The organism is Nonomuraea rhizosphaerae (assembly GCF_019396405.1).
Classification (GTDB): domain Bacteria; phylum Actinomycetota; class Actinomycetes; order Streptosporangiales; family Streptosporangiaceae; genus Nonomuraea; species Nonomuraea rhizosphaerae.
On sequence record NZ_JAHKRL010000277.1, the window covers coordinates 1 to 43,619 of the forward strand.

At 69.6% G+C, this 43,619-nt stretch carries 39 protein-coding genes; 16 read left to right on the forward strand and 23 right to left on the reverse strand.

Going from position 1 to position 43,619, the window contains the following annotated elements:
• Nucleotides 1-443: enoyl-CoA hydratase/isomerase family protein (locus KME77_RS13840; protein WP_219466797.1), on the forward strand; the 443-nt coding region annotated here is incomplete at its 5' end.
• Between the two features lie 240 nt (nt 444-683).
• Here KME77_RS13840 and KME77_RS13845 read toward each other — a convergent pair.
• On the reverse strand, nt 684-2,036 hold the full coding sequence (locus tag KME77_RS13845; RefSeq protein ID WP_219466808.1) for a M20 metallopeptidase family protein: 1,353 nt from the start codon (nt 2,034-2,036) through the stop codon (nt 684-686).
• Between the two features lie 128 nt (nt 2,037-2,164).
• On the reverse strand, nt 2,165-2,545 hold the full coding sequence (locus KME77_RS13850) for a winged helix-turn-helix transcriptional regulator (protein ID WP_219466811.1): 381 nt from the start codon (nt 2,543-2,545) through the stop codon (nt 2,165-2,167).
• A 98-nt stretch (nt 2,546-2,643) separates the two neighbouring features.
• Here KME77_RS13850 and KME77_RS13855 point away from each other — a divergent pair, with 98 nt between their 5' ends.
• Nucleotides 2,644-3,051, forward strand: a complete 408-nt coding sequence (locus tag KME77_RS13855) for a RidA family protein (RefSeq protein WP_219466816.1) — start codon at nt 2,644-2,646, stop codon at nt 3,049-3,051.
• A gap of 59 nt (nt 3,052-3,110) precedes the next feature.
• Here KME77_RS13855 and KME77_RS13860 read toward each other — a convergent pair whose 3' ends face one another.
• The 5 genes from KME77_RS13860 to KME77_RS13880 all read right to left on the reverse strand — a co-directional run bounded on the left by KME77_RS13860 (nt 3,111) and on the right by KME77_RS13880 (nt 7,371).
• Entirely contained in the window at nt 3,111-3,737 is a 627-nt protein-coding gene (locus KME77_RS13860) for a PH domain-containing protein (RefSeq protein ID WP_219466817.1), read from the reverse strand.
• Nucleotides 3,734-4,807, reverse strand: a complete 1,074-nt coding sequence (locus KME77_RS13865) for an adenosine deaminase (protein WP_219466820.1) — start codon at nt 4,805-4,807, stop codon at nt 3,734-3,736. Before KME77_RS13865 ends, KME77_RS13860 begins: the two co-directional genes overlap by 4 nt.
• A 37-nt stretch (nt 4,808-4,844) precedes the next feature.
• On the reverse strand, nt 4,845-5,201 hold the full coding sequence (locus KME77_RS13870; protein WP_219466823.1) for a cupin domain-containing protein: 357 nt from the start codon (nt 5,199-5,201) through the stop codon (nt 4,845-4,847).
• Nucleotides 5,202-5,205: 4 nt separating this feature from the next.
• The gene (locus tag KME77_RS13875; protein WP_219466826.1) at nt 5,206-5,859 is read right to left on the reverse strand and encodes an AMIN-like domain-containing (lipo)protein; all 654 of its coding nucleotides are present in this window, start codon (nt 5,857-5,859) and stop codon (nt 5,206-5,208) included.
• Between the two features lie 102 nt (nt 5,860-5,961).
• Complete coding sequence (locus KME77_RS13880; RefSeq protein ID WP_219466829.1) at nt 5,962-7,371, reverse strand: MFS transporter; 1,410 nt, start codon at nt 7,369-7,371, stop codon at nt 5,962-5,964.
• An 87-nt stretch (nt 7,372-7,458) separates the two neighbouring features.
• Between KME77_RS13880 and KME77_RS13885 the strand changes: the two genes are divergently transcribed.
• Nucleotides 7,459-7,845, forward strand: a complete 387-nt coding sequence (locus tag KME77_RS13885; protein WP_219466831.1) for a MarR family winged helix-turn-helix transcriptional regulator — start codon at nt 7,459-7,461, stop codon at nt 7,843-7,845.
• 44 nt (nt 7,846-7,889) lie between these two features.
• Here KME77_RS13885 and KME77_RS13890 read toward each other — a convergent pair whose 3' ends face one another.
• From KME77_RS13890 to KME77_RS13915, 6 genes are all read right to left on the reverse strand, one after another.
• A complete protein-coding gene (locus KME77_RS13890) occupies nt 7,890-9,170 on the reverse strand; it encodes a thymidine phosphorylase (protein WP_219466832.1) in 1,281 nt (426 codons plus the stop codon).
• A complete protein-coding gene (locus tag KME77_RS13895) occupies nt 9,170-9,565 on the reverse strand; it encodes a cytidine deaminase (protein ID WP_219466833.1) in 396 nt (131 codons plus the stop codon). The genes KME77_RS13890 and KME77_RS13895 overlap by 1 nt, the downstream gene beginning before the upstream one ends.
• The gene (locus KME77_RS13900; protein ID WP_219466834.1) at nt 9,562-10,842 is read right to left on the reverse strand and encodes an ABC transporter permease; all 1,281 of its coding nucleotides are present in this window, start codon (nt 10,840-10,842) and stop codon (nt 9,562-9,564) included. The genes KME77_RS13895 and KME77_RS13900 overlap by 4 nt, the downstream gene beginning before the upstream one ends.
• A complete protein-coding gene (locus tag KME77_RS13905; RefSeq protein ID WP_219466835.1) occupies nt 10,839-11,978 on the reverse strand; it encodes an ABC transporter permease in 1,140 nt (379 codons plus the stop codon). Before KME77_RS13905 ends, KME77_RS13900 begins: the two co-directional genes overlap by 4 nt.
• Nucleotides 11,978-13,567: an ABC transporter ATP-binding protein gene (locus KME77_RS13910; protein WP_219466838.1), complete on the reverse strand. Its 1,590-nt coding sequence runs from the start codon at nt 13,565-13,567 to the stop codon at nt 11,978-11,980. The genes KME77_RS13905 and KME77_RS13910 overlap by 1 nt, the downstream gene beginning before the upstream one ends.
• A 79-nt stretch (nt 13,568-13,646) precedes the next feature.
• Nucleotides 13,647-14,723 carry a BMP family lipoprotein gene (locus KME77_RS13915; protein ID WP_219466841.1) on the reverse strand — a complete coding sequence of 359 codons (1,077 nt, stop codon included), beginning with the start codon at nt 14,721-14,723 and terminating at the stop codon, nt 13,647-13,649.
• Between the two features lie 291 nt (nt 14,724-15,014).
• Between KME77_RS13915 and KME77_RS13920 the strand changes: the two genes are divergently transcribed.
• Nucleotides 15,015-16,886 carry a Xaa-Pro dipeptidyl-peptidase gene (locus KME77_RS13920; RefSeq protein ID WP_219466844.1) on the forward strand — a complete coding sequence of 624 codons (1,872 nt, stop codon included), beginning with the start codon at nt 15,015-15,017 and terminating at the stop codon, nt 16,884-16,886.
• Between the two features lies 1 nt (nt 16,887).
• Here the strand turns inward: KME77_RS13920 and KME77_RS13925 are convergent, their stop codons facing one another.
• Nucleotides 16,888-18,105 (reverse strand): M20 family metallopeptidase, encoded by a 1,218-nt coding sequence (locus tag KME77_RS13925; RefSeq protein ID WP_219466846.1) that lies wholly within the window; start codon nt 18,103-18,105, stop codon nt 16,888-16,890.
• A 509-nt stretch (nt 18,106-18,614) separates the two neighbouring features.
• Between KME77_RS13925 and KME77_RS13930 the strand changes: the two genes are divergently transcribed.
• A complete protein-coding gene (locus KME77_RS13930) occupies nt 18,615-20,018 on the forward strand; it encodes a peptide ligase PGM1-related protein (RefSeq protein ID WP_219466848.1) in 1,404 nt (467 codons plus the stop codon).
• Here KME77_RS13930 and KME77_RS13935 read toward each other — a convergent pair.
• Entirely contained in the window at nt 19,978-20,181 is a 204-nt protein-coding gene (locus tag KME77_RS13935; protein ID WP_246609728.1) for an SCO4848 family membrane protein, read from the reverse strand. The two genes, KME77_RS13930 and KME77_RS13935, sit on opposite strands and share 41 nt — an antisense overlap.
• Before the next feature lie 89 nt (nt 20,182-20,270).
• Between KME77_RS13935 and KME77_RS13940 the strand changes: the two genes are divergently transcribed.
• Nucleotides 20,271-21,383, forward strand: a complete 1,113-nt coding sequence (locus KME77_RS13940) for a D-alanyl-D-alanine carboxypeptidase family protein (RefSeq protein WP_246609729.1) — start codon at nt 20,271-20,273, stop codon at nt 21,381-21,383.
• A 252-nt stretch (nt 21,384-21,635) separates the two neighbouring features.
• Here the strand turns inward: KME77_RS13940 and KME77_RS13945 are convergent, their stop codons facing one another.
• Both KME77_RS13945 and KME77_RS13950 read right to left on the reverse strand, forming a co-directional pair.
• Complete coding sequence (locus KME77_RS13945) at nt 21,636-22,550, reverse strand: YihY/virulence factor BrkB family protein (protein WP_246609730.1); 915 nt, start codon at nt 22,548-22,550, stop codon at nt 21,636-21,638.
• A 232-nt stretch (nt 22,551-22,782) separates the two neighbouring features.
• A complete protein-coding gene (locus tag KME77_RS13950) occupies nt 22,783-24,444 on the reverse strand; it encodes an amidohydrolase family protein (RefSeq protein ID WP_308250695.1) in 1,662 nt (553 codons plus the stop codon).
• On the opposite strand from KME77_RS13950, the gene KME77_RS13955 reads away from it, so the two are divergent.
• Entirely contained in the window at nt 24,350-24,856 is a 507-nt protein-coding gene (locus tag KME77_RS13955; RefSeq protein ID WP_219466858.1) for a MarR family winged helix-turn-helix transcriptional regulator, read from the forward strand. The genes KME77_RS13950 and KME77_RS13955 overlap by 95 nt on opposite strands.
• 184 nt (nt 24,857-25,040) lie before the next feature.
• Nucleotides 25,041-25,766 (forward strand): SDR family oxidoreductase, encoded by a 726-nt coding sequence (locus KME77_RS13960; protein ID WP_219466860.1) that lies wholly within the window; start codon nt 25,041-25,043, stop codon nt 25,764-25,766.
• Nucleotides 25,767-25,980: 214 nt separating this feature from the next.
• On the opposite strand, the gene KME77_RS13965 is transcribed toward KME77_RS13960, so the two are convergent.
• On the reverse strand, nt 25,981-26,721 hold the full coding sequence (locus tag KME77_RS13965) for a nuclease-related domain-containing protein (protein WP_219466862.1): 741 nt from the start codon (nt 26,719-26,721) through the stop codon (nt 25,981-25,983).
• A 78-nt stretch (nt 26,722-26,799) separates the two neighbouring features.
• On the opposite strand from KME77_RS13965, the gene KME77_RS13970 reads away from it, so the two are divergent.
• The 4 genes from KME77_RS13970 (at nt 26,800) to KME77_RS30300 (ending at nt 29,933) form a co-directional block, all read left to right on the forward strand.
• Complete coding sequence (locus tag KME77_RS13970) at nt 26,800-27,213, forward strand: TIGR03668 family PPOX class F420-dependent oxidoreductase (RefSeq protein ID WP_308250696.1); 414 nt, start codon at nt 26,800-26,802, stop codon at nt 27,211-27,213.
• Nucleotides 27,214-27,324: 111 nt separating this feature from the next.
• Nucleotides 27,325-27,603: a hypothetical protein gene (locus tag KME77_RS13975; protein WP_219466872.1), complete on the forward strand. Its 279-nt coding sequence runs from the start codon at nt 27,325-27,327 to the stop codon at nt 27,601-27,603.
• Nucleotides 27,600-28,163 carry an NUDIX domain-containing protein gene (locus KME77_RS13980; RefSeq protein ID WP_219466875.1) on the forward strand — a complete coding sequence of 188 codons (564 nt, stop codon included), beginning with the start codon at nt 27,600-27,602 and terminating at the stop codon, nt 28,161-28,163. Before KME77_RS13975 ends, KME77_RS13980 begins: the two co-directional genes overlap by 4 nt.
• Nucleotides 28,164-28,196: 33 nt before the next feature.
• Nucleotides 28,197-29,933: a WD40 repeat domain-containing serine/threonine protein kinase gene (locus KME77_RS30300; protein WP_219466880.1), complete on the forward strand. Its 1,737-nt coding sequence runs from the start codon at nt 28,197-28,199 to the stop codon at nt 29,931-29,933.
• Nucleotides 29,934-29,997: 64 nt separating this feature from the next.
• On the opposite strand, the gene trpS is transcribed toward KME77_RS30300, so the two are convergent.
• Together trpS and KME77_RS13995 are read right to left on the reverse strand one after the other, a co-directional pair.
• Nucleotides 29,998-31,002: a tryptophan--tRNA ligase gene (gene trpS / locus KME77_RS13990; RefSeq protein WP_219466883.1), complete on the reverse strand. Its 1,005-nt coding sequence runs from the start codon at nt 31,000-31,002 to the stop codon at nt 29,998-30,000.
• Between the two features lie 14 nt (nt 31,003-31,016).
• Nucleotides 31,017-32,330, reverse strand: coding sequence for a hemolysin family protein (locus KME77_RS13995; protein WP_219466886.1), 1,314 nt, complete (start codon nt 32,328-32,330; stop codon nt 31,017-31,019).
• An 86-nt stretch (nt 32,331-32,416) separates the two neighbouring features.
• Between KME77_RS13995 and galE the strand changes: the two genes are divergently transcribed.
• Complete coding sequence (galE, locus tag KME77_RS14000; RefSeq protein ID WP_219466888.1) at nt 32,417-33,370, forward strand: UDP-glucose 4-epimerase GalE; 954 nt, start codon at nt 32,417-32,419, stop codon at nt 33,368-33,370.
• 408 nt (nt 33,371-33,778) lie between these two features.
• Here the strand turns inward: galE and KME77_RS14005 are convergent, their stop codons facing one another.
• Together KME77_RS14005 and KME77_RS14010 are read right to left on the reverse strand one after the other, a co-directional pair.
• On the reverse strand, nt 33,779-34,753 hold the full coding sequence (locus KME77_RS14005; protein ID WP_219466891.1) for a malate dehydrogenase: 975 nt from the start codon (nt 34,751-34,753) through the stop codon (nt 33,779-33,781).
• 57 nt (nt 34,754-34,810) lie between these two features.
• Nucleotides 34,811-37,012: a serine/threonine-protein kinase gene (locus KME77_RS14010; protein WP_219466894.1), complete on the reverse strand. Its 2,202-nt coding sequence runs from the start codon at nt 37,010-37,012 to the stop codon at nt 34,811-34,813.
• Between the two features lie 159 nt (nt 37,013-37,171).
• Between KME77_RS14010 and KME77_RS14015 the strand changes: the two genes are divergently transcribed.
• Nucleotides 37,172-38,311, forward strand: coding sequence for a saccharopine dehydrogenase family protein (locus tag KME77_RS14015; RefSeq protein ID WP_219466904.1), 1,140 nt, complete (start codon nt 37,172-37,174; stop codon nt 38,309-38,311).
• 1 nt (nt 38,312) lies between these two features.
• Here the strand turns inward: KME77_RS14015 and KME77_RS14020 are convergent, their stop codons facing one another.
• Nucleotides 38,313-39,350 (reverse strand): polysaccharide deacetylase family protein, encoded by a 1,038-nt coding sequence (locus KME77_RS14020; RefSeq protein WP_219466896.1) that lies wholly within the window; start codon nt 39,348-39,350, stop codon nt 38,313-38,315.
• Between the two features lie 791 nt (nt 39,351-40,141).
• Here KME77_RS14020 and KME77_RS14025 point away from each other — a divergent pair.
• Nucleotides 40,142-41,872 carry an ISAs1 family transposase gene (locus KME77_RS14025; RefSeq protein ID WP_219466898.1) on the forward strand — a complete coding sequence of 577 codons (1,731 nt, stop codon included), beginning with the start codon at nt 40,142-40,144 and terminating at the stop codon, nt 41,870-41,872.
• Nucleotides 41,833-43,311 carry an IS1380 family transposase gene (locus KME77_RS14030; protein WP_308250697.1) on the forward strand — a complete coding sequence of 493 codons (1,479 nt, stop codon included), beginning with the start codon at nt 41,833-41,835 and terminating at the stop codon, nt 43,309-43,311. Before KME77_RS14025 ends, KME77_RS14030 begins: the two co-directional genes overlap by 40 nt.
• The last annotated feature ends 308 nt before the right edge of the window (nt 43,312-43,619 follow it).

Genomic DNA, 43,619 nt, shown 5'->3' on the forward strand with positions numbered 1-43,619 from the left:
CGGGCGCCGCCCCCGCCGAGTGGTCCCTCTGCATGGACGCCCGCATCGGCACCCCGACCGCGGAGATCTTCCTGCCCGAGAACCACATCGGCCTGTCGATCTCGAACGCCTCCAGCTACCTGCTGCGCAGACTGGTCGGCGGCCGGGCGCTCCGCATCATCCTCGACTCGGCCCGCCTGACCCCCGCCGAGGCCCAGTCCGCCGGCCTGCTGGACGAGATCGTCGACCCGGACACGCTGCTGGAGACGGCGATCGGCCTCGTCCACCACTGGACCCTCCCCGGCACCGCGACGGCCATCCACCTGAAACTCCTGCGCCCGCCGCTGGAGGAGGTCGAACGCGCCTTCGTCATCGAGACGGAGGCGGCCCGCCACCTGGAGGAGACGGGGATCGCCCGCGCGGGCATGACCCGCTTCCTCAACCGCCCCCGCCAGTCCCCCTGACCCCACAGACATGGGCCTCCACCTTTCGGGGCGCGCTACGCGCTCCAGGGCTCCGCACTGCGCCCAGTGGGGGGCTCAGCGCACCAGCACTCTCGCTCGTCCCCGATGCGGGCCGGCATCTGGCGAGGACTACCCGACCCTGGCGAGCGAGGGGCAGCGTCGCATTCGATCCCACGGTTCGGAATGCCCGTACGACGCCGGTCGCACCGCGTCCCCTTCCGGCCCACTACCCCAACGGCCCTACGTCCGCGTACGGCCCGCCAGCCATCCGGCCATCGCGCGTACGCCATGACCGATCGCCCGCTCGTCCGGAGCGAAAGCCCCGAAATGCGGATAACTGGTCTCGATGGACGCCCCAGGCGCCCGTACACCAAGAAAGCTGAACGTCCCCGGCATCCGCCGCAGGAACAGCGAGAAGTCCTCCCCGTTGAACGGCACCGCCGCGTGCAACGTCCCCACCCGCTCCTGCCCCACCGTCCGCCGCAGGTGCCGCCTGAGCGCCAGCCCCTCCCGCTCGGGGCAGACCATGGCGGGGAACGGGTCGTTCGGGAAGGCCACCGACGCGGCGGCGCCCTGCGGCTGCGCGAGGCGGCGGACGTCCTCGCGGACCTGGACGTACCGGTCCTCCGGCCAGCAGCGGTACGACAGCCGCACCTCCGCCCCGCCCTCCACCTCGGCCGCCTGGGCCTGCATGAAGACGAACCTGGCCAGCGGCCCGTCCGGTGTCTGGATGTCCGTCACGAGGCGTTCGAGAGCCTCGGGGGTGGCGGGGGGCGCGACCGTGCCGAGCGCGCCGATGTCGGCCGCGAGCCGCCGCGCCCGCGCCGTCGCGTCGGAGCCGGTGAGCGTGACGACGCCGCGGTCCTGGCCGGGCAGCCCGAACCCGGGCGTGACCACGAACTCCCCGACCGGGAACGGGCCGCAGTGCAGGGCGTGGATCTCGGTCGGGCGGACCCGCGCGAACACCCCGTCGGCCAGCATCGCGGCGGCGCCCGCAAGCGTCTCCTCGGCGGGCTGGAAGACGAACACCACGGTGCCGGTGAGCCGATGACGCAGACGCGCCAGCACCTGCGCGACGCCCACGCCCACGGTCGTGTGCAGATCGTGCCCGCACAGGTGGGCCGGCTGCGCGCCGCCGCCTACCTGCCCGTTCGGCGGCACCGCGTCCATGTCCGCCCGGTAGGCCACGGTACGGCCGGGACGGACGCCGGTGAGGACCCCCACCACGCCGTGCCCGCCGACGCCCGTGGTGACGTCGAGCCCGGCGGCCCGCAGCCGCCGGGCGACCAGCGCGGCCGTGCGCTGCTCCTGTCCCGCGACCTCGGGGTGCCGGTGGATGTCACGACGTAACACGATCAGTTCCTGGTCCAGCGCGGACGCCACCGCGTCCACCGACCTCTCGTCCACCGGCTCGAATCCCGGCCCTCCGGCAGCGGCCCCCGAACCGCCACCGCCGGCGGCGTACGCCGCCCGGCCCGGCGCCGGACCGGCCCCCGCCAGGCCGCCTCCCATCAGGCCGCCTCCCGTCAGGCCGAGAACGGCGCCACCGAGCACGGCGCGCCGGCTGACGACATGATCCCCTGAGTTCGACATGGCCCCTCCAGCAAGAGCGCGACCGCCGTCCGGGCAGGTCGCTCGACACGACCATGTCCCACCCGTCCACCCGGAGGCACTGAAGCCAGCCCTCCAATCACCAGGGGGCATGCCCTACCACGCCCGCGTCAGGTGTCGAAGCGGCGGCGGGCGTCCTCGATGTGGCCGAGGTGGCGATGAGTCCAGTCGCACATCCCGCTGACCGTCTCCCGCAGGCCCTGGCCCGGCCCGGTGAGGGTGTACTCGACCCGCGGCGGCACGGTGGGGTGCACGTTCCGCTCGACCAGGCCGTTGCGCTCCAGCATGCGCAGGTTCTGGGTGAGCATCTTGTGGCTGATGCCGTCGACCTCGTCACGCACCTCGCCGAAGCGCAGGGTGCGTTCCCCCAGGGCCTCGATGATCAGGAGCGCCCACTTGTTGGCGACGTCCGAGAAGATCTCCCGCGCCAGCGAGTCCGCCCGGGTCAGGTCCGCCTCCTCGGGCGAGCCCTTGTACTGCTTGGTCACCATGAGGTTCCTCAGTCACCGGAAAGTGCGTTCTTCCATGTCAGCTCCCACTCTCCTATGGTTCCTGAGTCACCACAAGAGAGCACGAGGAGGCAGGCAGCATGGCCATCACCCTGATCGATCCCACCGGACTGCCGCGGATCGACGCCTACCGGCAGGTGTCCGTCGCGACGGGATCGAAGCTGGTGTTCGTCGCCGGACAGGTCGCCTGGGACGCCGATGGGGTCACCGTCGGCAAGGACGACCTCGCCGCCCAGGTCGAGCAGTGTTACCTCAACGTCGGCACCGCCCTGGCCGCGGCCGGCGCCTCCTTCGGCGACGTGGCGAAGCTGACCGTCCACGTCGTCGGCTGGACTCCTGACAAGATGCCGCTCTTCCTGGAGGGAGTCGCGCGGGCGGCCGCGAAGCTGGGGGTCACGCCGGTGCCGCCGGGCACGCTGCTGGGCGTCGCGGCGCTGGACGTGCCCGAGCACCTGGTCGAGGTCGAAGCCACCGCGGTCGTCGACTGAGCCCGCCGGCCGATCGGGAACACCGAGCCGGCCGGTCGAGCGCGAACGACGGGAACCGGCTAGTTGATCAGGAACGCCGCGATCACCAGGACGACGGCCACGACCAGCACCACCACCGAGTCGATCGCCCACGTGGCCCTGGCCGGAGCCGCCTCCGCCTGCTGCACCCGCGTCTTGGCCGACTCCGCCCGCTCGGTGATCTGCTGCCCCACCCAGTCGGCGTGCGTCTTGCCGGCGAACGCCTCCTGCGCCGCCTGCTCCGCCTTGCTCAGCACCGGCTCGGTCTGGAAGCGCCCGCGCCCGCGCTGGGGCCGGGGGACGGCCCGGCGTTGCGCCCTGGCCCGTTCGCGGGCGGTGCTCATCGGCGTCCACAGCCGCAGCACCTCGTCGTCCTCGCCGTAGTGGACGCCGATGGTGTGCCCCACGGTCACGTCCTTGATCAGCTTCCACGGCAGGAACGTGGTGCGCAGCGGGTTGCGGGCCAGCAGCCCGTCCTCGGTCACCACGGTCGCCGGCCGGAGCGCGACCAGGTAGACCAGCGCCGTCAGCGCGCCCAGCACCGCCCCCGCGACCAGCGAGGGCTTGCCGTTGTAGCGGGCGGTCAGGTCGTAGACGTTGAAGGCGACGAACGCCAGCCAGACCCACCCGAGCGCGAAGGCCGTCCTGGAACGGTAGACCTGCTTCACGGCTGCCACTTCAACCGTGCGAACCCCGGCTTGATCACGCCGTTGATCAGCGCCAGCCGCTCGTCGAACGGGATGAACGCCGACTTCATCGCGTTGACCGTGAACCACTGCAGGTCGTCCCAGCCGTACCCGAACGCCTCGACCAGCTTGGCGAACTCCAGCGACACGCTGGTGCGGCTCATCAGCCGGTTGTCGGTGTTGACGGTGACCCTGAAGTGCAGCCGCCGCAGCAGCCCGATCGGGTGATCGGCGATGGAGTCGGCCGCGCCGGTCTGCAGGTTGGACGTGGGGCACATCTCCAGCGGGATCCGCTTGTCCCGTACGTACGCCGCGAGCCGCCCCAGCTTGGCCGTGCCGTCGCCGGCGACGGCGATGTCGTCGATGATGCGCACGCCGTGCCCGAGCCGGTCAGCGCCGCACCACTGGATCGCCTGCCAGATGGACGGCACCCCGAACCCCTCACCGGCGTGGATGGTGAAGTGGGCGTTCTCCCGCTGCAGGTACTCGAACGCGTCCAGGTGCCTTGTGGGCGGGTACCCGGCCTCCGCGCCCGCGATGTCGAACCCCACGACCCCGACGTCGCGGTAGCGCACGGACAGCTCGGCGATCTCCATGGACCGCGCCTTGTGCCGCATGGCGGTCAGCAGCGTGCCGACCTTGACGCCGCGTCCCTCGGACCCCAGCCGGAACCCCTCCAGCACCGCCTCGACCACCTGGTCCAGGCTCAGGCCGTTCATGGTGTGCTGCTCGGGCGCGAACCGCACCTCCGCGTACACGACCCCGTCGTCGGCGAGGTCCTGGGCGCACTCGGCGGCGACCCGGATCAGCGACTCGCGCGTCTGCATGACGCCGACGGTGTGCTGGAACGTCTCCAGGTAGCGTTCCAGGGAGCCCGAGTCGGCCGCCTCCTCGAACCACTGCCGGAGGCTGTCGGCGTCGGTGGTGGGCAGGTCACCGTACCCGGAGTCGCGTGCCAGCTCGACCACGGTCTCGGCCCGCAGGCCACCGTCGAGATGGTCGTGCAGCAGCACCTTGGGCGCCCGTCGGATCTCGTCAAGCGTGGGGCTCATCCGCCCATGATATGAGTCCGCCGCCCCCGTCCGCCCGTCACCCGTCGGCGCGGTTGGCGGTGTCCGGGGAGAAGGCGGGCAGGCAGACCGCGATGTACTCGGCGCCGTCGGGGCCGGTGCTGTAGCGGATCCTCTCACCCGGCTCGGTGATCACCGACTGGCCCGCCGTCACCTCCGTGGTGCCGCCGTCGTGCTCGACGAGGACCGTGCCGCGCAGGACCACCGTGTACTCGGTGAACGAGGGGGTCTGGGCGGGTTCGGACCAGTCGGGCGGGGCGACCATGTGGGCGACGGAGACGGCCTCGTCGCCGGTGTTCACCCGGCCGACGTGCTCGTCGATGAGCTTGCCGCCGGGCACCGGGACGCGGGTGGGAGCTTCGATCTTTCTGACCACCAGGTCAGTGTGCCACGTCGATGACCAGGCGGTCGGGGCCGGTGTACTCCTTCACGCGGAACGGCGCGCGGCGCTCCAGCACCAGGCCGACGCCGACGCGGCCCTCGAAGTCGCCGGTCCTCACCACGTGGGTCACGGCGGGCAGGTTCGCCTGCTGGATCGGGTCGCCGGTCCAGGTGGGCTTGCCCTTGGTGTCGTGGGCCTCGGCGGGGGTGAGGACGATGTGGAGGTAGGCGCCGCCCTTGACCTCGATGGGCTCGCCGGAGCCGTCCTGGACCAGCTCGTCGGCCCAGTCGACGGTGTAGCCGGGGATCTTGCCCTTGAGGTCGATGACCACGCGGTCGTAGGAGCCGTGGGCGGCGAAGCGGACGGCCATGACCCGGGCGGGGGTGCCGACGGGGTGCTCGACGTCGAGTTCGGCGGTGGACGTCGGCGGCGGGTCGGACGGGGCGCCGGTCTCCGAGGGAGAAACGGTCTGCGAAGGGGTGCCGGTCTCGGGCGGCGTGGTGGCGGAGCTTGTCGCGGTTCCGACCGCTGTGCCCGGTGCGGAGGTGCCGCAGGCGGTCAGTACGGCGGCACAGGCGAGGAGGGCGAGGACGGCGGCGGCCGGGCGCCTGCGGCGGCTCCGACCGGACCCGTGGGCGGCTGGCGGGCGCATACCAGTGATGATTCCCCAGTTCAGGCACCTGCAAGCGACGAACGACAAGATCCGGCCCCGCACGGCGCGCGATGCCGTACGGGACCGGAGGCCAGACCCAGGTCAGACCGTTTCGTACACCTTCGCCTCCTCCGCCGGCGGCGCCGCGACCGCAGCCCGCGACCGCAGCCCCAGGGCGGAGATCACCAGCCCCGTGAGGGCCAGCACCAGCGACACCACGATCGCCGACCGCAGCACCTCGATGGACAGCGTGGCGCCGCCCGAGGTGAGCACCGCCGACACCACGGCCAGCACGATCGCGCCGCCGACCTGGCCGGAGGTGTTGAGCAGCCCGGAGGCCAGCCCCTGCTCGTCGTCGTCCACGCCGTTGGTGGCCTGGATGTTCAGGGAGGGGAACGAGAGGGCGAACGCGATCCCCATCAGCAGCATGCCCGGGATGACCAGCCCGGCCAGGCTGGGGTCGGAGTCGATGCCGAGGAAGAACGCGTACCCGCCGGCCAGCGCGGCGGACCCGATGACGATCAGCTTGCCGGTGCCGAACCGGTCGGCGAAGTCGCCCATCTTGGTCGAGGTGACCGCGACGAGGACGCCGGCCGGCAGGAACGCCAGGGCGGTGCCCAGGGCCGACCAGCCGAGGAAGTTCTGGAAGTACTGCATGGCCACGAACTGGAAGGCCACGTACGAGCCGAACAGGATGAGCAGCCCGAGGTTGGCCCGCACGAGCGGCCCGGAGCGCAGGATGCCGAGGCGCACCAGCGGGTGCCTCATCCGCAGCTCGGTCAGGACGAACAGGCCGAGCAGCACGGCGACCGCGACGAGCGAGCCGATGGTGCGCAAGGAGGCCCAGCCGGCGGCCGGAGCCTCGACGACGGTGAAGACGAGCAGCAGCATCGAGGCGGTGATCAGCACGGCGCCGATCAGGTCGTGGCCGCCCTCGGCCCGCTCCTCCTTGCCACGCGGCAGTACCTTGAGCGCGGCGACCAGCGCGATGATCGCGACGGGCACCGGCATCAGGAGGGTCCACCGCCAGCCGATCTCGGTCAGCAGGCCGGACATCACCAGGCCGAGCGAGTAGCCGCTGGCGCCGGAGGCGGTGAAAATGCTGAGCGCCTTGTTGCGCTCGGGGCCCTCGGGAAACGTGGTCGTGATGATCGAGAGCGCGGCCGGCGCGGTGAACGCCGCCCCCACTCCCTTGACGAACCTGGCCACGATCAACAACGTGCCGTCGTCGACAAGACCACCGAGCAGCGACGCGACGGCGAAGACACCCAGCGCGACCAGGAACACCCTGCGCCGCCCGAGCAGGTCGGCGGTCCTGCCCCCGAGCAACAGAAGACCGCCGTAACCGAGCACATAGCCGCTGACAACCCACTGCAGAGAAGACGTGGAAAGCCCCAGCTCGTGCTGGATGGCCGGCAGCGCGACGCCGACCATCGACACGTCAAGGGCGTCAAGGAAGATCACTGCGCAGAGCACGGCGAGCGCGCCCCAGCGGGAAGTAGGTGAGGACATGAGTCAGAACATTACATGCACTCGCATCTAATGCAACAGCATTTAATTCCGTTGCATAAATTTTGGCGAGGTGGTAACCTCCGCGACATGGACGAGGAGTTCGTGGTCGGGACCTGGCACTACGTCCTGGCCAAGCACGCCAAGGCGATGTGCGCGCTGGAACGCGAGCTGGGCGACAAGCATGGTCTGGGGCCGAGCGAGTTCGAGGTGCTTGACCGGATCGTCCGCCACGACAAGGACCTGCGGATCCAGGAGCTCTGCGACGAGGTTCACCTCAGCCAGAGCGCCCTGTCGCGCGTGGTGGCCCGCCTGGAGAAGGCCGAGCTGGTCGCGCGCGGGGTGTGCCACAACGACCGGCGCGGGGTGTTCGTCTGCATCACGGACGCCGGCCGGACGCGCTACGAGGAGGCCCTCCCCACGCAGCGCGCCGTCCTCGCCGAGATCTTCTCCGACGCTCCGGCTCTGGCGCGCTGACCCACTGGCCCGCGAAGACCACCCGGCGCGCGGCCGCCTGGCGGCTACTGGGCCGTGATCCGGTCCATCACCAGCGGCAGCGCCTCCTGGGCGGAGGCCGGGCCGACCTCGTAGCCCCCCCGCAACGCCTCCAGCGCGCGCTCGAAGCGGGCCGTCTCGTCGGCGTGCAGCGTCATCAGCGGCTGCCCGGCCCGCACCTCGTCCCCCGGCTTGGTGTGCAGCGTGATGCCCGCCCCGAAGGACACCGGGTCCTCCTTGCGCGCCCGTCCCGCGCCCAGCCGCCAGGCCGCGAGCCCGACCGCGTAGGCGTCCAGCCGGGCCAGCACCCCCGGCTCCTCCGCCTGGAGGGTCATGCTCTCGGCGGCCTGTGGCAGCACCGCGTCCGGGTCCCCGCCCTGGGCGGTGATCATGCGCCGCCACGCGTCCATGGCCGACCCGTCCGCCAGCGCGTCTGCGGGGTCGGGCCCGGAGATCTCGGCCGCCTCCAGCATCTCGCGGGCCAGCCGTACGGTGAGCTCGACCACGTCGGCGGGGCCGCCGCCGGCCAGCACCTCGACCGACTCCTCGACCTCCAGGGCGTTGCCCACGGCCCGCCCCAGCGGCCGGTCCATGGCGGTGAGCAGCGCCACCGTGCGCACGCCCGCGTCGGTGCCGAGCGCCACCATGGTCTCGGCCAGCTCGCGCGCCCGCTCGGGGGTCTTCATGAACGCCCCGGACCCCACCTTGACGTCAAGGACGAGCGACCCGGTGCCCTCGGCGATCTTCTTCGACATGATGGACGAGGCGATCAGCGGGATCGACTCGACCGTGCCGGTGACGTCGCGCAGGGCGTACAGCTTCTTGTCGGCCGGGGCCAGGCCCGACCCGGCGGCGCAGACGACCGCGCCCGCCGAGCGTAGCACCGACAGCATCTCCTCGTTGGACAGCGACGCCTTCCAGCCGGGGATCGACTCCAGCTTGTCGAGCGTGCCGCCCGTGTGCCCGAGCCCGCGCCCGGACAGTTGCGGCACGTACGCGCCGCACGCGGCGACCAGCGGCGCGAGCGGCAGCGTGATCTTGTCGCCGACGCCGCCGGTGGAGTGCTTGTCGGCGGTGGGCCGGTCCAGGGCGGACCAGTCCATCCGCTCGCCCGAGCGGATCATCGCCTGCGTCCAGCTCGCGATCTCGGTCCGGTTCATGCCGTTGAGCAGGATCGCCATGGCCAGCGCGGACATCTGCTCGTCGGCGACCTCGCCGCGCGTGTAGGCGTCGATCACCCAGGCGATCTGGGCCTCGGACAGCTCCTGGCCGTCGCGCTTGGCGACGATGACCTCGATGACGTCCATCACGCGCTCTTGGAAAGATCGTCGGGCCCGAACGCGTACGGCAGGATCTCGGCCATCCGCTTGGGCCCGTCCACGGTCTCGACCAGCAGCTCCTCGCCGCCGAACTCGAACAGGAGCTGACGGCAGCGCCCGCACGGCATCAGCAGCTCACCGTGGCCGTCCACGCAGGTGAAGGCCACGAGCCTGCCCCCGCCGGAGGCCTGCAGCGCCGACACCAGCCCGCACTCGGCGCACAGGCCCACCCCGTAGGAGGCGTTCTCGACGTTGCAGCCGGTGACGACCCGGCCGTCGTCCGCGATCGCCGCCGCCCCGACCGGGAACTTCGAGTACGGCGCGTACGCGTGGTGCATGGCCTCGGTGGCCGCCGCGCGCAGGCCGTCCCAGTCGATGCTCAATGTTGTTCCCCCCGGCGGTAGCGCACGCCGTCGGCCTTGGGCATCCGCAGCCGCTGCGAAGCCACCAGCAGCACGAGCAGCGTGAGCACGTGTGGTGTCATGTAGACGAACTCGTTCGGCAGCCGGTCGACGACCAGCCAGAGCCAGAGCAGCACGACGGCGCCCACGACGGCGGCGCCGATCACCGTGTACTCCTTGGCGCCCCTGGCCGCCAGGTCGGCCGGCTGATCGGAGGCCAGCACCCGGCGCAGCCGCATGCCGACGTAGATCAGCAGGAGCAGGGCGCCGAACAGCAGGAGCGACGTCACGGCGCCCGAGCTGCGCAGCTGCATGGCGTCGGCGTACCCGAACAGGGCGGCGCCCGCGGTCAGCCCGCCGGGCCGCCAGTTGCCGAAGATCATGGCGGCCAGGCCGATGAACCCGCGGCCCTGTGTCTGGCCCTCGACGTACTTGGTGGTGACGAAGACCAGGAACACGCCGCCGAGCCCGGCGAAGGCGCCGGAGATGATGACGGCGACGTACTTGGTCAGGTAGACGTTCACGCCGAGCGACTCGGCCGCCCACGGGTTCTCGCCCGCCGAGCGCAGCCGCAGCCCGAACGCCGTGCGCCAGAGCACGAAGAACGTCAGCGGCAGCAGCAGCACGGCCAGGATGATCAGCACGTTCACGTCGTGCGTGAGACCGCGCAGGATGCCGGCGAGGTCGGAGACCAGGAACCAGTGGGCGCGCTCCAGCGCGCCGAGCCAGTCGGGGCCGTCGGAGAGCAGCGGCAGGCTGACGTCCGGCGCGTCCGACGACAGGGGCGGCGAGGTCGTGATGCCCGCGCCCGCCGTGGCCGCGGCCGTGCCCTCCTTGTAGAGGACCTCGGACAGGAACCGGGTGATGCCGGGCCCGAGCAGGTTGATGGCGACGCCGCTGATGATGTGGTCGACGCCGAACGTCACGGTCGCGACCGCGTGGATCAGGCCGCCGAGCGCGCCCGCGAGCAGGCCCGCTATGAGCGCGGCCCAGGCCCCCCACTGGTATCCGGCCCAGCCGGCGAACCAGGTGCCCATCACCATCATGCCTTCGAGGCCGATGTTGACCACGCCCGCCCGCTCGGCCCACAGGCCGCCGAGCCCGGCCAGCCCGATCGGCACCGACAGCAGCAGCGCCGCGGAGAAGGTGCCGGAGGAGGTGATGTCGTTCTGGCCGGAGATGACGCGGACCAGCGACATCAGCAGGATGAGCGCGGCCACGCCGACAAGCGTCAGGTGGTACTTGCTGAGCCTGCTCATGCTGCCACCTCAACGGGAGTGTTCCGGCCGAGCTGCTGCGCGGCCCGGCGTTCCTCGCGCCGCAGCGCGATCCTGCTGGTGATCTCGTTGGCGATGACGACCAGCAGCACGATCGTGCCCTGCATGATCATGATGACGGAGGGCGGCACGCTGGCGAACTGCAGCGGCCCCTGAGCCCGGTCCAGGAAGCCGAACAGCAGCGCCGCGATCGCGATGCCGCCCGGTTTGTTCCGTCCGAGCAGCGCCACCGCGATGCCCAGGAAGCCCAGGCCGGGGGTGAAGTTCGAGCCGAAGGAGTGCTTGTCGCCGAGGATCTCCGGCAGTCCGATCAGCCCGGCGATCGCGCCGGACAGCACCATCGCGGAGATGACCATGGTCTTCGGGTTGACGCCGGAGGCGAGGGCGGCCGAGGAGTTCAGGCCGCTGGCCTTGACGTCGAAGCCGAACCTGGTCCGCTCCAGCAGCACCCACAGGCCGATGCCGAGCAGGACCGCCACGATCAGGAAGCCCCACAGGCCGCCACCGCGCGGCGCGGGCAGCCCGAACATCGTGAACAGCCAGTTCAGGTTGGGGAACCAGGCCGACTCGGGCAGCGTGGGCGTCGTGGTGGTCAGCAGGCCCTCGGCCCGCTTGCCGGTGAAGGGGCCGCGGACGAGGTAGGCGGCCAGGTTGATCGCGATGTAGTTCAGCATGATCGTGGCGATGACCTCGTTCACCCCCCTCGTCACCTTCATCACGGCGGGGATCAGCGCGTACAGGCCGCCGACGACGGCCGCCACCAGGATGATCACCGGGATCTGGATCCAGGACGGCGCCGTGAACAGCGAGCCGACGAACGCGGCGCAGATGGCGGCGATCCGGTACTGGCCCTCGACGCCGATGTTGAAGAGGTTCATGCGGAAGCCGACGGCCACCGCCAGACCGGCGATGAACAGCGGGACGGCCCGGTTGAGCATGGTCGTGATGCTGTTGACGACCGCGCGCTCGGTCTCGCCGAAGTTGAGGAAGGCGGTGAACGCGGCCCCGGGGCTGGCCCCCGCCGCGATGATCGCGACACTGGAGATCGCGATCGCCAGGATGATGGCGGCGACGGCCCCCGCGACCGTCAGCAGCGCCCGGTAGAGCCCGGCGGGCATCAGGACTCCTCAGCGGTATCGGTGATGGCGCCGGTCATGTAGCCGCCCAACTGCTCGGGGGTGACGTGGGACGGGTCCAGGCCGGCCACGAGCCGCCCCCGGTAGATGACCCGCAGCGTGTCGGACAGGCCGATGAGCTCGTCCAGGTCGGCCGAGATCAGCAGCACGGCCAGCCCCGCCGCCCTGGCGTTGCGCAGGTGGTCCCAGATGGCGGCCTGCGCGCCCACGTCCACGCCGCGCGTGGGGTGGGCGGCGATGAGGAACTTGGGCTCGCCGCTCATCTCGCGGCCGACGATCAGCTTCTGCTGGTTGCCGCCCGACAGGGCGAGGGCCAGGGTGTCGACGCCCGGCGTGCGCACGTCGTACTCCTTGACGATGCGCTCGGTGTCGGCCCTGGCGGCGCTTCTGTTGACCCAGATGCCGCGCCGGGCGGGCGCTCTGGTCTGGTGGCCGAGCACCCGGTTCTCCCACAGGGAGGCCTCCAGCAGCAGGCCCTGCCGGTGGCGGTCCTCCGGGATGTAGCCGATGCCCGACTCGCGGCGTTTGAGGGTGGACCACTCGTTGATGTCCGCGCCGTCCAGGGCGATGTGGCCGTGCGCGGGCCGCATGCCCATGATGGCCTCGATCAGCTCGGACTGGCCGTTGCCCTCGACGCCGGCGATGCCGAGGATCTCGCCCTTGTGGATGTCGAACGACACGTCGTCCAGGAGCAGCCGCGCGCCCTCCTGGCGGAGCTTCTCCAGCGGGACGCCCGGGTGGTGAGGGCCGGCCTCCATGGTCAGCCCGGACACCGTCAGCGCGACGGTCTCGGTCACCGTGGACTCGCGGGTCTCGGGCGTGGGCAGCTCGCTGCCGACCATCAGCTCGGCCAGCTGCCTGGCGGTGACCTGGCTGGGCTCGACGCTGGCGACGGTGGTGCCGCGCCGGATCACGGTGATCGCGTCGGCGATGCTGAGCACCTCGTCCAGCTTGTGCGAGATGAAGATGACGGTGAGCCCCTCGGCCTTGAGCTCGCGCAGGTTCTGGAAGAGCTCCTCGACCTCCTGCGGCACCAGCACGGCCGTCGGCTCGTCGAGGATCAGGATCCGCGCGCCCCGGTAGAGGACCTTGAGGATCTCCACGCGCTGGCGGTCGCCCACGCCGAGGTCCTCCACCAGCCGGTCGGGGTCCACCCGCAGGCCGTGGCTCGACGCCAGCTCGGTGACGCGCTTGCGGGCCCTGGCCGTGTCGAGCATGCCGGCCCGCTTCGGCTCGGCGCCCAGGACGATGTTCTCCAGCACGGTGAAGTTGTCGGCCAGCATGAAGTGCTGGTGGACCATGCCGATGCCGGCGTCGATGGCGTCGCTGGGGGTCCTGAAGGTCACTTCCTTGCCGTTCACCCTGATGGTGCCCTCGTCCGGCTTCTGCATGCCGTACAGGATCTTCATCAGGGTGGACTTGCCCGCGCCGTTCTCGCCGACGATCGCGTGCACCGTGCCGGGTTCGACGGTGATGCGGATGTCATGGTTGGCGACGACGCCGGGGAAGCGTTTGGTGATGCCCTCCAGCTCGACGGCGGGTTCCACCGCGGCGAGGGTGTCCGAGCTCATGAAGTCTCCTCGAGCCGGGCGGATAGGCCGAAGGCCCGGGGTCTGGACTCCGGGCCCTCGATCATCTTTTCTACCCAGATTACGGCTTGGTCGGAACCGTGATTTTGCCGTCGATGATGTCCTGCTTGGCAGTGTCCAGCTTGTCCTTGATGTCGTCGATGTCGCCACCGGTGGTGGCCAGCCCGACGCCGTCGACCTTCAGGTCGTAGACGGTGTTGGCGCCGCCCTTGGCGCCGCCCTGGAACGCCTTGATGAACTCGAACACGCCGACGTCCACGCGCTTGAGCATCGAGGTCATGATGACCGGCTGGAGGTTGGCCTCCTTGACCGTCTGGCGCTGGTCGGAGTCGACGCCGATGGCCAGCTTCTTGGCCGCGGCCGCCGCCTGGAACACGCCGAGGCCGGAGTCACCGGCGGCGTGGTAGACGATCTCCGCGCCGTCCTGGAACATCTTCTCGGCCGCGACCTTGCCCTTGTCGGGGGCCTTGAAGCCGCTGAAGTCGCCGTCGGGCGTCAGGTACTTGACGTCGATCTTGGCGTCCTTCTTGACCGACTTCACGCCCGCGTCGAACCCGGCCTCGAACTTCTTGATGAGGTCGTTCTCGACGCCGCCGACGAAGCCGACGTGGCCGCTCTTGGCCTTGAGCGCCGCCGCGACGCCCGCCAGGTAGGAGCCCTGCTCCTCGGCGAACAGCAGGCCGGTCACGTTGGGCGCGTTGGAGGCGGAGTCCACGACCGCGAACTGGATCTCCGGGTACTCCTCGGCCGTCTTCTTGATGTCCTCGCCGTACGCGAAGCCGACGCCGATGATCGGGTTGTAGCCCGCGTCGGCCAGCTGGCGCAGCAGCTCACCACGGTTGGAGCCGTCAGCCGCCGGGCTCAGCTCCTTGATGTCGGCGCTGAGGTCGGTCTTGGCCTTCTCCAGGCCGGCGTAGGCGGCGTCGTTGAAGGACTTGTCACCCCGGCCGCCGACGTCGAACGCGAGGCCGACCTTGAGCGCACCGGTCTTCGGCGCCTCGCTACTGGCGCCGGCGCTGGGCGCCGCGCTGGACGTGGCACCGGTCTCTCCGCCGCCCCCACCACAGGCCGCGGCCGCCATGAGCATGGCGCCGGCGATCGAACCGGCCGCCATTCTGCCGAATCGCTTGCTGAGCAAGGCGACTCCCTTCCATTTCCCCGCCGTCAAACTTCATCGCAGGCGCGAAGAAATGTACGGCAACCCTGCACGGAAGATAGTTGGTTGACCAGGGCAGACCAAACCGGCGCACAGGGTCGCAACCGCTCCGTTATCGACATCAGTCGCGTCCGTGACCTGATTCTCAGGTCAGGGGGCGGGGACCGGCGCTGAAAGCTTTGCCCAACTTTGGTGGTCGGGGGGCCCTTGCCGTCCGATCGATCATGGCAGAGATTCCAAGGCGACGATGGATATTTCATCTTGGAGCCTGACATGCACCCTTGGAAGGCCTTGATCGTGCCGCTGGCCGCGGCCCTCGTCGCGGCCCTGACCACGACCCCGGCGACGGCCGGCACCCCGGCCATCAAGATCGAGAACCACGTTACGCAGCCGATCTTCTCCCGTGCGGACGCCGTCAAACAGACGGTGTACGTCGAGGTGGCCGGCACCGACAGCGACAGCGACGGCCGGCCCGACCGCGTGGCCGTGGACATCCTGCGCCCGAAGGAGACCGAGTCGGGCCTGAAGGTCCCGGTGATCATGGAGGCCAGCCCGTACTACGCGGGCGGCAACGACGTGCCGAACCACCCGGTGGACGTGGACGAGTACGGCAACCCCCTGCCGACCCTGCGCGCCCAGGCCAACAAACTGGCCGCCGAGCCGTTCGACGGTTACTACGACAACTACTTCCTGCCCCGCGGCTACGCCATCGCCCTGGTGGAGAACCTGGGCAGCGGCAGGGCGACCGGCTGCCCCACCACCGGCGACCGCAACGAGACCGCCGGCCCGAAGGCCGCCATCGACTGGCTCAACGGCCGCGCCCGCGGCTTCACCCCCGAGGGTGAGCCCGTCTCGGCCACCTGGTCCACCGGCAACGTCGGCATGATCGGCGTCTCCTACAACGGCACCCTGCCCAACGCCGTCGCCGCGACCGGCGTCAAGGGCCTGAAGACGATCGTGCCGATCGCCGCGATCTCCTCCTGGTACGACTACTACCGCGCGAACGGCGGCGTGCTGGCGCCGGGCGGCTTCCAGGGCGAGGACACCGACGTGCTGGCCAAGTACGTGCTCACCCGCGCCGACGGCCAGCAGGTGTGCGCCCCGGTCATGGACTACCTGACGACCGCGCAGGACCGGTTGAGCGGCGACTACAGCCGCTTCTGGGACGTGCGCAACTACCTCAACGACGTGAACAAGGTCAAGGCCAGCGTCTTCGTCGTCCACGGCCTCAACGACTGGAACGTCAAGACCAAGCAGTACGCCCAGTGGTGGTACGCGCTGGCCCAGCGCCACGTGCCGCGCAAGATCTGGCTGCACCAGGGCACCCACATGAACCCCTTCAACCTGCGTACCGCCGAATGGCTGCGCCAGCTCCACGGCTGGTTCGACTACTGGCTGTACGGGATCGACTCGGGCATCATGCGCGAGCCGCAGGCGGACGTGGAGATCGCGCCCGGCGAGTGGGGCACTCACAGATCGTGGCCACTTCCGGCCACCAGAGCGGTGAACTTCCACCTGGGGTCAGGGGCGAAGCTGAGCCTGCTCCCGCAACGTTCCAACCGGGAGAGCTTCGCAGATCAGAAGGCCCGTACGGCCGAGCAGCTCGTCGAGTCGGCACCCGGCGCCGACCCGAACCGGCTGGCCTATCTGACCGCCGAACTGCCCGCTCCGGTCAGAATTTCGGGGACCCCTATCATCTCGCTGCGGGCCGCGCGCAAGTCGGGCTCGTCGCCGTACCTGACGGCCCTGCTGGTCGACTACGGCACCGACACCCGCGCGAACGGCACGCTGGTCCCGACCGGCGAGACGCTCTGCTACGGCCAGGGAATCCCAGGTGACACGGGCTGCACGGCGCTGCGCAGGCTGGGCACCGCGACGACGCCGTACCAGATCGTCTCCCGGGGCTGGCTGGACATCCGCAACAGGAGCGACGCCTCCAGGACCGAGCCGGTCAAGGCCGGCCGGGAGTACGGCTTCACCTGGGACTTCCAGCCCAAGGACCACCTGTTCAAGCAGGGCCACAGGATCGGCCTGATCATCACCTCGACGGACCGGGACTACACGCTGCGCTACCCGGAGGGCAGCCAGTTCACGATCGACCCGGCCCGCTCGACGCTGACCCTGCCGGTGACGCTCAAGCCATAGCTCAGGCCATAGAGGTCAGCGGGTCGACGACCGGCTCCCAGAGCGCCGTCAGCGCGGTGGCGGCCATCAGCCGGACGCCCATCCCGATGCAGTCCTCGTCGACGTCGAAGGTCCCCTGGTGGATGTCGTAGGTGACACCATCAGGGGTCCGGGTGCCGAGCCGGGCCAGCGCGCCCGGGATCGACTCCAGGTACCAGGCGAAGTCCTCGCCGCCCAGGGACTGCTGCGTCGGCACCACCGCGCCCGGGCCGAGCGCCCGCTCGGCCGCCTCGGCCAGCATGCCGACGCACATCTCGTCGTTGACGACCGGCGGCACGCCTCGGGTGTACTCCATCGTGGCCTCGACGCCGTACGCGCCGGCCACCGACTCCAGCAGCGCCTTGATCAGGTCGGGGGCGGCGTGCCAGGCGTTCTCGTCGAGGCAGCGCACGGTGCCCTCGGCCACGCCGTCGTCGGGGATGGCGTTGGCGGCGCTGCCGGCCTCCACCTTGCCCCAGACCAGGCTGAGCGAGGAGCGCGGGTCGACGCGGCGCGACAGCGCGGCGGGCAGCTCGGTGAGGATCTTGGCCAGGGCGAAGACCAGGTCGGCGGTCAGGTGCGGCCTGGCCGTGTGGCCGCCGGGACCCGACACCCTGATGACCAGCTTGTCGCAGGCCGAGGTGATCGGGCCGGGCTTGAGCCCGACCTGGCCGAGGTCGACGCGCGGGTCGCAGTGCAGGCCGAAGATGCGCTCGACGCCGCTGATGCCGCCGTGGGCCATGACCTCCAGGGCGCCGCCGGGCAACTCCTCGGCGGGCTGGAAGATCAGCCGCACCCGGCCGGGCAGCAGACCGGCCGCCGCCTGCTGGGCCAGGAAGATCGAGGTGCCGAGCAGGATCGTGGTGTGCACGTCGTGGCCGCACGCGTGGCAGGCCCCGGGAACGGTCGAACGGTAGGAAACGTCCTTCTCGTCCTGCAGGGGCAGCGCGTCGATGTCGGCGCGCAGCGCGACCGTCGGGCCGTCGCCGCTGCCCACGTCGCAGATGATGCCGGTGCCGCGTGGCAGCACCGACGGCACCAGCCCGGCGGCGGTGAGCCGCTCGGCGATGCGCTGGGTCGTGCGGTATTCGGCGAAGGCCAGCTCAGGATGCTTGTGCAGGTCGCGACGGAACGCCACCAGCTCCTGCTCGGTCTCGCCCAGGAACGCGTCGAGTTCCCCCCGCAGCTCACGTCCCCGCATCAGTCACCGTCCCGTCCAAATGCCGTACGACAGGTCAACTGCCCAAAAGTCGTACGACTACTTGCGCCGTAAATCGTTCCCTTGGCCTCGCTGCAGTGGCTGTCCGGTCAGGGCAGCCGCCCGGCGAATCAAATGCCGCACCCACGGGTTTCGGTGCCGGAGATCGTCAGCACGGGGCCGCTACCTCTCCCGAGGGCAACCCGCTGCAAGCCCGGACGCACGGCGGTCGGCCGCGAACCCGAAGGCGATGCTCCAACTTTATCTCTTGAGTGCGTGTTCGCGCCGACAACTACTCCGAAAGTTAGCCGAAGGCATGCCCGTAACCGCAGGTTGTCACGTTGAGTGACCATACGCCTGGCCCGGAAATAGTCACAAGGGATCAGTAGATGGTGACCCGCACGCGCCACTCCCAAACGTGGTCTGTCATTCCGAATCCTGTCACCTTCCGTCATGGTCATGACACTACGGCGATGGATGTTTTCGCGTGAATTGCGTGTTTCTATCGGAATATGATCACTAAAATCCCGTTCGGGGAGAAGTATGCACAGTTGAGCATCTTCGAGCCGAGCGAGGGGACCCTGGTGGTCGTGCCCTCGCTCTCCCTCCCGCAGGATGAGCTGCGCCGCATCACCGGCGCGAGGTGCTACGAGGAGCGGCTGCTGTTCCTCCTCCTCACCCTCCGCGAGCCCAAGGTCAAGGTGATCTACCTCTCCTCCGCGCCCATCGATCCGGACATCGTCTCCTACTACTTCGGTTTCCTGCCGGACCCGGACGACGCCGCCAAGAGGTTACGCCTGATCACCCTCGACGACCCGCACTCGCAGCCGCTGACCAGATCCCTGCTCAGGCGTCCGGAAATCGTCGAGCAGGTGCGCGAGGCGATCGACGGCGACGCGTGGATGGTGCCGTTCGTGCTCAGTGAGCTGGAGGAGGATCTGGCCTCGCTACTGAACGTTCCCATCTACGGCCCCGCCACGTCGCTGTCCTACTACGGCTCCAAGAGCGGCGCGCGCGAGGTCGGCAGCGAGGCGAACGTGCCGATGGCCCGCGGGTTCGGTGACCTGCACGCCCTGGCCGAGATCGAGGACGCCGTCGAGGCTCTGCCCGGCGAGCGGGTCATGGTCAAGCTGAACGACGGCTATTCCGGCCTGGGCAACGTCATCGTCACCAAGGCCGACCGGTCACTGACCCGCTTCTCGGCCGCGGGCGAGACATGGGAGAGCTTCACGGCCAAGGCCCGCGAACGCGGCGCGGTCGTCGAGGAGTACATCGAGCAGCGCCCCCTCCACTACCCCAGCGCGCTGGCGCGCATCACGCCCGGCGGCAGTTACGACGTCGTCGCCACCCACGACCAGGTGCTCGGCGGCGCCAACAAGGACGTCTACCAGGGCTGCACGTTCCCCGCCGACCCCCGATACCGGGCCGAGGTGGGCGCCTCCGCCGACCGCATCGCCCGCGTCATGGCCGAACGCGGCGTGGTGGGACTGTTCGGGATGGACTTCTTCGCGCTGGAGACCGACGCGGGCTACGCGGCCCTGCTGTGCGAGGTCAACCTGCGCATCGGCGGCACCACGCACCCGTTCGGGGCGGCGCTGCTCACCACGGGCGCCACGTACGATCCGGGCACCGGCCTGCTCATGGCCGGCGACCAGCCCAAGTACTACACCGCCACCGACAACTGCGCGGCCGACTGCCTGCGCGGGCGCTCGCCCGGCGAGGTGATGCGGACGGCCGAGAAACTTGGGCTGGGCTTCGACCAGGAGCGCCGCACCGGCAACGTCTACCACCTGCTCGGCGCGCTGCCCGAGCACGGCAAGCTGGGCTTCACCTCGATCGGGAACTCCCGCGAGGAGGCCGACGAGCTGCACCGCCTCACGCGACGGGCACTTTGCGCAAACCCCTCCACCCGATGAGGACGAGCACGATCCCGAGCACGACGTTCACCGCGGCGAGGATGCCGTGCACCACGTAGAAGGCCGTGGGATGGCCGTCTGCCAGGTTAAACACGAGGTTCACCCATTCGAACACCATGAACGCGCCGAGAACGATGAGGAATCCGGCGATCTTTCGTGACATGACCACTTCGCTTGTATCGGGGACCGACCATCGGGGGATGTGTCGCCACATGTGCAATGACTCGAAGCTACGCTGAGACCGCCATGTGGATGAAACTGGTGCCTGTCACGGCACTCCTCGCCGCGGTCACGCTGACCGTACCCGCTCACGCCGCTCCCACCACCCCCGTGGGCGGCGATCTGCTGGGCAGCCGCGGCCTGGTGAAGCCCACCGGCATCAAGGCGCCACCGAAGACCAAGGCGACCTCGTACGTGATCGCCGACCTGGAGACCGGCGAGGTGCTCGCGGCCAAGGACCCGCACGGCCGCTACCTGCCCGCCAGCACGCTCAAGACGCTGACGGCGCTCACGCTCATCCCCAAGCTGGACAAGAACCTCAAGGTCAAGCCCAGCCGCAAGGCGGTCAACCAGGAGGGCACCGCCGTCGGCCTGACGACCAAGCCGATCTACAAGGTCGAGGACCTGTTCAAGGCGCTGATGATGTCGTCGGGCAACGACGCGGCGATGGCGCTGGCCGAGGCGAACGGCAGCCTGTCCAAGACCATGAGCGACATGAACGCCGAGGCCAGGCGCCTCCAGGCGAACGACACCGTGGCCAAGACGCCCAGCGGCCTGGACAAGCCGGGGCAGAGCAGCTCGGCCTACGACTTGGCGCTCATCGCCCGAGCCGGCCTGTCCGATCCCGATTTTCGTCGATATATCAGCACAAAGACCGCTCGCTTTCCGGCGCCCAAGAAGTGGTACGAGATCAGCAACCACAACAAGCTCCTGTGGCGCTACAAGGGCATGATCGGCGTCAAGAACGGCTGGACGTCCAAGGCCCAGGGCAGCTTCGTCGGCGCCGCCACCCGCGGCGGCCACACGGTCATCGTCACGATCATGCGCCACGACGGCTACTTCTGGGACGAGGTCTGCGACCTGCTCGACTGGGGCTTCCGCGCGCGCGGCAAGGTCACGGCGGTCGGGCGGCTGGTCGAGCCGCTGCCTGCCCAGCTGCCCGTCCAGGCCACCCCCGCGCCGGTCGTCACCGGGCCGGCCGTCAGCGCGCCGCCCGCGTCCTCGGTGCCGCTGCTGGACAACGCGGCCTCGAAGCAGACGGACTCCACCAGGGTGGTGGGCTCGGTCGTGATCGGGGGCGGGCTGCTGTTCGGGCTGGTGTGGCTGGGGTACGGCATCCGGCGGCGGCGCGGCTCGAAGCTCTGACCCTCCCCCCTGTCATACCTGCCATTCGTCGTCGCGGAGCAGCTCGATCAGCCCGACGGCCTCCCCCGCATGTCCCTGTCCGGCCACGCCTCGGCGTCCTTGACACACGCCGCTGGAGTGGTCGTACCGGTAGAGACGCCGAGGCCCCCTTGTCGCCGCGTCCCGGCTGCTCGTCCGCCTGCTCCAGGAACCCGGCCTCGGCGAGCGCGTGCAGCGGCACCAGGTCGCCGCTTCCCAAGACAAGTTGGGAAATCAGCTCCCGTTGGAGGGAATCGGCGAGGGGGAGGGCGGCGGGTGCAGCCCGGCCGTGGCGGTCCAGGCGGCCACGTACATGACGAGCCGGGCGGAGAAGTTGATCCAGATCAGCAGTCCGACCATGACGGCGAACGTCCCGTAGATCGGGTTCGACAGGGTCTGCGCCAGCAGCAGCGACGCCACCTGCTTGAGCACCGCGAACCCGATGGCCCCCAGCAGCGCCCCCATCGCCAGCACCTTGAACGGCTGGTCCGACTTGGCCACGAACCCCAGCACGATCAGGAACAGCACCCAGTCGGCGCCCACCCCCGCCGCCACCCCCACGAGCCAGAGCGTCCCGGTCGTCACCGGCGCGCTGCCCAGCCCGAGGAACTCCGCGACCGCGGTCGTCGCCTGCGTGGCGAACCCGCCGACCAGCACCGACACGATCAGCGTGAACCCCAGCATCAGCAGGGTGAGCAGGTCACGGAGCTTGCCGATGAAGAAGTTCGGCGGCGGGGCCGTGGTCATGTACATGTCCCGCAGCGCCCCGCGCAGCGCGTCGACCGCGCCGAGCCCCGCGTACAGGAGGCCGAGCAGACCGATGATCCCCGCCGTGGCCTTGGCGTTCGCGATGCTCTTCAGGTCGAGCTGGTTGGACAGGCCGGGCAGCTGCTCCTTGATGGCCGTCTCCAGCGCGTAGATCACGTTCTGGTCCTCGGACAGGACGTAGCCGAAGATCGCGTACGCGAGCGCGATCAGCGGGAAGAACGACAGGAACGCGAAGTACGTCACCGCACCCGCGAGCCGGTCGCCGAAGCGCAACTGGTAGCGCTGGACGGTCCTGATCAAGTGGTCGACCCATGGGCGGCGGATGCGCCAGTACTCCACGATGCGACCGGCCCGGGCCTTGATCGACTCGACGCGTGTCATCACGTTCGCCATCACTGTGCCGTCGCGCCGCCTTCCGAGATCCCCACCCTGGCCCGGGTATCTGCCCCGGTTACCGCCCTTGTACCACGTACGAGGGGATCAGCCGCGCATCCGACAACGGCTTGTCACGGCGACTCGTCCGGCCTCCGTCCAACGGCGGTGCTCAGTGCCTGGCCGCTCGCACGGCGCGACTTGTGCAGTGTTCGTCAGGGTGACACTGTTACGGCGTCTGTCAGCGCACTGTTGTCACGGCACGTGCCGACTCAGCCAGCGCGGCGAGCACTTCTGTCACGTCGTGATGCAGCAGCCTGCCGCCCCTCTTCACCACGCGCCCGGCGACGAGGACGGTGTCGACCGCGCTGGTGTCCGCGTTGAGCACCACCGCGCCGATCGGGTCGTACGCCGCCGCCATGCCCAGCGTGTCCGTACGGAGCAGCACCAGGTCAGCCTGCTTGCCCGGCCGCAGCGACCCCACCTCGTCGCCGAGCCCCACGACCCGGGCGCCCTCGATGGTGGCGATCCTGAGCGCGTCCCGGGTGTCGAACCCCATCCCCTGCCCGTCCGGCCGCCCTCGTTCCATCGCGAACGCCGCCCTCATCAGGCTGAACATGTCCCCCGGCGAGCATGCCACGGTGTCGATGCTGAGCGACGTCGGCAACCCGGCCGCCAGCGCCCGCCCGGTGATCGGATACCCGATGCCGAGGCCCATCTCGTCGATCGGCGACACGGACACGTTCCCGCCGCTGCCGGCGATGGCCTTGAGCTGGTCGTCGGTGTAGTGGTTGGCGTGCACGTACGTCGTCCGCGGCCCGAACAGCCCGTTGTCCGCCAGGAAGGCCAGCCCCTCGGTCGCGCTCCTCGGACCGTGCCCGCCGAGATGCGCGGTGACGGGCAGGTCGAGGTCGCGGGCCAGCCGCCATTCCCGCAGCGCCACCTCCGGCCCGGCGATCTCCGGCCCCATCGCGGCGATCACCATGCTGAGCAGCCCCGTCGTACCGAAGTGCACGTCATGGACCCGCCGCCCCTCCTCCGCCAGCCGCTCGGGCGGACCGCCGTGGCAGTACCCGAAAACCGCCCGGATGCCCGACTCGCGCAGCGCCCGTACGGCGGCGTCGGTGTGCTCAGGCGTGAACTGCACGTGCGACCAGTCGAGCAGCGTGGTGATCCCCGCGCCGAGGCACTCCAGCGCGCCGGCCAGGTTCCCCGCGTGGACGTCCTCGGGGCGGTAGGCGGGGGCGAGCTCGCGGATGATCCGCCGCAGGTAGCCGTCGAACGTGGTGTCGGGCACGACCGCCCTGATCCCCGCCTGCCAGGTGTGCCGATGACTGTCCACGAAGCCGGGCAGCACGATCATCCCGCTCGCGTCGACGACCTCCACCTCCTCGCCATCGACTCCCCGACCACCGGCCTCCCTTGTACCGACGCTTTGGCCACCACCCCCTCCACCGCTCCCCTCGCGACCGCCCCTTTCCCCACCGACCGCTCGGCCACCGCCCCTTTCGCCACAAACCGTTCCGCCGACAGCCTTGTCGCCGCCGATCCCTTCACGGCCGGTCCTTTCGCCTCCGGTCCTTTCGCCTCCGACTCCCGTGCCGTTGCCGACTCCTGTGCCGTTGGCGAGGTCCGGCCCGACCGCCGCGATCCTGCCGTCCTCGATCCGCACGTCCACCCGCCCCAGCACCACAGGCTGCGGCTCGGTGTCGACGACGATCCCACCCTTGATCACAGTAACTGTCACACCCAAAAGCTTAGAAAGAAGCTTTTCAGAAAGCAATATGTCACCAAGTATCCTCGATCGCATGAAGCACGACGAGGTGGACGCGCTGGTCCCCCGCTGGCAGTCCATGGACATGTCGCCGTCGCTCATCGCCAGCCTGGAGCTGAGCAAGCGCATGTCCCGCCTCAACCTGCTCTTCGAGACTGCGGTCAAGGCGGAACTGGCGGAGCTCGGGCTGACGTACGCCGAGTTCGACGTCCTGGCCGCCCTCGCCCGCACCGGCCCCCCGCACCGTCTCAAGCCGAGCGAGCTGTCGAAGTCACTCCTGCTGACGTCCGGCGGCACCAGCAACGTCCTCCAGCGCCTGACCGCCGCCGGCTACGTGGAACGCGAGGCCAACCCCGGCGATGCCCGCAGCCGCTGGGTCCAGCTCACCCCCGACGGCCTGCGCCTGGCCAACACCGCGCTGGTGGCCTCAGGCAAGGCCCACGACGAGGCGATGGCCGGAGTTCCCGAGGAGGCGATCCGCGAGGCCGCGGACGCCCTCCGCGAGATCCTGGCGACCGTCGGCCGCCGCCGCTTCCGCTGACCCACCCCGCCACCTGTCCCCGCTCGACATCCGGCCCCCGCCTCGGACCACCACCTGCCTCGCCCTTCCCTCAAATGCCCGCCCTTCGTCCCTCAAGTGCCCGCCCTTCTCTCAAGCTGGCAGCGTCGATCCCAGGTTCAGCGGTGCTCTCCCGATCCACCGCCGCGTCTCAAAGCCTGGAGTCATGACGAACCAGCACATCGCCCTCATCACCGGCGCCAACAAGGGCGTCGGCTACGCGACCGCCCGCGAACTCGCTCGGACCGGACACGTCGTACTCCTCGGAGCCCGCAACCACGAACGAGGCACCGAAGCCGCAGCGTCGCTGTCCGGAGAAGGGCTGGACGTCCGGTTCGTACCTCTCGATGTCACCGACCTCGCCACCATCGAGGCCGCCGCCGCGTACATCGACGCCGAGTTCGGCCGGCTGGACATCCTCGTCAACAACGCCGCGATCACCCACGACCGCCCGCACAAGCCAAGTGAGCTGCCTGTTGCGGCGCTGCGAAAGGTGTACGAGACGAACGTGCTCGGCGTCGTCGCCGTCACCAACGCCATGCTGCCGCTGCTGCGCAGGTCACAAGCCGGGCGCATCGCCAACGTGTCGAGCGGGCTGGGAACGTTCGCGTTCCTGACGGACGCCGACTCGCCGTTCCGGGAGTACGGGCAGCTGCTCGGCTACAACTCCTCCAAGGCCGCGCTGAACGCGATCACCCTCATCTACGCCGCAGAGCTGGCAGACACCCGGATATCGGTCAACGCGGTGTCGCCGGGCTTCTGCGCCACGGACCTCAACGGCCACCGAGGCGTCCTCAGCGCCGCCGAGGGCGGGGCGAACATCGCCCGCCAACTCACCGAACCGGTCACAGGAGCCTTCCTCAGCGAAACCGGCGGCACCGTCCCGTGGTGACAGCCGTCAGCGACCCCTGCGACGCCCCCAGGCCTCCCCGAGGCCCCTCCCCCTACAACGACGGACTCCAACAGACGGAGAGCCCGCAACACGTGTACCCAGCGCACAGGGGACAGGCGCACAAGACGGGCGCACGGCCGTCCGGCCCACTATCGAGCACACAAAAGTGCGGCAGCGCCAGCGGCGGTAGCAGTGGCGGTGCGCCCGGCTGCCGTCACTGTCGCTCCTTCTCCACGTACGGTGGGAAGGCGCGTTCGGCGGCTGCGCCGATGGCCGCGACCTGCGGTTCGTCGAGCCGCGTCCCGTGCTGGACGATCCACCCGCGCACCCGCCGGGCCCGCAGCAGCGTGACCCCGGACACGAGTAACGCTCCCCAGCGCGGCAGCTTGGCCCCGTGCACCGCCACCACCGCCGTCACCTGGACCGGCCGTCCCATCGCCGTGCCCAGCGCGTCGGCCACCTTGCGCGTCTCGTACGTGACCGCGCGCACGGTGGAATCGGCCGGTCTGCCCCCGATCCACAGCCGTCCTTTGCCGCTCGATATGCGGGTGTGGCGATGCCAGGCCTTGGAGTCGACCACGAACACCCCTGGCGGGCCGATCACCAGGTGATCAACGTTCGCCTTGGAGCGTGGCAGGGCCCTGTCGTGCAGCACGACGTATCCGCGCCGCTCCAACGGCCGCAGTAACCGCGCGGTGGCGCGCTCTCCTCGCGCGCCCTTGCGCCACGCCGTCGTGGACGAGTGCGTACGCCATTCCCGCACGGCATCGGCGACCGCCACGACCGCCGCCGCGAGCAGCCCGATCCGCCAGTCCCACAGCCAGGCGACCACGGCGAGGACGGCGATGGCGAGCAGCGCCCGCGCCGACCATCGGCGGACGCGGCCCGCGCTCAGCCGCGCCCGATATTGTGCGTACGCCGAAGCACCGGCACCAGCCGTCCGAGAACGAACCATGGCGAGCCTCCGTACGCCGAGAACGCGACCAAAGCTACGCGGCGCCGCCGACAATTTCCGCGAGAAATCGACATGGGAATGAATGCCGAAGAGGCCCGCGCGAGATTTCACCGCGAACGAATTGCCCGCCTCGCCACCACGGACGCCCAGAACACCCCTCACCTGGTGCCCGTAACCTTCGCGGCGCTCGGCGACCGGGTGATGATAGCCATCGACCACAAACCCAAAACCACCACAGATCTCCGGCGACTACGAAATATCCGCGAGAACGCGACGGTGTCGCTATTGGTGGACCACTACGAAGAAGATTGGGCGCAATTGTGGTGGGTTCGCGCGGACGGCCACGCCCGCATCGTCGAGGCCGGCCCCGACCACCATCACGCCGTCGACGCCCTCACCGAGAAGTACAGCCAGTATCGACGGCGGCGCCCGGCCGGCCCGGTGATCGTCGTGACCGTGACCCGCTGGTCGGGGTGGGCATACACGAGCTAACCGCCAGGCGGGCAGACGGCGGCGTGATCTCGCAGTAGCCTGAGACCAGAGAGCCCCGGCGCGGGGAAGCACCGGGGCTCTCCCCATGCCGATCGCAAGACGACCCAGGCGATGTCCGTCTCGGCGTCCACACCGATGTCCGCACCGATGTCCGCACCGACGTCCCACGCCGACGCCCACGCCGACGTCCGCCCGAACGTCCGTTCCGACGTCCGCGCCGATGCCCGCCCTGACATCCGCTCCGACGTCTACCTGAAGCACCGCCTCGACCACCGCGAGACACCTGCGGAACGCGCACGGGACGACCCGCAGGACATCTGCGAATTGCGGCAACAACTCAGGCACCCGATTGCGGCGGGTCCGCCGTTCCACTTCCATGTGATCCCATGACCGTCCCCCGCGAGGATCTCAGCGCCACCCTCAAGCGCTACCTGGCCGCCCATCCCGACCGCGCCGACGAGGTTCTCCCCTTGGCCGAGGCCCTGGACGGCGGCCTCGACGGCGGCCTCGATCCGGTCTGGCGCAAGACGTTCCCGCTGCACGTCACCTGCGGCGGCGTCGCCGTCAACAGGGACGGGAACGTCCTGATGATCCAGTATCGGGTGGACGAGGGCTGGCGGCTGCCCGGCGGTCACGTCCTGTCCACCGATCGCACCCTGTACGACGCGGCGATGCGTGGCCTGGAGGAGGGCACCGGCGTTCCCTGGCGGGATATCGCCATTCCTCCGGATATTTCGCTGTCGGATGTCGTTCCGGTGGACATCGCCATTGTGGAGGTCCCGGCGAATGCCGCGCTGCGCGAGCCCGCGCATCTGCACGCCGACTTCCGCTACGTCTTCCACGAGAAGAAGAGCAGGTTCTGCCTCGAACCTGTGGAGGTTATGGCCTTCGACTGGTTCCCGCCTGTTGAGCAGCCGCTGATCCGATGGTTGGAGCCGCAACAGTTCTAATTTTATTGATCTTTCGTGCGTTATCCTCCGATTGTGACGGGGGAAGGTGACGAGGTGATCGACGGCCGATATCGGCGCATCGAGCCGGTCGGCACCGGCGGGATGGGCAAGGTGTGGCGGGCCCACGACGAGTTCCTCGACCGCGAGGTCGCCATCAAGGAAATTCTGTTCCCGCCCGGCATGGGCGCCGCCGAACGCGAGTCGTTCGGCAAACGCGCGATGCGCGAGGCCCGCTCGGCGGCCCGGCTCAACCATCCGGGCATCGTCACCGTGTACGACGTCATCACCCACGACGACGCTCCGGCGATCGTGATGGAGTTCGTCCGCGGGCCGTCCCTGGAGCAGACCGTCGCCCGTCAGGGGCGCCTGCCCGCGGCCGAGGTCGCGCGGATCGGCGCGCTGATGCTGGACGCGCTGGCCGAGGCCCACGCGGCCGGGATCGTCCACCGCGACCTGAAGCCCGCCAACGTGCTGCTGGCCGGCAAGCGCGTGATCATCACCGACTTCGGGATCGCCCGGCTCGCCGGGGACCCGACGTTGACCACGGCCGGGACGTTGATCGGCACCCCGGCGTTCATGGCACCGGAACAGGCGCACGGCCGGCCGGTCACCCCCGCGTGCGACCTGTGGTCGCTGGGGGCGACCCTGTACGCGGCGGTCGAGGGGCGTCCGCCGTACACCGGTGACACCCTCATAGCGATCCTGTCGGCGCTGCTGAGCCGCGACCCCGCTCCGGTCGTGCACGCCGGGCCGCTGGAGCCCGTACTGAACGGTCTGCTGCGCAAGGACCCCACCCAGCGGATGGACGCCGACCGGACCGCCCAGGCGCTCGCCGCGATCACCACCTCACCACCGCAGAACGCGACGCCCCCGCCGACCGCACCGACCTCGACGACGCGAACGCCGCCCCAGACACCGGCTCGCACACCGCCCCAAACACCACCAAGGACACCGCCCCCGGACGAGAACGCCGCCCCGCTCCCCCAAGAAGCCCTCGGCCCTCCCCAGAGCACGGATCGCCGCCCCCGCCCGTCCCGCCGCGCCCTGCTGCTCGGCGGCGCCAGCGTCATGGCCGCCGTCGCCGTGTCGGCCACGATCGCCGCCGTCCGCATCTCCGAGGCCGGCACCACGAACCAGTCCATCTCCGCCACCACCGCCTGGACCTACCACACGGCGGCCGTGGACTCCGTGGCGTTCAGCCCGGACGGCTCGACCCTGGCGAGCGGCTCCCGTGACGGCTCCGTACGCCTGTGGAGCATGAGCACCCGCCGCCCCACCGCCGTCCTCCGGAGCGACGACTTCGGCGAGGTCTGGTCGGTCGCCTTCAGCCCCTGGAGCAAGATCGTGGCCGGCGGCGGCTACGACGGCACAGGACGCCTCTGGGACACCGCGACGAGCGAGAACCCGATCACCCTCAAGGGCCACACCGGCCCGATCTGGTCGATCACCTTCAGCCCGGACGGCAAGTCGCTGGCCACCGGCGGCGACGACGGCACCGTACGGGTGTGGAACGCCGGCACGGGCCAGGGCTACGTCCCGCGCACCTTCACCGGCAAGATCCGCGCCGTGGCCTTCAGCCCGGACGGCAAGACCGTGGCCAGCGCGGGCGACGACAGTACGGGCAGGCTGTGGGACGTGGCGACGGGCACGACCGTCGCCACCCTGACCGGCCACACCGACTACGTCGGCGCCGTCGCGTTCAGCCCGGACGGCGCCACCCTGGCGACGGGCAGCGGCGACCGGACCGTACGACTGTGGAAAGTCCCCTGACCGGCCCGCGCAATCGAGAAACTCCCCTGACCGGCCCGTACAACCGAAAAAGTCCCCTGACCGGTCAGAGCTTCGGCAGGAAGCCGACCCTGTCCCGGACCATGGCCATGGTCTCGCGCGCCACCGCGCCGGCCCGCTCGGCCCCGATGGCCAGCAGCCGGTCGAGCTCCGCCTCGTCGCCCAGCAGCTTCTCGGTGCGCTCGCGGATGGGCGTGAACGTCTCGATCACGGCCTCCGCCACGTCCTTCTTGAACGTGCCGTAACCCTGCCCCTCGTACCGCGCCACGAGGGCGTCGATGGGCGTGCCGGTGAGGGCGGACTGGATGCGCAGCAGGTTGGAGATGCCCGGCTTGTTCTCCTCGTCGAACAGCACCTCCGAGCCCGTGTCCGTCACCGCGCGCATCACCTTCTTGCGCAGCGGGCCGGGCTGTTCGAGGACGTCCAGGATGCCGGCGGGGCTGGAGGACGACTTGGACATCTTCGCCGTGGGCTCCTGGAGGTCGGTGATCTTCTCGACCTCCTTGGGGATGTACGGCTCAGGCAGGGTGAAGGTGTCGCCGTAGCGGTGGTTGAAGCGCTGGGCCAGGTCGCGGGTCAGCTCCAGGTGCTGCTTCTGGTCGGCGCCAACGGGCACGCTGTTGGCCTGGTAGAGCAGGATGTCGGCGGCCTGGAGGATCGGGTAGGTGAAGAGGCCGACGCTGGCCGCGTTCTCCCCGTATTTAGCGGACTTGTCCTTGAACTGGGTCATCCGGGCCGCCTCGCCCATCCCCGTCAGGCAGATCAGCACCCAGGCCAGCTCCGTGTGCTCGCGTACCTGCGACTGCACGAACACCGTGGAGCGCTCCGGGTCGAGCCCGGCGGCGAAGAGCTGGGCGGCGGCGACGCGCGTACGGCGGCGCAGCGCCTCGGCCTCGGTGGGCACGGTGATCGCGTGCAGGTCCACCACGCAGTAGAAGGCGTCATGCGTGTCCTGCAACGTCACCCACTGGCGAAGCGCACCCAGGTAGTTGCCCAGGTGGAACGAGTCAGCGGTGGGTTGGATGCCGGAGAGCACGCGAGGTCTGGCCATAGCAGGCAATTGTGTCAGGAATCCTGCTCGGGCGGCGACTCGGCCACCTGACGGCGTTTCACTCTCACCCGGGCGATACGGCGGCCGTCCAGCTCGATCACGGTCAGCGTGAAGCCGGGCACCTCCACCACCTCACCGACGGCGGCCACGTGGCCGAGCACGGCCATGACGAACCCGCCCAGCGTCTCGTACGGGCCGTCGGCCAGGCGGATGCCGGTCTGGGAGGCGAAGTCGTTGAGGTTCGTCAGGCCGTCGATCTCCAGCTCGCCCGCCGGGAGCACCACGGTGTCGCCCTCGACGTCGTACTCGTCCCTGATGTCGCCGATGAGCTCCTCGACCAGGTCCTCCAGGGTGACGATGCCGGCCGTCCCGCCGTACTCGTCGACGACGATGGCCAGGTGGTGCCCCTCGTCGCGCATCTCCGACAGCGTGGTGAGGATGCGTTTGGAGGCCGGTACGAGCTTGACCGGCCGGATCGGCACCAGCTCGCTGATCGGCTCGATCCGGCCCACGAGCACCGGGTCGAGCAGGTCTCTGACGTGCACGAATCCGATGACCTCGTCGTACGACTCGCGATACACCGGGAAGCGCGAGTGCGGCAGCCCGGAGGCGAGCACCGCGGCCTCGGCCAGCGTCGTGTCGGCCTCCATGAACTCCACCTCGGTGCGCGGCAGCATCACCTCCCGGAGCTGCCGCTTGCCCGCCGCGAACACCTCGGCGATCAGCTTGCGCTCGTCGGCGGTCAGGTCGGTGTGGCCGACCACCATGTCGCGCAGCTCCTCGGTGGTGACCTCCTCCCGGTCGGCCTCGGGGTTGCCGCCGAGCAGCTTGACCACGCCGTCGGTGGACTTCGACAGCGCCCAGATGATCGGGCGCGACAGCGAGGCGATGCGGTCGAGGAACGGCGCCACGACCAGCGACAGCCCCTCGGCCCGTTGCAGGGCCAGGCGTTTGGGCGCCAGCTCGCCGAGGACGAGCGACACGTACGAGATGGCCAGCGTCACCAGCACGAGGGCGAGGACGGGGGCGAGGGGCTCGGGGACGTTCCAGCCTTCGAGCACGGGCTCGAGCTGCATGCCGAGCCGGTCGGCGCCAAACGCGGCCGACAGCATGGTGGCGACGGTCACGCCGATCTGCACGGCGGACAGGAAGCGGTTCGGGTCACGGGCGAGCTTGGCGACCCGCTCGCCGCGACGGCCTTTTTGGGCGAGCTTGCGTACTTGGCTCTCCCTCAGGGAGACCATCGCCATCTCGGCGGCGGCGAAAAAGCCGCCGACCAGGATGAAGAGCAGGACCAGGGCGATGTTGGCCGCGAGGGTGTCAAACATGGTGGTTGGCAGCCTACGCGTCCGCTTTCCCGCGTATGCTGAACAGCGAGCCGTACAAAATCAAACATATATCCACAGGAGTGAACATGCGGTTGCTGGTCACCGGAGGCGCGGGTTACGTCGGCAGCGTCGTCGCGGCGCGGCTTGTCGAGGCGGGCCACGAGGTGACCGTGCTCGACGACCTGTCCACCGGCCACGAGGACGCGGTGCCGCCAGGTGCGCGGTTCGTGCGCGCATCGATCACCGAGGCGCACGACGTGCTCGCCGACAAGGACGCGGTGCTGCACTTCGCGGCCAGGTCACTGGTCGGCGAGTCGGTGGAGAAGCCGGGCCTGTACTGGGCGAACAATCTGGGCGGCACGCTGGCCCTGCTCGACGCGATGCGGGCGCAGGGGGTCGGCTCGATCGTGTTCTCCTCCACGGCGGCCACGTACGGCGAGCCCGAGCGCTCCCCCATCCTGGAGACCGACCCGACAAGGCCGACGAACCCCTACGGAGCCTCCAAACTGGCCGTGGACACCGCTCTGTCCGCCTATGCGGACATCAGCGGCCTAGGTGCGGTGAGCCTGCGCTACTTCAACGTGGCGGGCGCGTACGGCCGTTTCCGCGAGCGCCACACCATCGAGACCCATCTCATCCCGAACGTGCTCAAGGTGGCCACGGGCGAGCGGGAGTCGGTCAAGGTGTTCGGCACGGACTACGCGACCCCGGACGGCACCTGCGTCCGCGACTACATCCACGTCCAGGACCTGGCGACCGCCCACCTGCTCGCGCTGGAGGCGGCGACGCCGGGCGAGCACAAGATCTACAACCTGGGCAGCGGCACCGGGTTCTCGGTCCAGGAGGTCGTCTCGGTCTGCCGCGAGGTCACCGGCCACGCGATCCCGGCGGAGGTCGGTCCGCGCCGCGCGGGCGACCCCGCGGTCCTGGTCGCCTCGTCGGAGAAGATCCGCCGGGAGCTCGGCTGGAAGCCGGAGAAGGCCGAGCTCAGCCGCATGGTCGAGGATGCGTGGGGAGCGCTTTCTGGAAAGTCTGGATGACACCGCGTCATATGTGCTGTGATACCGAAATGTGAGGAGCTTTTCACCAAGGGTCACCAAGCTGCTCTTCGCTGTGCTCATAGCGCTGGGCAGCCTCACAGCGGCGGCAGGCGTCCTGTTCGCGACACCGACGCCGAAAGGACCGCCCGCGGGGCCGACCGCTGTCGTCACGCGCTACTCGGCCCCACCGAACCCGTGAGGGAGCCGCTGTCGGCTCTGCGCGCTCGAACGGCCCACTGTGCGCACGTAACGGCGCCCGGCCCCGCATCACCGGAGGAGCGTTCCCCTGGACAGTCGCCGGCCCTGGTCGGCGAGTGGGGCCGGCCCATGCCGGCCGTAAAAAGAAAGCCGTAAAAAAGAAATAGGCGCACGCCCATGACAGACGCGCGCCTATAGGCATACTTCGGGTCAGATCAGGCCCAGTTCCTTGACCGCGTCGCGCTCCTCCGCGAGCTCGCGGACGCTGGCGTCGATGCGCTCGCGCGAGAAGGCGTCGATCTCCAGCCCCTGGATGATCTCGAACCGCCCGCCCGCCGCCCGCACCGGGAACGACGAGATCAGCCCCTCGGCCACCCCGTACGACCCGTCGGACACCACGGCGGCCGACGTCCACTCGGTCCCGTTGACCCAGTCGTACACGTGGTCGACCGCGGCGTTGGCGGCCGACGCGGCCGAGGACGCCCCACGGGCCTCGATGATCGCGGCGCCGCGCTTGGCCACCGTCGGGATGAACGTCTCCCGCAGCCACTCCCCGTCCACCTGCTCGGCCGCGATCTTGCCGCCGACCTCGGCGTGGTAGAGGTCCGGGTACTGGGTGGCGGAGTGGTTGCCCCAGATGGTCATGTTCTTGATCTCGGTGACCGGGACCTGGAGCTTGGCGGCGAGCTGCGACAGCGCGCGGTTGTGGTCGAGGCGGGTCATCGCGGTGAAGCGGTCGGCCGGGACGTCGGGCGCGTTGCGCTGGGCGATGAGCGCGTTGGTGTTGGCCGGGTTGCCCACGACCAGGACCCTGATGTCGTCGGCGGCGTGGTCGTTGATCGCCTTGCCCTGCGGGCCGAAGATGCCGCCGTTGGCGCCGAGCAGGTCGCCGCGCTCCATGCCCGCCTTGCGCGGCATGGCGCCGACCAGCAGCGCGATGTTGGCGCCGTCGAACGACACGTTGGGGTCGTCGGTGATCTCGATGCCGGACAGCAGCGGGAACGCGCAGTCGTCGAGCTCCATGGCGGTGCCCTCGGCCGCCTTCACCGCCTGCGGGATCTCCAGCAGGCTGAGCTTGATCGGCACATCCGCGCCAAGCAGCTGGCCCGACGCGATGCGGAACAGCAGTGCGTAGCCGATCTGACCGGCGGCTCCGGTGACGGTCACCTTGACGGGCGTGGCCATGGCCTTCCCCTAACTCGCAGGATGATTCATTGACCTTCGGATGCTACCCGTTCCCCCTCAGCAGGGTTCCATCACGGGTACCCTCTCCTCCGGCCTGAACTCCACATTGGGGAAGTACTTCGCCAGAAGGTCCTTGACGACGCCCTTCTTGTACAGGTCGGCGATCACGCCCTTGACCGCGACACAGGTCTTCGCGTCGCCCTTCCTGATGCCGACGGCGTAGCGCTCGTTGTTGAGCTTGGCCCCGAGGATCTTGAAGCGCTGGTTCTCGCGGCTGGCGAACCCCGCCAGGATCAGGTCCTCGCCCGGCACCGCGACGACCTTGCCGCTCCTGAGGAGGTCCATGCACTGGGCGTAGTCCGTGGCCGGGACGAGCGCGACCTTCACCTTGTCCTGCACGGCGCCGACGGACGGGCTGTCGGGGGCGCACATCCTCCTGCCCTTGAGGTCGGCGATGGAGTCGATGGGGGCGTCCGGGTCGTTGTCGCTGACGAGGACGTCGTGGTGGGCGACGTAGTACGGGCCGGCGAACTCGACGTCGTCCTTGTCGATGGAGTACGTGGCGATGACGAGGTCCACCTTGCCGTCGGCCAGCTCCTGCTCCCGATCGGCCTTGGGCAGCCTGACGAACTCCGTCTGCTTGGCCCCCAGCTCGGAGGCGATCCGCCCGGCCAGGTCGATGTCGAAGCCCTCGAAGCGGCCGTCACGTTGCAGGGCGACGCCGGGCAGGTCCCCCTTCACCCCAATCACGATTTTTCCGGTCTTGGAGACCTTGTCGGCTACCGAGTTGAACGTCCCGGGCTGCGATGGGCCGTCCCCGCGCGTCGGGGTCGGCGCGGGGGTGAGGTTGAACGCGATCTGCGCCCATCCGTTCAGCACCGCGACCAGCACCGTCGCGGCGATCAGCACGGCGGCGACGACGAGGGCGATCCAAAACGTACGCCGCCCCGAACCGGGCACGATCGTGTCGGAGTCACGACGGGCGGGCGGGGAGCCGTCGGCCGGAGGAAGGCTCTCGGGCGGGACGGTGCCCTGGACGGGGGCCGCCGCCGTGACGGGACTCGGGGCCGCGGGGCTGGAAAAGGGACCCGCGCCCGTCACCCACGGGATGGGCTCGCCACCCGTCACCGCCGACTGCTCCGGCGGATGCAGCAACGACCGCGCCACGGGCTGCGACGCCGGCCCGGCGCCGGTCTGCGGACCCGACTCGGCTCCCGTCCGCGGACTCACGGGACGGTGCACCGAGCCGGTGTGAGGCATCACACCGGAGCTGGAACCGGCCTGGGCCTGCGGGGCCGACGCACCCGGGCCCGCACCCGTACTCGCGATCGCGCCTGTGCCTGTGCCTGTGCCGACCGTCCCCGCCGACACCCTCGTGAACGGCGTGGTGTCGTCGCTGGCCACCTGCACGCCCCGCGTCAGCACCGCTGTGGACGCCCCCGTCGTCTCCTCCGTCTGCCCCAGCAGCCGCAGCAGGATCTGGTCGGCCGACGGGCGTTCGTCCGGCGACTTGCTCAGCGCCGACCGCACCACCCCGCGCAGCGGCTCGGGGAGCATGCTGACGTCGACCTCGTGGTTCAGGATCCGGTTGAGCACGACCGCGATCGAGTTGCCCTCGAACACGGTCTCCCCGGTGGCCGCGAACGCGATCGTCGCCCCCCAGGCGAACACGTCCGTGTACGGCCCGATGTCGTCGCCGGCGATCTGCTCGGGCGCCATGTACGCGGGCGTCCCGATGGCCCGGCTGGTGATGGTGCCGCTGGAGTCGATGATCCTGGCGATGCCGAAGTCGACCACGCGCGGCCCGTCGGGGGCGATCAGCACGTTGTCGGGCTTGAAGTCGCGGTGCACGATCGAGGCGTGGTGGATGGCGGTCAGCGCCGTCGCGGTGCCGATGGCCAGCCGGTCGAGCGGCGTCCCGCGCAGCGGCCCGTCGTTGTCGACGATGTCGCGCAGCGCGCGCCCGTCGATGTACTCGCTGGCGATGTACGGCGTGTCGCCGTCGAGGTCGGCCTCGATCACCCGGGCGGTGCAGAACGACGCCACCCGTTGCGCCGCCTTCAGCTCCCTCGCGAACCGCGACCTGGCGATCGTGTCACCGCTGAACTTGACATGCAGCAGCTTGATCGCCGCCTGCTCCCCTTCGTCGGTGACGCCCAGGTAGACGATGCCCTGGCCGCCCTCCCCGATCCGGCCGGTCAGCCGGAACGACCCCAGCATGCTCGGGTCGCCCGCGACCAGCGGCGAGATCTGCGGCATTCGTCTTCCCCACGTCCAAACAAAGCCCGACGACGCAAACTTTACGACGCTCAGTAAGCTCTCAGGGAACCGTTAACCGTTCGTGACGTCACGGTTTGTCGCCAGGAGCAGTATGGCGACCCGAGATCACCCGTGGGCAAGAAAAGCACAAACGAGGCAATAATGCGCGCATTCGACATCGTATTGTTCGGAGCGAGCGGCTTCACCGGCGCACTCACCGCCGCGCGGCTCGCTCGTGTCGCAGGGCCTGACGTGCGCTGGGCGCTGGCCGGCCGCGACCGCGCCAAGCTGGAGCGACTCGGCCTCGACGTGCCGATCCTCATCGCCGATGCCACCGACCCGGCCTCTCTGGCGGCCATCGCCCGCCAGACCCGCGTCCTCGTCACCACCGTCGGTCCTTACATCCGGTACGGCGAGCCGCTCGTCGCCGCCTGCGCCGAGGCCGGCACCCACTACCTCGACCTGACCGGCGAGCCGGAGTTCGTCGACCGTATGTACACGCGCTACGACGCCCTGGCCGCCTCCACCGGCGCCAAACTGGTCCACGCCTGCGGCTTCGACTCCATCCCGTGGGACCTGGGCGTGCTGCACACGGTCTCCCAACTGCCCGAGGGGGTTCCCCTCAAGGTCAGCGGATTCCTGCGGGTCCACGGCAGCCCGTCAGGCGGCACCCTGGCCTCGGTGCTGTCGATCGCCTCCCGCCCGCTCGGCGGGCTCGCCGCCGCCACCCAGCGCCGCTCGGCCGAACCCCGCCCACCCGGCCGCCGGATCAGCGCGACGTCCGGCGTCCTGCGCTACGTGGGCGGCTGGGCCCTGCCGATGCCCACCGTGGACCCCCAGATCGTCGGCCACTCCGCCCGCCTCCTCGACCGCTACGGCCCCGACTTCACTTACCGCCAGTACTTGGCCGTGAAGCAGCTCCCCGCCGCCCTCGCAGTGGTCGCCGGCGCGAGCACCCTGGTCACGCTCGCCCAGATCCCCCCGGTACGGGACTTGCTGGCCGGCCGTGTCACCCCCGGCACCGGGCCGTCCCCCGAACAACGGTCCCGCAACTGGTTCAAGGCCACCTTCCTCGGCCAGGGCGGCGGGGAGCGCGTCGTCACCGAGGTCGCGGGCGGCGACCCCGGCTACGACGAGACAGCCGTGATGCTGTCGGAAGCGGCCCTCTGCCTCGCCTTCGACGACGTCCCCGACCGAGCCGGCGGCCAGCTCACCACAGCCTCAGCCATGGGCCGGCCGCTGATCGACCGTCTGCACAAGGCCGGCATCACCTTCAGCACGCGAGAGCCGGCGGCGTAGTTCAGTACGCGAGGGCCCGCGTCTTGAACGACGTCTTCAGGAACGGCGACTTGAACTTCGGAAACGCCACACTCGCCGCGTCCCCATCCGACGTGTACCGCATATCCGGATTGGCCTTCAGCCAGTCGAGCCACGCCACGGAGCAGAACTGCTTGCAGTCCCCCTTCTTCTCCATGGCCCGGATGCGCGGGATCCCCATCGGGTTGAACGACTTGCTGAACGGCGCGGGCGCGGGCGTGTAACCCGCCAGAAAAGCGCCGCTGTGCTTGTAGACGGCGTCGCCGAGCTTGCCGTGCAGGGCCCACTCCTTGTTACGCGGCTGGTTCCCGTACGGCAGCGCGATGGTCACCGGATTGACGGTGGACATCGAGCTGACCATCTTCTGAATGCTGCCGATCTGCTCCTCGACCTGCTTGTGCGTACGCGTGCGCAGGTCGAAGTGGTCGCGCGTGTGGTTGCCGATGTCGAACCCGTTGTCCTTGAGCCAGAGCAGCATCTGCGCCTGCTCGTCGGTCGTCGTCTTGCCGAACATGTCCCGCGTGACGTACATCGTCGCCACCGGCCGGAACCCCGGATTCTTCGCCGCCACGTCCCGCAATATGGCTATGGCGGTGTCCGGCCGCAGATTCCCCATCTCATCCAGCGTGAGCTGCGACGGCGACGAGTCATCAAAGGTCAGCACCACCGCGTGCTTCCCCGCCGGAATATCGATCTTCCCCGTGACGTACTCCGCCGCTGTTACGGGCACGTACCCATCCTTGACCAGCCGCTCCAGATCACTCCTGAACTGCTGCGGCGTCCGGTCGTCCGTGGTGGCGGGTTTGTTGATCACCCGGTGGAACATCAGCACCGGGATCTGCCCCAGCTCGTTCGCCTTCACCTTCGCCGCCGCCGCCAGCTTGGCCGCCCTGGTCTGCTTCAGCTTCGCCGCCGTGTCGGCCTTGGCGCTCACCGCCTTGGTGGCCGGCTCCTCACTGCAGCCGCACAGGATCGCCGCGACCACGACCAGCCCCACTCCACTCATGAAACGCAGCCGCATCAGTAACCCCCCGTGACGCTTACGACTGTTTACGTAAGTGCTCTTACCCAGGAGATCAACCCCGCCACGCCCTGACAAAGCCAAGAGATGCCCCAGAAAATCCGACAACACCCCCTAAGGCATGGCCATGAGCTGCCAAAACCGCCCTAGCTACACAAAGACCTCTCTCTGGCTAGAACAATTAAGCCACCTTCCTCGATGGCCTCTCGCTCGCTTCGTCGATCTGCAGAATGTAATGGGCGGGATTGGCGGCGAAGGCGGTCTCGTCCAGGACGCCGACCGCGACACCGTTCGAGATCGGCCTGTCGGGGGCTCAGGCAGATAGAGCCGCCCTTCCAGCAGCGCCCAGCCGGCCGGGGACCGGCGAGGGTCACCCGATCCGGCCCGCGATCCCGCCGCAATGCCGCTGCGCCCGCTGAGCCGACGCCCTTTCGACAACGCCGGTCGCATCGGCGATCAGCACGCCGCCAGAGCCGAGCCGGTCCCCCAACTCGTCGAAGACGTCCGTTTCATAAGATCGCCTTGTTGGCGCAGGACGGTGTCCTGGCGGACGAGGAGTCGTAGCCAAGCAGGACCTACGGGGACAGCGAGGCGAAGAGGGCGGCGAGAGAAGTCCGGTTTTCAGGAGTGAATCCGACTTTGAGGTCAGTGCCGAGGCAGGGCCCCGGCGTTCTTGAGTTTTGATGAGGTATGGCGCGGTTGAGGGTTTCGGCAGGTGGCATACGAAAGAGCGCGACTTCTGGTGATCCTTCAGGTCTCCAAACCGCAGGATCGTCGCAGGAGTCGCGCTCGTGTCCCCATCTTCTCTGACCAGCCCTCGTCCCGTCCCGTGGCTTGACCAGATCGCCGACCTGGCGCTGTGGGAAGCGGAACTGGCCGCCGACCCGGTCGTGGTGGAATCGGCGCTGATGCGCCGGTTGGCGACGGTGCCCGATCAGCGCTCGTCCTGTGGGCTGCGGCATCCGCTGGTGGTTGTCTTGACGTTGACCGCGTGCGCCACCCTGGTGGTCGGCGGTGACAGCGTGGCGGCGATCTGGCAGTGGGCTACCCGGATCTCTCAACGGGCGCTTCAGCGGCTGGGCGCCTACCGCGATCCGTTCACCGGGCTGTTCACCGTCCCGAGCGAACGGACCTTCCGCCGGGTCCTGGCCGAGCTGGACGCCGACGCACTGGACACCGCGATCAGCGGCTATGTCGCCGATGTCGTCCGTCATCAGGCGCCCGTGCCGCAGATCTCCGACACCCCCGGCCCCGCCGAGCGGGAACAGCGCCGCGCGGCAGCGCGGCAGCTCACTCATCCGGCCCCGCCCGGCCTGCGGCCCGCGGCGACGCTGGATGGCAAGGCGCTGCGCGGGGCACGCACCGCCGAGGGCGGGCGAGTCTTCCTGGTCGGCGCGATCAGCCACGAGCACGGCGTGATCCTGGGCCAATGCCAGGTCGCCGACAAGAAGGGCGAGGGCCCCGCCGCCCGCGCCCTGCTGTCCCGCCTGCCGATGGAGGGGATGGTCCTGACTCTGGACGCGTTGCACACCACCAAGACCACCGCCCGCCTGATCACGGCGATGGGCGGCCACTACGTCCTCATCGTGAAGGGCAACCAGCCGCTGACCCGCGCCGCCGCACACGCCCTGCTGTCCGGACCGGATGCCGAATGGACCGCCACCACCGCCATCGATGACGATCACGGGCACGGCCGTACCGAGCGCCGCATCATCCGCACCGGCCCCGCCGATGACGGTCTCTTCCCTGGCGCCCGGCAAGCCTTCCGGCTCCGCCGCGACGTCGGCGAGCTGGACCGGCCCCCGGACGGCCCCCTGGACCAGCAAAGAGATCGTGTTCGGTATCACCAGCCTGCCTGCCGACCTGGCAGGTCCCGTCCACCTCAACCACTACGAGCGCCGGCACTGGTGTGTGGAAAATCGGCTGCACTGGGTCAGGGACGTGACGTTCAGCGAGGAACATTCCCAGGTCAGGACGGGTACCGCGCCCAGAGCTCTGGCCGGCTTCCGGAATCTGGCGATCAGTACCGTCCGCCTGGCCGGCCGCGCGAACATCGCCCACGCCCGCCGCGACCTTCTCAACCACGATGCCGCCCTCGCTGTCTACAACATCTGATCGCGGGATGGAATGGGACGGAACAATTCAACGCCGGGGCCCTGAGTGCCGAGGGGCGGTTCCTGGCTGCGGGAGTTCCTGTCCGCCACGCGAAGCCCACATGGCCACGACTTGAGCGGGTGTGGCTATCGGCAGGCGCACAACCCGGCCCAAGACGCCACCCGTCCGCTTGTGGAACGTTCGCTCACCGTCGACCCTCGGGCCTCATGAGGGATAGTCCGAGCACCTTGCGCACCCGTGAATGCTTGCGAGTGGGTTCTGGATCATGGACTCGCGCTACTAACCTCGGTAACTCGGCCGGCATTTCGTTCCTGAAGATCGTTAATAGAGAAAGGTGCCTCCGACCTGCGATGATCGGATTGCCTAGATCACGAGATCGCAGAGAAACGGATGCACCTTTCGGGTGAACGCTACGGCATGGGACCGCCGCTTGTCTGTTCGAGGGGACGGTAAGGGGCTCGTCGGACATGCGGGAGCCGTGCTCCTGCGCAAATGCGCTGATCAGAGTGGGTTAACAGGGGCGCTGGGCGGGGTGTTCGCCCGGCTGGGCGGCTCGCCGGTGTGGGACCGGGGCGTGGTGCTGGTCCAACTCGCGGTGGCGATCGCGCTGGGCGCCACCAGCATGCGGCAGATCGCTCTGCTGGCCCACCAGGAGCAGCTCTTCGGCAAGCCACCCTCGGACTCCACCGTGCGGCGGGCGCTGGAGCCCGTCGGGACGTCGGAGCAGCTGCAGGTCTGGATCGCCCGGGTTCGGGCGCGGGTGCGGCGACACGTGTGGCAGTTGGTCGCCGCGACCGAGACGGGATTTCCCTGGCTGCAGATAGCGGGAAAGGTGCTGACCGGCTGGATCGTGATCGACCTGGACGCCACGCTGATCACCGCACATTCCGGCAAACAGGGCGCTTCGGCGACATTCAAGAAGGGCTTTGGGTTTCATCCGCTGGCCGCCTGGTGCGCCAACACGCACGAATCGCTGGCGATGCTGCTGCGCACCGGATCGGCCGGCTCCAACACCGTGGCCGACCACGTACGCGTGCTCACCGAAGCCATCAGGCAGATCCCCGAGCCCTTCCGGGGCAAGATCTGGATCAGGATCGACGGCGCGGGCGCCACCCATGAGCTGGTCGAACACATGAAGGGCTTGAACACCACCCGGCGCACCGTCCGCTTCACCGTCGGCTGGAAGATCACCGGCACCGACGAGAGCGCGATCGCCAACCTGCCCGAGAGCGCCTGGCAGGCCGCCATCCGCCAGGACGGCGAGGTCCACGCGCACGCACAGGTGGCCGAACTGACCGGCCTGGACGAACGCGCTGCGCTGTGGGGCGTCCGGTTGCTGGTCCGCCGCGTACGCCCCTCGGCCCGCGACACGGCACAGCTCACCGCGCTGGAGAAGAAGACCGGCTTCAAGTACGCGATCACCGCCACCAACCTCGGCCCTCGCGGCCTGCGCGGCATCCCCGGCAGCCACCAGCTCGCCTTCATCGACGCCGTCCACCGTGATCACGCCGAGGTCGAGGACCGGGTGCGCACGAACAAGGCCATGGGGCTGCGCAACCTGCCGTCCAAGACGTGGAACGTCAACGTCGGCTGGGTCCTGACCTGCAATCTCGCCGCCGATCTCGCCGCCGATCTCGACGCCTGGACCCGGCTGCTCGGCCTGCACGACGACGCCGAGCTGGCTCGCGCCGAGCCGCAGACCCTCCGCTTCTGCCTGTGGCACCTGCCCGCCCGGCTGGTCTCTCACGCCCGCCGGCGGATCCTGAAGATCAGCGCCACCTGGCCGTGGACGAACGCCTTCCTGATCTGCTGGCAGCGTCTGTGCGCTCTGCCAGCGCCTATCTGACCAGTGCGAACGCCTACCGTCGATCCCAGAGAGGAGCGATGGCATCCCCCAAGCGGCCCGTGGAACCGCCGTCCGCCCGAGCGTCTCGGGTAGACCGCCGTACCACCCGCCTGGATTGAACAGGACGATCAGACAGAAACCTCTATCAGCCGAAACTGATCAGGAGGGACGACCACCTCGTGTAGGGTCGGGGGCTGGCGCGGTGGCGTCTCATGGCGGTAGGGCCTGGGGCCTTCATGTTCCGCCGGTTTCCCGGTCGGTTGTGCCACCCCAGTGACCGTGGCCAGGTTCGTTGCTCCGTTTCCAGT

Coding starts and splice junctions, on each gene's coding strand:
- KME77_RS13845 (WP_219466808.1), bottom strand. CDS start 2,036: ATGTCGAACTCAGGGGATCATGTCGTCAGCCGGCGCGCCGTGCTCGGT.
- KME77_RS13850 (WP_219466811.1), bottom strand. CDS start 2,545: ATGGTGACCAAGCAGTACAAGGGCTCGCCCGAGGAGGCGGACCTGACC.
- KME77_RS13855 (WP_219466816.1), top strand. CDS start 2,644: ATGGCCATCACCCTGATCGATCCCACCGGACTGCCGCGGATCGACGCC.
- KME77_RS13865 (WP_219466820.1), bottom strand. CDS start 4,807: ATGAGCCCCACGCTTGACGAGATCCGACGGGCGCCCAAGGTGCTGCTG.
- KME77_RS13875 (WP_219466826.1), bottom strand. CDS start 5,859: ATGCGCCCGCCAGCCGCCCACGGGTCCGGTCGGAGCCGCCGCAGGCGC.
- KME77_RS13880 (WP_219466829.1), bottom strand. CDS start 7,371: ATGTCCTCACCTACTTCCCGCTGGGGCGCGCTCGCCGTGCTCTGCGCA.
- KME77_RS13885 (WP_219466831.1), top strand. CDS start 7,459: ATGGACGAGGAGTTCGTGGTCGGGACCTGGCACTACGTCCTGGCCAAG.
- KME77_RS13890 (WP_219466832.1), bottom strand. CDS start 9,170: ATGGACGTCATCGAGGTCATCGTCGCCAAGCGCGACGGCCAGGAGCTG.
- KME77_RS13900 (WP_219466834.1), bottom strand. CDS start 10,842: ATGAGCAGGCTCAGCAAGTACCACCTGACGCTTGTCGGCGTGGCCGCG.
- KME77_RS13905 (WP_219466835.1), bottom strand. CDS start 11,978: ATGCCCGCCGGGCTCTACCGGGCGCTGCTGACGGTCGCGGGGGCCGTC.
- KME77_RS13910 (WP_219466838.1), bottom strand. CDS start 13,567: ATGAGCTCGGACACCCTCGCCGCGGTGGAACCCGCCGTCGAGCTGGAG.
- KME77_RS13920 (WP_219466844.1), top strand. CDS start 15,015: ATGCACCCTTGGAAGGCCTTGATCGTGCCGCTGGCCGCGGCCCTCGTC.
- KME77_RS13925 (WP_219466846.1), bottom strand. CDS start 18,105: ATGCGGGGACGTGAGCTGCGGGGGGAACTCGACGCGTTCCTGGGCGAG.
- KME77_RS13930 (WP_219466848.1), top strand. CDS start 18,615: ATGATCACTAAAATCCCGTTCGGGGAGAAGTATGCACAGTTGAGCATC.
- KME77_RS13935 (WP_246609728.1), bottom strand. CDS start 20,181: ATGTCACGAAAGATCGCCGGATTCCTCATCGTTCTCGGCGCGTTCATG.
- KME77_RS13940 (WP_246609729.1), top strand. CDS start 20,271: ATGAAACTGGTGCCTGTCACGGCACTCCTCGCCGCGGTCACGCTGACC.
- KME77_RS13945 (WP_246609730.1), bottom strand. CDS start 22,550: ATGACACGCGTCGAGTCGATCAAGGCCCGGGCCGGTCGCATCGTGGAG.
- KME77_RS13955 (WP_219466858.1), top strand. CDS start 24,350: ATGAAGCACGACGAGGTGGACGCGCTGGTCCCCCGCTGGCAGTCCATG.
- KME77_RS13950 (WP_308250695.1), bottom strand. CDS start 24,444: ATGCGCTTGCTCAGCTCCAGGCTGGCGATGAGCGACGGCGACATGTCC.
- KME77_RS13960 (WP_219466860.1), top strand. CDS start 25,041: ATGACGAACCAGCACATCGCCCTCATCACCGGCGCCAACAAGGGCGTC.
- KME77_RS13965 (WP_219466862.1), bottom strand. CDS start 26,721: ATGGTTCGTTCTCGGACGGCTGGTGCCGGTGCTTCGGCGTACGCACAA.
- KME77_RS13970 (WP_308250696.1), top strand. CDS start 26,800: ATGAATGCCGAAGAGGCCCGCGCGAGATTTCACCGCGAACGAATTGCC.
- KME77_RS13975 (WP_219466872.1), top strand. CDS start 27,325: ATGTCCGTCTCGGCGTCCACACCGATGTCCGCACCGATGTCCGCACCG.
- KME77_RS13980 (WP_219466875.1), top strand. CDS start 27,600: ATGACCGTCCCCCGCGAGGATCTCAGCGCCACCCTCAAGCGCTACCTG.
- trpS (WP_219466883.1), bottom strand. CDS start 31,002: ATGGCCAGACCTCGCGTGCTCTCCGGCATCCAACCCACCGCTGACTCG.
- KME77_RS13995 (WP_219466886.1), bottom strand. CDS start 32,330: ATGTTTGACACCCTCGCGGCCAACATCGCCCTGGTCCTGCTCTTCATC.
- galE (WP_219466888.1), top strand. CDS start 32,417: ATGCGGTTGCTGGTCACCGGAGGCGCGGGTTACGTCGGCAGCGTCGTC.
- KME77_RS14005 (WP_219466891.1), bottom strand. CDS start 34,753: ATGGCCACGCCCGTCAAGGTGACCGTCACCGGAGCCGCCGGTCAGATC.
- KME77_RS14010 (WP_219466894.1), bottom strand. CDS start 37,012: ATGCCGCAGATCTCGCCGCTGGTCGCGGGCGACCCGAGCATGCTGGGG.
- KME77_RS14020 (WP_219466896.1), bottom strand. CDS start 39,350: ATGCGGCTGCGTTTCATGAGTGGAGTGGGGCTGGTCGTGGTCGCGGCG.